The sequence below is a fragment of the Pseudomonas sp. MS646 genome (genome assembly GCF_036693845.1).
Lineage (GTDB): Bacteria > Pseudomonadota > Gammaproteobacteria > Pseudomonadales > Pseudomonadaceae > Aquipseudomonas > Aquipseudomonas chlororaphis_E.
On record NZ_CP144763.1, the window covers coordinates 4,910,381 to 4,966,958 of the forward strand.

Annotated in this window: 54 protein-coding genes and 1 pseudogene (2 of these 55 cut by a window edge); 23 read left to right on the plus strand and 32 right to left on the minus strand. The window is 61.6% G+C overall.

The window, feature by feature from the left end:
- From ispC to rpsB, 7 genes are all read right to left on the minus strand, one after another.
- Positions 1 to 88, minus strand: partial view of a 1-deoxy-D-xylulose-5-phosphate reductoisomerase gene (ispC, locus tag V3H56_RS21540; RefSeq protein ID WP_123578482.1) — the beginning only. It extends 1,103 nt beyond the left edge of the window; the window shows 88 of its 1,191 coding nt (coding positions 1–88); the start codon lies at positions 86 to 88; the stop codon falls past the left edge of the window.
- Positions 85 to 891, minus strand: coding sequence for a phosphatidate cytidylyltransferase (locus V3H56_RS21545; protein ID WP_042732231.1), 807 nt, complete (start codon positions 889 to 891; stop codon positions 85 to 87). The genes ispC and V3H56_RS21545 overlap by 4 nt, the downstream gene beginning before the upstream one ends.
- Complete coding sequence (uppS, locus tag V3H56_RS21550; RefSeq protein WP_042732230.1) at positions 891 to 1,646, minus strand: polyprenyl diphosphate synthase; 756 nt, start codon at positions 1,644 to 1,646, stop codon at positions 891 to 893. Before uppS ends, V3H56_RS21545 begins: the two co-directional genes overlap by 1 nt.
- Before the next feature lie 13 nt (positions 1,647 to 1,659).
- Positions 1,660 to 2,217, minus strand: a complete 558-nt coding sequence (gene frr, locus V3H56_RS21555; RefSeq protein WP_042732229.1) for a ribosome recycling factor — start codon at positions 2,215 to 2,217, stop codon at positions 1,660 to 1,662.
- On the minus strand, positions 2,214 to 2,957 hold the full coding sequence (pyrH, locus tag V3H56_RS21560) for a UMP kinase (protein WP_003189161.1): 744 nt from the start codon (positions 2,955 to 2,957) through the stop codon (positions 2,214 to 2,216). Before pyrH ends, frr begins: the two co-directional genes overlap by 4 nt.
- Before the next feature lie 255 nt (positions 2,958 to 3,212).
- Positions 3,213 to 4,079 carry a translation elongation factor Ts gene (gene tsf, locus V3H56_RS21565; protein ID WP_042732228.1) on the minus strand — a complete coding sequence of 289 codons (867 nt, stop codon included), beginning with the start codon at positions 4,077 to 4,079 and terminating at the stop codon, positions 3,213 to 3,215.
- 194 nt (positions 4,080 to 4,273) lie between these two features.
- Positions 4,274 to 5,011 carry a 30S ribosomal protein S2 gene (gene rpsB, locus V3H56_RS21570; protein WP_042732227.1) on the minus strand — a complete coding sequence of 246 codons (738 nt, stop codon included), beginning with the start codon at positions 5,009 to 5,011 and terminating at the stop codon, positions 4,274 to 4,276.
- Positions 5,012 to 5,473: 462 nt separating this feature from the next.
- Here rpsB and map point away from each other — a divergent pair, with 462 nt between their 5' ends.
- From map to dapC, 3 genes are all read left to right on the plus strand, one after another.
- Complete coding sequence (gene map, locus V3H56_RS21575; protein WP_042732549.1) at positions 5,474 to 6,256, plus strand: type I methionyl aminopeptidase; 783 nt, start codon at positions 5,474 to 5,476, stop codon at positions 6,254 to 6,256.
- Between the two features lie 47 nt (positions 6,257 to 6,303).
- Positions 6,304 to 9,006: a [protein-PII] uridylyltransferase gene (locus V3H56_RS21580; RefSeq protein WP_042732548.1), complete on the plus strand. Its 2,703-nt coding sequence runs from the start codon at positions 6,304 to 6,306 to the stop codon at positions 9,004 to 9,006.
- 137 nt (positions 9,007 to 9,143) lie between these two features.
- A complete protein-coding gene (dapC, locus tag V3H56_RS21585; protein ID WP_042732547.1) occupies positions 9,144 to 10,343 on the plus strand; it encodes a succinyldiaminopimelate transaminase in 1,200 nt (399 codons plus the stop codon).
- A 316-nt stretch (positions 10,344 to 10,659) separates the two neighbouring features.
- On the opposite strand, the gene V3H56_RS21590 is transcribed toward dapC, so the two are convergent.
- Positions 10,660 to 11,019 (minus strand): DUF6124 family protein, encoded by a 360-nt coding sequence (locus V3H56_RS21590; protein ID WP_047736690.1) that lies wholly within the window; start codon positions 11,017 to 11,019, stop codon positions 10,660 to 10,662.
- 441 nt (positions 11,020 to 11,460) lie between these two features.
- On the opposite strand from V3H56_RS21590, the gene V3H56_RS21595 reads away from it, so the two are divergent.
- Positions 11,461 to 12,555, plus strand: coding sequence for a DUF3800 domain-containing protein (locus V3H56_RS21595; protein WP_047736692.1), 1,095 nt, complete (start codon positions 11,461 to 11,463; stop codon positions 12,553 to 12,555).
- Between the two features lie 250 nt (positions 12,556 to 12,805).
- On the plus strand, positions 12,806 to 15,403 hold the full coding sequence (locus V3H56_RS21600) for a hypothetical protein (protein ID WP_047736693.1): 2,598 nt from the start codon (positions 12,806 to 12,808) through the stop codon (positions 15,401 to 15,403).
- A gap of 122 nt (positions 15,404 to 15,525) precedes the next feature.
- On the opposite strand, the gene V3H56_RS21605 is transcribed toward V3H56_RS21600, so the two are convergent.
- Positions 15,526 to 16,011, minus strand: a complete 486-nt coding sequence (locus V3H56_RS21605; protein WP_047736695.1) for a GIY-YIG nuclease family protein — start codon at positions 16,009 to 16,011, stop codon at positions 15,526 to 15,528.
- A 162-nt stretch (positions 16,012 to 16,173) separates the two neighbouring features.
- Positions 16,174 to 17,055 (minus strand): restriction endonuclease, encoded by an 882-nt coding sequence (locus tag V3H56_RS21610; RefSeq protein ID WP_234407985.1) that lies wholly within the window; start codon positions 17,053 to 17,055, stop codon positions 16,174 to 16,176.
- Positions 17,056 to 17,385: 330 nt separating this feature from the next.
- On the opposite strand from V3H56_RS21610, the gene V3H56_RS21615 reads away from it, so the two are divergent.
- Positions 17,386 to 17,688, plus strand: a complete 303-nt coding sequence (locus V3H56_RS21615) for a type II toxin-antitoxin system HigB family toxin (RefSeq protein ID WP_047736699.1) — start codon at positions 17,386 to 17,388, stop codon at positions 17,686 to 17,688.
- 5 nt (positions 17,689 to 17,693) lie between these two features.
- Positions 17,694 to 18,065: a transcriptional regulator gene (locus V3H56_RS21620; RefSeq protein ID WP_047736701.1), complete on the plus strand. Its 372-nt coding sequence runs from the start codon at positions 17,694 to 17,696 to the stop codon at positions 18,063 to 18,065.
- Positions 18,066 to 18,507: 442 nt separating this feature from the next.
- On the opposite strand, the gene V3H56_RS21625 is transcribed toward V3H56_RS21620, so the two are convergent.
- Positions 18,508 to 20,145 (minus strand): Na+/H+ antiporter, encoded by a 1,638-nt coding sequence (locus V3H56_RS21625; protein ID WP_047736703.1) that lies wholly within the window; start codon positions 20,143 to 20,145, stop codon positions 18,508 to 18,510.
- Positions 20,146 to 20,406: 261 nt separating this feature from the next.
- Between V3H56_RS21625 and V3H56_RS21630 the strand changes: the two genes are divergently transcribed.
- From V3H56_RS21630 to V3H56_RS21645, 4 genes are all read left to right on the plus strand, one after another.
- Positions 20,407 to 20,715: an arsenate reductase gene (locus V3H56_RS21630; protein WP_234407987.1), complete on the plus strand. Its 309-nt coding sequence runs from the start codon at positions 20,407 to 20,409 to the stop codon at positions 20,713 to 20,715.
- A 33-nt stretch (positions 20,716 to 20,748) separates the two neighbouring features.
- Entirely contained in the window at positions 20,749 to 21,783 is a 1,035-nt protein-coding gene (gene dapD, locus V3H56_RS21635; protein WP_047736705.1) for a 2,3,4,5-tetrahydropyridine-2,6-dicarboxylate N-succinyltransferase, read from the plus strand.
- A gap of 74 nt (positions 21,784 to 21,857) precedes the next feature.
- Complete coding sequence (locus V3H56_RS21640) at positions 21,858 to 23,063, plus strand: cysteine desulfurase (protein WP_338473852.1); 1,206 nt, start codon at positions 21,858 to 21,860, stop codon at positions 23,061 to 23,063.
- On the plus strand, positions 23,060 to 23,464 hold the full coding sequence (locus tag V3H56_RS21645) for a SufE family protein (protein ID WP_338473853.1): 405 nt from the start codon (positions 23,060 to 23,062) through the stop codon (positions 23,462 to 23,464). Before V3H56_RS21640 ends, V3H56_RS21645 begins: the two co-directional genes overlap by 4 nt.
- A 119-nt stretch (positions 23,465 to 23,583) precedes the next feature.
- Here V3H56_RS21645 and tcdA read toward each other — a convergent pair whose 3' ends face one another.
- The gene (gene tcdA / locus V3H56_RS21650; protein WP_161796122.1) at positions 23,584 to 24,396 is read right to left on the minus strand and encodes a tRNA cyclic N6-threonylcarbamoyladenosine(37) synthase TcdA; all 813 of its coding nucleotides are present in this window, start codon (positions 24,394 to 24,396) and stop codon (positions 23,584 to 23,586) included.
- A gap of 308 nt (positions 24,397 to 24,704) precedes the next feature.
- Here tcdA and dapE point away from each other — a divergent pair, with 308 nt between their 5' ends.
- The 3 genes from dapE to V3H56_RS21665 all read left to right on the plus strand — a co-directional run bounded on the left by dapE (position 24,705) and on the right by V3H56_RS21665 (position 27,124).
- The gene (gene dapE / locus V3H56_RS21655) at positions 24,705 to 25,856 is read left to right on the plus strand and encodes a succinyl-diaminopimelate desuccinylase (protein WP_042731554.1); all 1,152 of its coding nucleotides are present in this window, start codon (positions 24,705 to 24,707) and stop codon (positions 25,854 to 25,856) included.
- The gene (locus V3H56_RS21660; protein ID WP_338473854.1) at positions 25,856 to 26,665 is read left to right on the plus strand and encodes a putative RNA methyltransferase; all 810 of its coding nucleotides are present in this window, start codon (positions 25,856 to 25,858) and stop codon (positions 26,663 to 26,665) included. The genes dapE and V3H56_RS21660 overlap by 1 nt, the downstream gene beginning before the upstream one ends.
- 81 nt (positions 26,666 to 26,746) lie before the next feature.
- Entirely contained in the window at positions 26,747 to 27,124 is a 378-nt protein-coding gene (locus V3H56_RS21665; RefSeq protein WP_042731556.1) for a hypothetical protein, read from the plus strand.
- Positions 27,125 to 27,273: 149 nt separating this feature from the next.
- Here the strand turns inward: V3H56_RS21665 and V3H56_RS21670 are convergent, their stop codons facing one another.
- A complete protein-coding gene (locus V3H56_RS21670; RefSeq protein WP_003198198.1) occupies positions 27,274 to 27,483 on the minus strand; it encodes a cold-shock protein in 210 nt (69 codons plus the stop codon).
- A gap of 239 nt (positions 27,484 to 27,722) precedes the next feature.
- Here V3H56_RS21670 and plsB point away from each other — a divergent pair, with 239 nt between their 5' ends.
- The 4 genes from plsB to V3H56_RS21690 all read left to right on the plus strand — a co-directional run bounded on the left by plsB (position 27,723) and on the right by V3H56_RS21690 (position 32,002).
- Positions 27,723 to 30,221 (plus strand): glycerol-3-phosphate 1-O-acyltransferase PlsB, encoded by a 2,499-nt coding sequence (plsB, locus tag V3H56_RS21675; RefSeq protein ID WP_042731557.1) that lies wholly within the window; start codon positions 27,723 to 27,725, stop codon positions 30,219 to 30,221.
- Positions 30,222 to 30,407: 186 nt separating this feature from the next.
- Positions 30,408 to 30,782: a hypothetical protein gene (locus V3H56_RS21680; RefSeq protein WP_042731558.1), complete on the plus strand. Its 375-nt coding sequence runs from the start codon at positions 30,408 to 30,410 to the stop codon at positions 30,780 to 30,782.
- A gap of 94 nt (positions 30,783 to 30,876) precedes the next feature.
- Complete coding sequence (locus V3H56_RS21685) at positions 30,877 to 31,281, plus strand: YbaY family lipoprotein (RefSeq protein ID WP_042731559.1); 405 nt, start codon at positions 30,877 to 30,879, stop codon at positions 31,279 to 31,281.
- 31 nt (positions 31,282 to 31,312) lie between these two features.
- Positions 31,313 to 32,002 carry a DUF4197 domain-containing protein gene (locus V3H56_RS21690; RefSeq protein WP_042731560.1) on the plus strand — a complete coding sequence of 230 codons (690 nt, stop codon included), beginning with the start codon at positions 31,313 to 31,315 and terminating at the stop codon, positions 32,000 to 32,002.
- A 170-nt stretch (positions 32,003 to 32,172) separates the two neighbouring features.
- Here V3H56_RS21690 and V3H56_RS21695 read toward each other — a convergent pair whose 3' ends face one another.
- Both V3H56_RS21695 and V3H56_RS21700 read right to left on the minus strand, forming a co-directional pair.
- A complete protein-coding gene (locus V3H56_RS21695) occupies positions 32,173 to 35,238 on the minus strand; it encodes an efflux RND transporter permease subunit (RefSeq protein WP_042732283.1) in 3,066 nt (1,021 codons plus the stop codon).
- Between the two features lie 6 nt (positions 35,239 to 35,244).
- The gene (locus V3H56_RS21700) at positions 35,245 to 36,345 is read right to left on the minus strand and encodes an efflux RND transporter periplasmic adaptor subunit (protein WP_338473855.1); all 1,101 of its coding nucleotides are present in this window, start codon (positions 36,343 to 36,345) and stop codon (positions 35,245 to 35,247) included.
- Between the two features lie 94 nt (positions 36,346 to 36,439).
- Here V3H56_RS21700 and V3H56_RS21705 point away from each other — a divergent pair, with 94 nt between their 5' ends.
- On the plus strand, positions 36,440 to 37,075 hold the full coding sequence (locus V3H56_RS21705; protein ID WP_042732285.1) for a TetR/AcrR family transcriptional regulator: 636 nt from the start codon (positions 36,440 to 36,442) through the stop codon (positions 37,073 to 37,075).
- A gap of 473 nt (positions 37,076 to 37,548) precedes the next feature.
- On the opposite strand, the gene V3H56_RS21710 is transcribed toward V3H56_RS21705, so the two are convergent.
- Complete coding sequence (locus V3H56_RS21710; protein ID WP_185057709.1) at positions 37,549 to 38,328, minus strand: class I SAM-dependent methyltransferase; 780 nt, start codon at positions 38,326 to 38,328, stop codon at positions 37,549 to 37,551.
- A 94-nt stretch (positions 38,329 to 38,422) separates the two neighbouring features.
- Between V3H56_RS21710 and V3H56_RS21715 the strand changes: the two genes are divergently transcribed.
- A complete protein-coding gene (locus V3H56_RS21715; protein ID WP_047736723.1) occupies positions 38,423 to 39,043 on the plus strand; it encodes a hypothetical protein in 621 nt (206 codons plus the stop codon).
- Here V3H56_RS21715 and V3H56_RS21720 read toward each other — a convergent pair whose 3' ends face one another.
- The 7 genes from V3H56_RS21720 to ppc all read right to left on the minus strand — a co-directional run bounded on the left by V3H56_RS21720 (position 39,044) and on the right by ppc (position 46,317).
- Positions 39,044 to 39,742 carry an extensin family protein gene (locus V3H56_RS21720; RefSeq protein ID WP_338473856.1) on the minus strand — a complete coding sequence of 233 codons (699 nt, stop codon included), beginning with the start codon at positions 39,740 to 39,742 and terminating at the stop codon, positions 39,044 to 39,046.
- 16 nt (positions 39,743 to 39,758) lie between these two features.
- Positions 39,759 to 40,580, minus strand: a complete 822-nt coding sequence (locus tag V3H56_RS21725; RefSeq protein WP_047736727.1) for an isocitrate lyase/phosphoenolpyruvate mutase family protein — start codon at positions 40,578 to 40,580, stop codon at positions 39,759 to 39,761.
- Between the two features lie 32 nt (positions 40,581 to 40,612).
- A complete protein-coding gene (locus tag V3H56_RS21730; protein WP_042731028.1) occupies positions 40,613 to 41,473 on the minus strand; it encodes a DUF72 domain-containing protein in 861 nt (286 codons plus the stop codon).
- The gene (locus V3H56_RS21735) at positions 41,473 to 41,781 is read right to left on the minus strand and encodes a hypothetical protein (protein ID WP_042731029.1); all 309 of its coding nucleotides are present in this window, start codon (positions 41,779 to 41,781) and stop codon (positions 41,473 to 41,475) included. The genes V3H56_RS21730 and V3H56_RS21735 overlap by 1 nt, the downstream gene beginning before the upstream one ends.
- 195 nt (positions 41,782 to 41,976) lie before the next feature.
- Complete coding sequence (gene tsaB, locus V3H56_RS21740; protein ID WP_047736730.1) at positions 41,977 to 42,654, minus strand: tRNA (adenosine(37)-N6)-threonylcarbamoyltransferase complex dimerization subunit type 1 TsaB; 678 nt, start codon at positions 42,652 to 42,654, stop codon at positions 41,977 to 41,979.
- Between the two features lie 93 nt (positions 42,655 to 42,747).
- The gene (adk, locus tag V3H56_RS21745; protein WP_042731031.1) at positions 42,748 to 43,395 is read right to left on the minus strand and encodes an adenylate kinase; all 648 of its coding nucleotides are present in this window, start codon (positions 43,393 to 43,395) and stop codon (positions 42,748 to 42,750) included.
- 291 nt (positions 43,396 to 43,686) lie between these two features.
- Entirely contained in the window at positions 43,687 to 46,317 is a 2,631-nt protein-coding gene (ppc, locus tag V3H56_RS21750) for a phosphoenolpyruvate carboxylase (protein WP_047736732.1), read from the minus strand.
- A gap of 193 nt (positions 46,318 to 46,510) precedes the next feature.
- Between ppc and V3H56_RS21755 the strand changes: the two genes are divergently transcribed.
- From V3H56_RS21755 to V3H56_RS21765, 3 genes are all read left to right on the plus strand, one after another.
- The gene (locus V3H56_RS21755) at positions 46,511 to 46,855 is read left to right on the plus strand and encodes a hypothetical protein (protein WP_042731033.1); all 345 of its coding nucleotides are present in this window, start codon (positions 46,511 to 46,513) and stop codon (positions 46,853 to 46,855) included.
- A 275-nt stretch (positions 46,856 to 47,130) separates the two neighbouring features.
- On the plus strand, positions 47,131 to 47,544 hold the full coding sequence (locus V3H56_RS21760; RefSeq protein WP_042731034.1) for a DUF4398 domain-containing protein: 414 nt from the start codon (positions 47,131 to 47,133) through the stop codon (positions 47,542 to 47,544).
- A gap of 51 nt (positions 47,545 to 47,595) precedes the next feature.
- A complete protein-coding gene (locus tag V3H56_RS21765) occupies positions 47,596 to 48,384 on the plus strand; it encodes an OmpA family protein (RefSeq protein ID WP_042731039.1) in 789 nt (262 codons plus the stop codon).
- Between the two features lie 90 nt (positions 48,385 to 48,474).
- On the opposite strand, the gene V3H56_RS21770 is transcribed toward V3H56_RS21765, so the two are convergent.
- The 9 genes and pseudogenes from V3H56_RS21770 to V3H56_RS21810 all read right to left on the minus strand — a co-directional run.
- Positions 48,475 to 48,804 (minus strand): hypothetical protein, encoded by a 330-nt coding sequence (locus V3H56_RS21770; RefSeq protein WP_053147832.1) that lies wholly within the window; start codon positions 48,802 to 48,804, stop codon positions 48,475 to 48,477.
- Entirely contained in the window at positions 48,801 to 49,706 is a 906-nt protein-coding gene (locus V3H56_RS21775) for an alpha/beta hydrolase (RefSeq protein WP_042731036.1), read from the minus strand. Before V3H56_RS21775 ends, V3H56_RS21770 begins: the two co-directional genes overlap by 4 nt.
- Positions 49,707 to 49,749: 43 nt before the next feature.
- Positions 49,750 to 49,836: pseudogene (locus V3H56_RS21780) on the minus strand (metal ABC transporter ATP-binding protein); the annotation flags it as partial.
- Between the two features lie 18 nt (positions 49,837 to 49,854).
- Positions 49,855 to 51,132, minus strand: a complete 1,278-nt coding sequence (locus V3H56_RS21785; RefSeq protein WP_042731037.1) for a flavohemoglobin expression-modulating QEGLA motif protein — start codon at positions 51,130 to 51,132, stop codon at positions 49,855 to 49,857.
- 36 nt (positions 51,133 to 51,168) lie between these two features.
- A complete protein-coding gene (locus V3H56_RS21790) occupies positions 51,169 to 51,723 on the minus strand; it encodes a hypothetical protein (protein WP_042731038.1) in 555 nt (184 codons plus the stop codon).
- A gap of 146 nt (positions 51,724 to 51,869) precedes the next feature.
- Positions 51,870 to 52,586 (minus strand): TetR family transcriptional regulator, encoded by a 717-nt coding sequence (locus V3H56_RS21795; RefSeq protein ID WP_042730686.1) that lies wholly within the window; start codon positions 52,584 to 52,586, stop codon positions 51,870 to 51,872.
- Between the two features lie 101 nt (positions 52,587 to 52,687).
- Positions 52,688 to 54,190 carry a lysine--tRNA ligase gene (gene lysS, locus V3H56_RS21800; protein ID WP_042730685.1) on the minus strand — a complete coding sequence of 501 codons (1,503 nt, stop codon included), beginning with the start codon at positions 54,188 to 54,190 and terminating at the stop codon, positions 52,688 to 52,690.
- A gap of 110 nt (positions 54,191 to 54,300) precedes the next feature.
- Positions 54,301 to 55,396, minus strand: a protein-coding gene (gene prfB, locus V3H56_RS21805) for a peptide chain release factor 2 (protein WP_123579921.1) whose coding sequence is annotated in 2 segments (ribosomal slippage) — positions 54,301 to 55,323 and positions 55,325 to 55,396 — 1,095 coding nt in all. Because the reading frame shifts where the segments join, the coding sequence is not laid out codon by codon here.
- Positions 55,397 to 55,677: 281 nt separating this feature from the next.
- Positions 55,678 to 56,578, minus strand: partial view of a PleD family two-component system response regulator gene (locus V3H56_RS21810; protein ID WP_042730683.1) — the 3' portion only. It continues 101 nt past the right edge of the window; the window shows 901 of its 1,002 coding nt (coding positions 102–1,002); its start codon lies beyond the right edge, outside the window; its stop codon occupies positions 55,678 to 55,680.

Consider the following 56,578-nt stretch of genomic DNA (forward strand, 5'->3'; position numbering starts at 1 on the left):
GCTCCGGGTGCCGGCCGATAACATCAAGCGTACTGAGGCCGATCGAACCGGTCGCCCCCAGCACAGTGATTTGCTGGGGACGACTCACGATGCCGCCATCCACAGCAGCACGGCGAAGATCGGGATCGCGGCGGTCAGGCTGTCGATACGATCCAGCACCCCCCCGTGACCCGGCAACAGGTTGCTGCTGTCCTTGATCCCGGATTGACGCTTGAACATGCTTTCAGTCAGGTCACCAACCACGGACACAAAGACGATAAGGGCGGCACCAAACAGCCCCATCAGCAGTTGCGCCACGGTCCAGTCGCGGACGAAGCCGACCACGGTGGTGATCACCAGGCTCAAGGCCAGGCCACCATAGACCCCTTCCCAACTCTTGCCGGGGCTGACTTTTGGCGCGAGCTTGCGCTTGCCAAAGGCCCGACCGGAAAAATAGGCACCGACGTCGGCGCCCCAGACCAGCACCATCACGGCCATGATCTGCCAGTTGCCCAGTGCGCCCTGCTTGATCCAGATCAGGCCTTGCCAGGCCGGCAGGAGGATCAACAGGCCGATCACCAGCTTGGTCGCCGTGTTGGCCCAGTGATGGGTGGTGCGAGGGTAGGTCAACACCAGGAAGGTGGCTGTCGCCCACCACAACACCGATGCTCCCAACACCCAAGGCGCCAGCCCCGGCACCAGGTACATGATGAACAGCATGGCGGCCACGGCCACGGCGTAGGCTATGCGTGCCGACTGTGCGGGAAAACCGGCCAGCCGTGCCCATTCCCACGCCCCCAAGGTCACGACCAGCCCGATGAACAGGGCAAAGTTCGCCCCCTCGAGCAGGAAAAACCCGCACAAGGCGATAGGCAACAGGATCAGGGCAGTGATGATTCGTTGTTTAAGCATTAAACCCGGGCTCCAGCTTCGATCTGCTCGCTCGTTTTACCGAAGCGACGCTGACGGGAAGCGAAATCGGCCAGTGCGGTGCGCATGGCTTCGTGTTTGAAGTCCGGCCAGAACAGGTCGGAGAAGTACAGCTCGGCATAAGCCAACTGCCAGAGCAGGAAGTTGCTGATGCGATGTTCGCCACCGGTACGGATACACAGGTCCGGCAAAGGCAGATCACCGGTCGCAAGGCAGGTCTGCAGCAGGTCCGGGGTGATGTCCTCCGGGCGCAGGTGGCCGGCCTGGACTTCCCGCGCCAGCCGCTGGGCAGCCTGGGCGATGTCCCACTGGCCACCGTAGTTGGCGGCGATCTGCAAGACAAACCGATCAACCCCCGCCGTCGCGGCCTCGGCTTCGCGCATCGCGGCTTGCAGCTCCGGATGGAAGCGCGAGCGATCGCCAATGATGCGCAGGCTGATCTTGTTCTCGTTGAGGCGCTTGGCCTCGCGGCGCAAGGCCTTGAGGAACAGGTCCATCAAGGCGCTGACTTCATCGGCCGGGCGCTGCCAGTTCTCGCTGGAGAACGCGAACAGAGTCAGCACCTCGACCCCGGCCTCGGCACACACCTCGATGACCGCGCGAACCGCGTCGACCCCGGCCTTATGCCCGGCAACGCCAGGCATGAAGCGTTTCTTGGCCCAACGGTTATTGCCGTCCATGATGATCGCCACGTGGCGCGGCACCGCGAACGGCAAGGCCTGCTTGGTCTTTTCCATGAAAACGGGACCCTTATACGGCCATCAGGTCCGCTTCTTTTTGCTTGGTGGCCGCATCGATGTCAGCCTCGGCCTTATCGGTCAGCTTCTGGATATCGGCCGCTGCGCGACGCTCTTCGTCTTCGCTGATTTCCTTGTCCTTGACCAGCTTCTTCAGCTCGCCCAGGGCATCGCGACGGATGTTGCGCACGGCAACCCGAGCATCTTCGGCCGCGCTGCGTGCCTGCTTGGTGAAGCCCTTGCGGGTTTCTTCGGTCAGGGCAGGCATGGAAATCAGCAGCAACTCGCCCAGGTTGGTCGGGTTGAGGTTCAGGCCGGCGCTCTGGATCGCCTTGTCGACCGCCGCGAGCATGTTGCGCTCGAAGGCCACGACTTGCAGGGTCCGCGAATCCTTGACGGTGATGTTGGCGACGCTGCTGATCGGCGTGTCGGCGCCATAGTAAGGCACCATCACGCTGCCCAGGATGCTCGGGTGCGCCTTGCCGGTACGAATCTGGCCAAACGCGTGGCTCAGAGACTCCAGGGATTTTTGCATACGCGCTTGGGCGTCTTTCTTGATTTCGTTGATCATTGTTGGCCTTCCTCGATCAGAGTCCCTTCCGCGCCGCCGTGTACGATATTCAGCAGGGCGCCGGGCTTGTTCATGTTAAAGACGCGCAGCGGCATCTTGTGGTCGCGGCACAGACAGATGGCCGTCAGGTCCATGACCCCCAGCTTGCGATCCAGTACTTCATCGTAGGTCAGATGATCGAACTTCTCGGCATGCGGGTCCTTGAACGGGTCGGCGGTGTAGACACCATCGACCTTGGTTGCCTTGAGCACGACATCGGCATCGATCTCGATCGCTCTCAGGCAGGCAGCCGAATCCGTGGTGAAGAACGGATTACCGGTACCTGCGGCAAAAATCACCACTTCCTTGGAGTTGAGGTGGCGCATGGCTTTGCGGCGGTCGTAATGATCGGTCACGCCGACCATGGAAATGGCCGACATCACGATGGCCGAGATATTGGCACGCTCCAAGGCATCACGCATAGCCAGGGCGTTCATCACAGTGGCCAGCATGCCCATGTGGTCGCCCGTGACCCGATCCATGCCGGCCGCGCTCAGCGCCGCACCACGGAACAGGTTGCCGCCGCCGATGACCAGGCCGACCTGGACGCCGATTCCAACCAGTTGGCCAACTTCCAGGGCCATGCGATCCAGTACCTTCGGATCGATCCCGAACTCTTCCGAGCCCATCAGGGCCTCGCCGCTAAGCTTGAGTAGAATGCGTTTATAGCGAGCCTGATAACCACTGCCCTGCTGAGCCATTGCGAATCTCTCCTGCGGCGTATTTACGAAAATTTGCAGATTGTTTGCAGCCTGCACTCACTCAGTGCGTTGAACGAAAAATGCCTGTGCGACTTTTCGTTCAAAGCCTGGCTTGACGCTGACACAGCGCCATCGGAACACGGCTTTGTAAGCCAGTTCCGACAGGAAACCAATAAAAATCGGCATCCTCATCCAAAAAGAGGCTGCGCGCGTGAGCGGGCAGCCTCTTCTGGGCGACAGTTGTAAAAACCTGTCTTATTGCTTGCTGGCAGCAGCTACCTGGGCAGCAACTTCTTCAGCGAAGTTGTCGACCGGCTTCTCGATACCTTCGCCAACCTTGAAGTAGGTGAAGGAAACGATTTCAGCACCGGCTTTCTTGGCCAGGTCGCCGACCTTGACTTCAGGGTTCTTGACGAACGCTTGCTCGACCAGGCTGGCTTCAGCCAGGAACTTGGAGATACGACCGGCCACCATCTTCTCGGCGATGTCGGCAGGCTTGCCCTTGAGTTTCTCTTCGTTCAGCTGCAGGAAAACGCCTTTTTCGCGCTCGATCGCTTCGGCCGAAACGTCCGAAGGCAGCAGGAACTCAGGGTTGGTCGCTGCAACGTGCATGGCGATGTCTTTCGCCAGCTCGGTGTCGCCGCCCTTGAGGACAACTGCTACGCCGATCTTGTTGCCGTGCAGGTAAGTGCCGACCACGTCACCTTCAACGCGAACCAGGCGACGGATGTTGACGTTTTCGCCGGTTTTGCCAACCAGGACCAGACGCGCTTGCTCCTGAGCTTCGATCAGCGGGGCTGCGTCGGTCAGTTTGTCAGCGAAGGCTTTCTCGACGCTGGCAGCAACGAATGCCTTGAAGTCATCCTGCAGGGCCAGGAAGTCGGTCTGGGAGTTGACTTCCAGCAGAACGGCGGCTTTACCGTCGTCCTTGATAGCGATGGCGCCTTCAGCGGCCACGTTGCCCGCTTTCTTGGCAGCCTTGATGGCGCCCGAAGCACGCATGTCATCAATGGCTTTCTCGATGTCGCCGCCAGCCTTGGTCAAGGCTTTCTTGCAGTCCATCATGCCTTCGCCGGTACGCTCGCGCAGTTCTTTGACCAACGCTGCAGTAATCTCTGCCATTTCAAAATCCTCTTGGATAGGTTTTCAACCATTCCACCCGATCGAACGGGCGATCAATTCTTCCTGGAAAACCATCGTTTATAGACCGCGGCAAGTTACAAACAGGTAGCTGCGCTGGCGACAAATGGTTTTCGAGGTGGCAAAAAGGGGGCCAAGCCCCCTTTTTGCTTACTGAGTCAACGCCAGGGCGTCAATTACTCAGCGGCTGCTGCCGGAGCTTCTTCAGCGAAGACTTCGGTGCCGCCATTCACGTTGTTGCGACCACGGATAACAGCGTCAGCCATCGAACCCATGTACAGCTGGATGGCGCGGATGGCGTCATCGTTGCCTGGGATGATGTAGTCAACGCCTTCCGGGCTGCTGTTGGTATCGACAACGCCGATGACCGGGATGCCCAGCTTGTTGGCTTCGGTGATCGCGATGCGCTCGTGGTCAACGTCGATCACGAACAGTGCGTCAGGCAGACCGCCCATGTCCTTGATACCGCCCAGGGAGCGGTCCAGCTTCTCAAGATCGCGGGAGCGCATCAGCGCTTCTTTCTTGGTCAGCTTGGCGAAAGTGCCGTCTTCGGACTGGACTTCAAGATCACGCAGACGCTTGATGGAAGCGCGGATGGTCTTGAAGTTGGTCAGCATGCCGCCCAACCAGCGGTGATCGACGTACGGCGAACCGCAACGTGCTGCTTCTTCAGCAACGATCTTGCCAGCGGAACGCTTGGTGCCGACGAACAGAATCTTGTTTTTGCCCTGGGCCAGGCGCTCTACGAAGGTCAGTGCCTCGTTGAACATTGGCAGGGTTTTTTCAAGGTTGATGATGTGGATCTTGTTGCGCGCGCCGAAAATGTACTTGCCCATTTTCGGGTTCCAGTAACGGGTCTGGTGACCGAAGTGCACACCGGCCTTCAGCATATCGCGCATGTTGACTTGGGACATGATAGTTCCTTGATAAGTCGGGTTTGGCCTCCACGTATCCCAATGACCAACCAGCGGCTCATGAGCCAAAGGCACCCAGGTCATCGTGTCGACACGTGTGTGGATTTAAGCTTACGGGGTCATCCCCGGAAAGCGGCGCATTTTATACCACAGCAAGGGCGAAAACGGAACACGGATTCTGCAGGTAGGCAAAACACCTCAAGCCGGGCACAAAACCGTGGCGAGGGAGCTTGCTCCCGCTGGGGCGCGTAGCGGCCCTCGCTTTATTGGGGCTGCTGTGCAGCCCAGCGGGAGCAAGCTCCCTCGCCACGGTTTATTTATGGCGCCTGACCGATCTGGTATTGCTGACAGGCGCGGATTGCCAGGATGGTCTGTTAGAATCGCCTCTTTAAGGGCTGCCCGGATCAATATCCGCCGCTCATTTCGTTTTGAACAGCGCCGTCGGGCGCAAAGAGAGCCTGTATGACCGTGACCATCAAGACGCCTGAGGACATCGCGAAAATGCGTGTCGCCGGCAAACTCGCCGCCGACGTGCTGGAAATGATCGCCGACTACGTCAAGCCGGGCGTGACCACCGAAGAGCTGGACCGCATCTGCCACGACTTCATCGTCAACGAGCAGAAGGCCATCCCGGCGCCGCTCAACTATAAAGGCTTCCCGAAGTCGATCTGCACCTCGATCAACCACGTGGTCTGCCATGGCATCCCCAACGAAAAGCCGTTGAAGGACGGCGACACCCTGAACATCGACGTCACCGTCATCAAGGACGGCTACCATGGCGACACCAGCCGCATGTTCCATGTCGGCAACGTGCCGGAGTGGGCCCAGCGCCTGTCGAAGGTCACCCAGGAATGCATGTACATGGCCATCGAACTGGTGAAGCCGGGCTGCCGCCTCGGGGACATCGGCGAAGTGATCCAAAAGCACGCGCAGAAGAACGGTTTTTCGGTGGTGCGCGAGTTCTGCGGCCACGGCATCGGCAAGGTGTTCCACGAAGAGCCGCAGATCTTGCACTACGGCCGCGCCGGTACCGGCATGGAGCTGCAGGCCGGCATGACCTTCACCATCGAGCCGATGATCAACCAGGGCCGCGCCGACACCAAGGTGCTGGGTGACGGCTGGACCGCCATCACCAAGGACCGCAAGCTGTCGGCCCAGTGGGAGCACACCTTGCTGGTGACCGAGACCGGTTACGAGATCTTCACCCTGCGCAGCGATGACACCATCGCCCGCGTTTCCGCCTGATCCGCAACTCGCCTATCGCTCCATAGATATAGAAAGGAAAGCCATTAATGCCGCAGGTGGATCCCGAACTCTTCGACCGCGGCCAGTTCCAGGCAGAACTGGCCCTGAAGGCAAGCCCCATCTCGGCATTCAAGAAGGCGATCCGCCAGGCCCACGAGGTGCTGGACCAGCGCTTTCGCAATGGTCGGGATATCCGCCGGCTGATCGAGGACCGCGCCTGGTTCGTCGACAACATCCTGCAAAAGGCCTGGGAGCAGTTCGACTGGAGCCAGGACGCCGACATCGCCCTGGTGGCCGTCGGCGGCTACGGGCGCGGCGAGCTGCACCCCTACTCCGACATCGATTTGCTGATCCTGCTGGACAACGCCGACCATGAGGTCTTTCGCGATTCCATCGAGCGTTTCCTGACACTGCTATGGGACATCGGCCTGGAAGTCGGCCAGAGCGTGCGCTCGGTGCAGGAGTGCGCCGACGAAGCCCGCGCCGACCTGACCGTCATCACCAACCTGATGGAAAGCCGCACCATTGCCGGCCCCGAGCACCTGCGCCAACGCATGCTCGACGTCACCAGCACCGCGCACATGTGGCCGAGCAAGGATTTCTTCCTCGCCAAGCACGCCGAGCAGAAAGCCCGTCACCACAAGTACAACGACACCGAGTACAACCTGGAGCCCAACGTCAAGGGCTCGCCCGGTGGGCTGCGGGACATCCAGACGATCCTCTGGGTCGCCCGCCGCCAGTACGGCACGCTGAACCTGCGTGCACTGGCCGGCGAAGGTTTCCTGGTGGAAAGCGAAAACGCCTTGCTGGCCTCCTCCCAGGAATTCCTGTGGAAGGTTCGCTATGCCCTGCACATGCTCGCCGGACGCGCCGAAGACCGCCTGTTGTTCGATCACCAGCGCTCCATCGCCGGGCTGCTGGGTTTCGAAGGGCAGGACGCCAAGCAATCCATCGAAAACTTCATGCAACAGTACTACCGGGTGGTGATGAGCATCGCCCAGCTCAGCGAACTGATCATCCAGCACTTCGAGGAAGTCATCCTGGCCCCCGAGGACGAGGAAGCGCCGCTGCCGATCAACTCGCGCTTCCAACTGCACGACGGCTACATCGAGGCCCGCCACCCCAATGTGTTCCGCCGCACGCCGTTCGCCATGCTGGAAATCTTCGTGCTCATGGCCCAGCAGCCGGAAATCAAGGGCGTGCGCGCCGACACCATTCGCCTGCTGCGGGAAAACCGGCACCTGATCGATGACGATTTCCGTCATGACATCCGCAACACCAGCCTGTTCATCGAGCTGTTCAAATGCAAGATCGGCGTGCACCGCAACCTGCGGCGGATGAATCGCTACGGGATCCTCGGGCGCTACCTGCCGGAGTTCGGCTTCATCGTCGGGCAGATGCAGCATGACCTGTTCCACATCTATACGGTCGATGCCCACACACTGAACCTGATCAAGCACCTGCGTAAGCTGCAGTACACCCAGGTGTCCGAGAAATTCCCGCTGGCCAGCAAGCTCATGGGCAAGCTGCCCAAGCCCGAGCTGATCTACATGGCCGGGCTGTACCACGACATCGGCAAGGGGCGCCAGGGCGATCACTCCGAGGTCGGCGCGGTGGATGCCGAGGCGTTCTGCCAGCGTCATCAACTGCCGGTGTGGGACAGCCGGTTGATCGTCTGGCTGGTGCAGAACCACCTGGTGATGTCGACCACCGCCCAGCGCAAGGACTTGTCCGACCCGCAGGTGATCCACGACTTCGCCCAGATCGTCGGCGATGAAACCCGCCTGGATTACCTCTACGTGCTGACCGTGGCCGACATCAACGCCACCAACCCAAGCCTGTGGAACTCCTGGCGCGCCAGCCTGTTGCGCCAGCTGTACACCGAGACCAAGCGGGCCTTGCGCCGCGGCCTGGAAAACCCCGTGGACCGCGAAGAGCAGATCCGTCGCACACAAAGCGCCGCCCTGGACATCCTGGTGCGCGGCGGCACCGATCCGGACGACGTCGAACAGCTCTGGGCGCAACTGGGCGATGACTATTTCCTGCGCCACACCGCCGGCGACGTGGCCTGGCACAGCGATGCGATCCTGCAACAACCGGCCGATGGCGGGCCCCTGGTGCTGATCAAGGAAACCACTCAGCGCGAGTTCGAGGGCGGCACGCAGATTTTCATCTACGCGCCGGACCAGCACGACTTCTTCGCCGTGACCGTGGCCGCGATGGACCAGCTCAACCTGAACATCCACGACGCCCGGGTCATCACCTCCAGCAGCCAGTTCACCCTCGACACCTACATCGTGCTCGACACCGACGGCGACTCGATTGGCGACAACCCGGCGCGGATCAAGCAGATCCGCGAAGGCCTGACCGAAGCGCTGCGTAACCCGGCGGACTACCCGACCATCATCCAGCGCCGGGTGCCGCGCCAGCTCAAGCATTTCGCGTTTGCCCCGCAGGTGACGATCCACAACGACGCCCTGCGCCAGGTCACCGTGCTGGAACTCAGCGCCCCGGATCGTCCGGGCCTGCTGGCACGGGTCGGGCACATCTTCCTGGAGTTCGACCTGTCGCTGCAGAACGCCAAGATCGCCACCCTCGGCGAACGCGTGGAAGACGTGTTCTTCATCACCGACGCCCACAACCAGCCATTATCCGACCCGCAGTTGTGCAGCCGCTTGCAGGAAGAGATGGTCCGGCACTTGAGCGTCAACCAGGAACCGGACATCAACCTGACGCGTATCAGTATCTGACCCACTCTATATCCCCTGTGGGAGCGGGCTTGCTCGCGAAAGCGGTGTGTCAGTCAACTGACCATCACCTGACACACCGCTTTCGCGAGCAAGCCCGCTCCCACAAGGCTAGCGCCCCACATTGAACGAGGCCCCCGATGAACAACGCCCTGAACCAGTTGCAGCCCTACCCGTTCGAGAAGCTTCGCGCCCTGCTCGGCAGCGTCACGCCCAACCCGGACAAGCGGCCGATTGCCCTGTCCATCGGCGAACCCAAGCACCGCTCGCCCAGCTTTGTCGCCGAGGCCCTGGCCAGCAACCTGGACCAGATGGCGGTTTATCCGACCACGCTCGGCATCCCGGCCTTGCGTGAAGCCATCACCGGCTGGTGCGAGCGACGCTTTGGTGTGCCGAACGGCTGGCTTGACCCGGCGCGCCACGTGCTGCCGGTCAACGGCACCCGCGAAGCCCTCTTCGCCTTCACCCAGACCGTGGTCAACCGCGGTGACGATGCGCTGGTCGTGAGCCCGAACCCCTTCTACCAGATCTATGAAGGCGCCGCGTTCCTGGCCGGTGCCAAGCCGCACTACCTGCCGTGCCTGGACGAAAACGGTTTCAACCCGGATTTCGACGCCGTCTCGGCGGACATCTGGAAACGCTGCCAGATCCTGTTCCTGTGCTCCCCCGGCAACCCGACCGGCGCACTGATCCCGGTGGATGTGCTGAAAAAACTCATCGCCCTGGCCGACGAACACGACTTCGTGATCGCCGCCGACGAGTGCTACAGCGAGCTGTATTTCGACGAGCAGACGCCGCCACCGGGCCTGCTCAGCGCCTGCGTTGAGCTGGGACGCAAGGATTTCAAGCGTTGCGTGGTGTTCCACAGCCTCTCCAAGCGCTCCAACCTGCCTGGCCTGCGCTCCGGTTTCGTGGCTGGCGACGCGGACATCCTCAAGGGCTTCTTGCTGTACCGCACCTACCACGGCTGCGCGATGCCGGTGCAGACCCAGCTGGCGAGCGTCGCCGCCTGGAACGATGAAGTGCACGTACGCGCCAACCGGGCACTGTACCGGGAGAAATTCGACGCCGTGCTGCAGATCCTCAGCCCGGTGCTGGACGTGCAACGCCCCGACGGCAGTTTCTACTTGTGGCCCAACGTGGCAGGCGATGACGCGGCGTTCTGCCGGGACCTGTTCGAGCAGGAACACGTGACCGTGGTGCCAGGCTCCTACCTCTCCCGCGACGTGGACGGCGTCAACCCGGGCGCCGGCCGCGTGCGCATGGCCCTGGTCGCCCCATTGGCCGAGTGCGTGGAAGCGGCCGAGCGGATCCGCGCGTTCATCCAGCGCCGGGGGTGATGGCTGTATCGGACTGAAGTGGACCGCTGTTGTGGCGAGGGGATTTATCCCCGCTGGGCTGCGCAGCGGCCCCCAAAACAGACAACTCGGTGTGCCAGAACGATTGAGGTCACTGCTTTAGGGTTGCTGCGCAGCCCAACGGGGAAATCCCCTCGCCACAGGTCCAGTGCTTCACAGGTATTTTTGTGTTTGCCTTTCGATTTATCGTGAGCAAGCTTTGCTCCCATAGTATCCGGTATCGATCACAGGTTGTGTGAGCCACACAAGTCCACTGTGGGAGCAAAGCTTGCTCGCGGTGAGGCCGGCACTTACCGCATCAAGTCCGAAGTTCTACCCGATCCAGGCACTTATTCGCCAACAACATCCCCAACTCAATCATCTGGGCCACTCCCAACGCTACATGTCGTCGCGAGCCGTCCTGATCGAAGGCAAGGTCATTGAGCATTGCATTGGCCGACGCCAGGGTTTCGCTGAGGTTGGCCAGCAACACTTCGGTGTCGATACCGTCAGCCACAGTGAATAACTGTACTGAGGGTTTGGGTTCTGGCTCGCTGTCGTCAGGTTTGAGGTATTGATCCAGCACACGGTCAGCCACCTCTTGCAGCTTTTCGGGTGCGTAATCGCCGTAGGGGAAAGTAGAGGCCGGCTTTGGAGGATTCGGCGTTTCTTTGATCATGTTTATAGCTCCTAGAGAATTGGGAGCCGCCACCGAGTCTTCTCACGGACCGGAGGGTGGCAGCCGTACGCGGGGTGAGAATCCGAGACTCTAGGAACCCGGCCATGCCGAAGCATGCCCGCGCACGGCCGCCATAACATAATGCGCAGACGAAAAAGCGCCTGCACTTTATATGGTCGACGCCTGCGCGCCTAGAGGAGTTCGGATTCTCACATCCGGTCACTGAATTGGCAGCGACACCCAGAGGCTAGAGCCCTCGCTTCCGACGGACAACCTTAAAAACTTGTCGGAAACTTCGGTGCGTCTGACAGACCACAATCGATTGCTCAGACAAGAAAAGAAATAAAACGGGCCTATTCAAAGCAAATCATTGATTTTACGGGTTTAACACCTCAGCTTTGGTCTGATACTCGGCGCAGGCCAAAAGATGAGGGTGGCGCAATGGCAACAATCTACTTCGACGAGTCCGGCAACACAGGGCGGCAGTTGGCCGACCTTGATCAGCCATTGTTCATTCTTGGCTCATGTGACTTCAGCGCTGAAGAGTGTGAACAGCTCCTCAGCCCGCTGCGCTCCAGGCAGGCTCCTGAAATCCACTTCAAAAAGCTTCGAAAGTCTGGGCGAGGGCAAGATCGGATCATTGAGCTATTCCAGTCCGACTTGGTGACGCCTGAGCGCTTCAAGGCACAGGTGTTTCACAAGCGGTTCATGCTGCTGACCAAGGTGATCGATGACCTCCTGGAGCCGCTGCTTTACTACCACTTCGACTTCAACCTCTACGAGAACGGCCAGAACATTGCTCTGAGCAACATGCTCTTCGCTTGTCTTCCCCTGGCAGTGGGGGACGCCTGCTTCGATCAATTTCTCTCCGTCTACTACGACATGTGCGGCGAGAAGAGCGAGGAAGCAATCACAGCGTTCTACGAGCATTTGGAGATAGTGAAAGAAGCTGCCGCACAGAGCGCGCTGCCGATGGAGTGGGAGCTCGAAGTGCTGTCCATGACCTCGGTGATTGTCCGGGATGTCCTCGTAGAACTGCCCAAGAGCACCTTCAATCCTGCGATCCCGGCTTTCTTTTCGCTGTGTGTTGAGTGGGGAAGGCAGCACGCCCGGTTCGACGCGATATGCGATGACTCGGAGCCACTAGAACGGCAGGCCGATTTTTTCACGGCAATCGCCGAGCTCGAAGAACAGGCTGAAGAGCAACAAGTGATTGGTTTCGGAAACGCCCAGATTGAGTTGCCCCTGAGGCTGAACACGTTGGCCTTCAGTGCCTCACACGATTCTGATGGTATCCAGCTTACCGACGTGCTCACCAGCGCGCTTTCGTACTATTACACCAAGCGGCAGAAGGGCGAAACGAATGATGAATTTTTCATGAAACTGGATAGGCTGGGATGTCTTCATGATTTCGTTAGCGGCTGTGTCTGGCCCACGACAGATGTCACCCCAGAAGCGCTGGGCAGGGCTGGTGATGAAGATGGGCACAATCCTGCGAATGCCTTCGTGGAATTCTTAATGAAACGCGGCAGATGAACCTGAGGCCTCTAATTTCCCTCAGCGCCTTTTGAACCTTCTGAGTGCCGGACGACCGCTCGCCCTAGCATATAGTGTCGGGTGATCAGGCCGGGGGCTTGGATTGTATTCATGGCCTCCTAAAGTTGCCTGTGTGCGTGTTCACTATCTTTTTCAGCGGTTACATCCGGCAACCAGCCCAATAGAAAAATAATAGCAATAAGCCACTTTGCACCTAAGCTCATAGATTCCCTCCTGAGATAGGTCTGTCATGACGAAGATTGAGATAGAGCCAGTATTAGCTGATGATTTCGAGACGTGGCTGAATGCGCGCCCTAAGTGGTTGCAGACAGCAGCTCGCATGCTTATCGACTCCAAGCGGCAACTGACCCAGGATGAAATCAAAACCCTAGCTAGGCTTTGTAAGCTCGAAGCCAAAGATGAGGCTGATCAAGGATTTTTGACCGTAACCCCCGGAACGTTATCGCATGTAGCTAACAGACCTCAGCTTCGAATTGAAGAGATCCTTGATGTGCATGGGCTGAACGCGATCAAGGCCGGCGCTAATCTGCCATTCGGCAAAAGCAATCTCTCGGTGATCTATGGACAGAATGGAACCGGCAAGAGCGGGTTTGCACGACTGTTAAAGGAGATCTGCGGATCACGATCCAAAGACGAAATACGCAGTAATGTCTTCGATCCAGCACCTACGCCGTGCCGTGCGCATTTCAAGGTGTCAATTGATGGTAAACCGGCGGATGTTCACTGGGACATCCCCAGCGGGCCGCACAAGGCTCTACGACACGCACAAGTGTTCGACAGCAAAGCGGCTCAACAGTACATGGGACGGACTGAGGCATGCTACGAGCCCAGTCGGATGAAATTCGTATCAGCCCTGATCGCCACAGCAGACGCCGTAAGCGCAGAGCTTGCCGGAGAAAAGGCATCACTCAGCAAAGCGCTACCCGCCATTCCAGAAATCCTAAATCACACAGCTGAAACGAAATGGCTTCAGGGCCTGAAAAGTACGACTACTCCCGCGAGCATTGATAAGGAATGTCTGTATACCGACCAGCTTGATCGGGAGCGTATAGAGAGCGAAGCCTTGCTCGCAGAGAAGGACATTGCTGGTCGCCTTTTGGCCATCAACAAAGAGAAAACCACGCTGAAAAGTATTGAAACAGCGATGTCGACACTTCAACTGGGCCTGAACGACGCGACGGCAGGCGAACTAGAAAACCTGAAAAATACCGCCGTCAAAGCAAGGAGCACCTGCGAAGAGGCGGCGGCAGCAATTTTCGGGAAAGCAGAGCTTGAAGGCGTCGGCTCAGCGACCTGGCAGAAAATGTGGGAGCAAGCACGTGCCTACTCCACCGGCACAGCCTACGTCGAAACGGCATTCCCTAACGTCTCAGCTAACTCACGTTGCGTACTTTGCCACCAAAGCCTCAGCGAGGGCGCCAAAGCTCGTCTGGCAGGGTTTGAGAAGTTTGTGACCGACGGCCTCGAAACAACTGCCAAGACGGCTGAAAATAGTTTTGTTGATCGCAAAAAGCGGCTGCCAACTCTTCCAGGACAAGCTGACTGGATCGTTCACATGTCCACTCTAGGCTTTGAAGAAGCCGATGGGATCACTTGGCTTGGTCTGTTGAAAACACGGCTCGATCAAATTGCACTGGGTAGCCCTGTAGGCACCTTGCAACCTTTCGACTGGTCGAGCATAAACGAAGCTGCGAAGACCAAGTCTGCATACCTGATCGAAGAAGAGGTGAGCCTGTCGGCCCTGTTGAAGGATGAACATCGCCAGACAATGCAGAGCCGACTCCAGCAACTCCAAGCCAAGCAATGGCTTTCTCAGAACAAAGCCTCAATCAGCGCTGAAAGGGCAAGGTTGATCGCCGTTGCAGCAATAGACAAAGCTTCACGCTCAGCCGCCACTAACTCCCTGACTACGAAAAAGAATGAGCTGGCGAAGACCGAGCTTGATGCGGGTTATCAGGCGAGATTCCTGCAAGAGTTGAAGCTCCTCGGCGGCCACCGCCTCCCAATAGCTCCGCAAAGTAAATCCGGCGGTAAGGGGAAGATCACCTTCGGCTTGAACCTAGTTGGTGCAAATGGCTCCCATGGGCTGGACTATATCTTGAGCGAGGGCGAAACCAGGATCGCCGCACTTGCCGCGTTCCTTGCGGACACTACGGGGTCAAACCAGTTGGCTCCATTCATTTTTGATGACCCAATATCGTCACTCGACCAAGACTTTGAAGAGAAGGTTGTCGAACGCCTCGTGTCCTTGTCTCAGACGAGGCAGGTCATCATTTTTACTCACCGACTATCTTTAGTGGCATTAGTAGACGCGGTTACGGAAAAATGGAACAAGATGCCAGGGATGCCATCCGTCAAGCCGACACTGACCTCGCTGAGGAGAATGGACAAAGTTGCTGGTATCGTCGCCACCGCTAGCGCTCGAGACCTGAAACCGGAAAGCGCTGTTCGCGGATTGATCGACAACACCATTACGCGTCTGAAAAAACACCAGGAAAGGGCCGAGGTCGACGCTTACGAGACGCTAGGCAAAAGCGCCTGCAGTGATTTCAGGGTGATAGTCGAGAAGACGATTGAGTACATTCTTTTGGCGGATGTCGTAGGCCGCTTCAGACGCGCGATCAATACCCAAGGCAAGCTGCACAAAGTCGCCAAGGTGACAAACGAAGACTGCGTATTCATCGATGACCTGATGACTCGCTACTCAGTGTTCGAACATGCTCAGTCCGATGAAAAGCCCAGCAGCGCTCTGGAACTGGATGTATTTGAAGCCGATGTAACGGCCTTGCAACGCTGGATCACGGATTTTGGATCTAGAGCCAGCTAACATGGATCATTAAACAAGGGTCAGAATCAAGCAGAGCGCTCTGATTTTGACCCGCCCAGTTCCAAGATCCCACGGGATTACAACTCGCCTCAGACTGACATGACAACGTACTTTTGACCCTGTCACTCCTCTTCCTGATGACTCAGGAAATCAAAGGTTGTCAGCGCGTCGCAGTTTAGGCAGTGGTACATGCTCGACGCGTCTTGAAAGTGCATGCCGCAAAAGCTTCCGCAGAAAGGGCAGCATTCGTTCCATTCCAGGTTGCCCCAGCTCCAAACGCCGAGATACTCAGGCACGCCGTCCCGGTCATTGCCGATAACTTCGAAAGAATCGCCAGTCGTACCGACAAACCCATCGATGCCAAAATGCTCAAGGATCGGCAAGATGTCCGCAGGATCCAAGTCGAACCATTCGCCAGTACCACGAAGGTGAGAGAAGTTCTGATGAATCTCCTTCTCCAGCCGCACGTCATCATCGGTTCGGATCCACCCCAAAAGCAAAAGCTTCCGTGGATTCCCGGTTTGAAGGCCTTTTCTGCGCCGCTCGATGTCCTTGGCCCGACCTATCTTCACCTGCTCATTGCTGTCTTCAATGAAGAAGTAGATCATTCCCGCACCCTCCGTACATCCGCCATCCCCTGTCCTTTCAGTAACAGCCAATATATCGTCTGCCCTGATGACGTAACCGTATTCGCCAACCACCACAGATAGCAATCAACTGAAAATGAGTAGCAGGTGACCTCAGGCCACTGATCCGATGCCTCAGTCAGGTCACTGCTTGAACAACTCATCCAGCGGAGCGAATGCAGCGCCCGTCTCTGCCGCCGCCCTTACCTTCCGCTCAATCACCTCAGCGATGGGTATCCGCTTTCCCAGCGCCTTGTAGATGTCTTCGCCGGACATGCAGATCACCTTTCGGCCTCGACCAAACGCATGAAGGCCTTCTTGCGTGAACCCGCCATAGCTGATGAAAACACCACGTGCCCAAGCAGCCTTTTGATCGAGCTTGCCCTGGAACGTGTGTAGCTCAGCTGCTCCAATCGGATCCCTGACCCATTTGGCCTCAATCAAATATGTTTCGTTTCCGAGCTGGAAGCTACCGTCTATTTGCTCACCAACTAGGCTGAACGGCGAACGTGCCTGAAGCTTAGATGAGTCAAAAAGCTCTTTGAGAAATCCTTCGAATTCGTAGCCACGCTTTTGCGGAGGCAGATCACGCAGGTCGTACAACCGCTGCTTCAGGGCATCGAGGATTGGGCCCTGATCAACCACCGCTGCCGCAGAGAATGGATTGCGAACCACAGCAGCGTGCGCACCTGGCGACTCTATTGACTCAAGCAGAGAGAGAAAGCGCCTTTCGGCATTCACGACGTCTTCTTCGGCCTTAGCCTCTTCCCGTAAAGATTGCCGGTACTTCCAGAGGGCCTTGAGCACACGGGCGACCGTAGGTAGGTCGGCGTTTTGAAGTAGGCACCTGACGCGTCTGGCCTTGGACGTGCCATCCTTGGAAAACATCTCGTGGGAGATATCGATCTCAAGCTCCTCCATGAAGAACTCGTCCATCCTGCGGTTGGAGAAATCGAGGACATATCCGCCTCCCATGTCGAAGAGCGAGTCTAGGAACCGCATTTCAGTCGATTTGAAATTCGCCACGCCTGTCCTCAGTCTTCATTTGCCCGGCACTCAGATGCCAAGCCAAGAGAGCGTTGAAAAAGTCAGCTAATAATATGCCCAATCCAACACCGAGGAATATTTTCATGGCCACTGATACCGTGACGGGTGCGGGCGTGGCAGGAGTATGGGTCTCTCTCAGGGTTGACCCAGACACGCAGACGGGCCGGAATAAGCTCAACTGCGTGTCGATTGAAGCCGCCTTCGGGCGGCTTTGCTTTTTATGAGGTTAAGGATGAGTGTCCGGCAGGACTGCAAGCTGTTGCTCGTGAATGCTTGCAAAAGTCCCACCACGGGACTACATTCTCACCCATGAGAATTATCGCCATCAGTCATCTGAAAGCCTTCTGGGAGAAATACCCAGATTCCGAACAGCAGCTTAAGGCTTGGCTTGACGATGTCAAAAAAGCCACTTGGACCAACCCAAACGACATCAAGGCGCAATACGGTAACGCAAGCATTCTCAAGAGTCGCCGCGTGGTGTTCAACATCAAGGGTAACGACTACCGCCTGGTGGTCGCCATTGCCTACCGCTTCGGCGCTGTGTACATCAAGTTTGTCGGCACTCATCGTCGGTACGATGAGATCGACGCAAACATCGTGGAAATGGAGTAATCATCATGAACATTCGCCCAATCCGCACCGATGAAGAATACCGGGTAGTTCTCAAAGAGATCTCTCCCCTGTTTGAGAATGAGCCTGAACCTGGCACCCCGGAAGGCGATGCTTTCGAAGTCATGATCACTCTGATCGAGGCCTACGAAACCAAGAACTTCCCGGTTGATTTGCCTGACCCAATTGAAGCCATCAAGTTTCGCATGGAGCAATCCGGACTCACCGCGGCCGATCTGGCTCCCGCTATCGGAAAAACGAACCGCGTATACGAGGTGCTCAACCGTAAACGCTCGTTAACTCTGCCCATGATCTGGAAGCTTCACGATATGTTCGGCATCCCCGCAGAAAGCCTGATAAAGCCAGTAAAAGCTGCCTGATACTAGCCCGGCCCGCCGGGCTTTTTCAAACCAGCAAGGACAAGAAATGACCTCAACCGAAGAGAAAACATACCAGAGGTCGACCTGGGTGAGTTCGTAAAGCACATGGGGCTTGAGAAATCGGTTCCTGGGCGTTACAGCTTGTTGCTGGCCGCAAATCTTTACGGAGGCGCCCTCTCCGGCACGCAAACCCCGCCAAGATTGTTCGCGAAATGCCTCGGCCCGGAGCATGAAAAGGATCCTTCTAGATCGGTGCATGTTCTATAAGGCAACGCGTGCGGAACACGATCAGATGCTGCTCAAGATTCTAGATCCGTCGGCTGAAGCAATCCAAAAATAGCAGCACAGGATCGCCCACCATTCGTATTTGACTTTACCCATCGCAAGGTGTGTTCATAGAGTTTGTGATCGACCCCAGACTCTTCGGGCGATGAGGCCGATATTATTTACCCAACCCCAAATTCGCCTCCGCCAAATCCAACTCCCCCAGCACTTCACGCAGCACGTCGTCGCCGATCTGGTGATGGCGGCTGAGGCGATACAGTTCCAGGCGCTGGGCTTTCAGGGCCTTGAGGCGCAGGCGGCGCTCCAGCAGGTCCATTTCGAACGCCAGGGCCTGGGCTTCGGCGGAGTCGTTGAACACCTCCAACTGATGGCGGTACTCACTCATCAATCGCGCCTTGACCTCGGTCGCCATGGCCGCCGCTGGCGCACTGGCCGGCTCGGCGGGCTCTTCCACTTCCAGCGCACGGATCGCCGCCTCGGCGGTCTTGCGCCAGGCCTCGCGCACTTCGGTGCGGCGCTTGTCGTCGGGACTTTGCTCGATGCCCCGCAGCAACAGTGGCAAGGCGATGCAGGCGGCGATCAACGATAGCAGGATCACCCCCGCGGCGATGAAGATCAGCAAATCGCGCTCGGGAAACGCTTCCCCGGCGCCCAACAGCAACGGCACCGATAACACGCCCGCCAACGTCACGGCCCCTCTCACTCCACCGAAGGTCAGCAGCCAGCAGGAGCGCGCCGTCGGCACCAAGGTCAACTCCCCCTTGCCACGCCAGCGGCGCAACCACCCGGACAGGCGCCAGATGCTTTGCACCCAGACAAACCGCAGCACCAGCAACACCAGAAAGATCGCCATCACCTCCAGGCAGAGGTAGAACAACGTCGGCCACAACGTGGTCTCGTGGCGGGTGACGGCCTTGACGATGTCCGGCAACTGCAAGCCCAGCAGCAGGAAGATCAAGCCGTTGAAGGCGAATTCCAACAGCGACCAGACGCTGCGATTGAGCAGCCGCGTATGGGTCTGGCGCGGCAGCAGATCCAGCCAGCTCTGCATCATCCCGGCCGCCACCGCCGAGAGAATGCCCGAGACGCCCAATCGCTCAGCCACCACATAGGCGGCGAATGGCAGCAATAGCATGAACACCACGTGGGTGGCCGGATCATCCCACCCGCGCGCCACCATCCAGGCCCGCAGACGACCGACCAGCCAGCTCAGGGCCACCCCCACCAACAAGCCTCCGACGGCCACCAACACAAACGCCAGGCTCGCGTTAGCCAGGGAAAACACCCCGGTGATGGCCGCCGCCAGGGCGAACTTGAAGGTCACCAGGCCAGAGGCGTCGTTCATCAGCGCTTCGCCCTGGAGCATGTGCATCAGCGGCTTGGGCAAGCGGTCCCGGGCAATCGCCGACACGGCCACGGCGTCAGTGGGCGACAACACCGCGGCCAGGGCGAAGGCCACCGGCAACGGGATGCTGGGCAACAGCCAATGAATGAAATACCCGGCGCCCACCACCGTGAACAGCACCAGGCCCACCGCCAGTGTCAGGATCGGCCCGCGCAGGCGCCACAGCTCACGCTTGGGCATGCGCCAACCGTCGGAGAACAGCAGCGGGGGCAAGAACAGAAACAGGAACAGTTCGGGATCGAGGGCCACGTGCAGGCCCAGGGATGGCCAGGCCAGCACAGCCCCTGCGCCGATCTGCACCAGCGGCAACGGCAGGGGGATCAACCGCCCGATCAAACGCGAGACACCCACCAGTGTCAGCAGGATCAGGACGGTATAAGCGCTTTGCATAGGGGGTTCCATTGACAGCGACACACATCCGGCAACAGCTTGCCGTTGAAGTGCCATATTAGTCGCTTAGCATGGCGCTGACCGTTACACCTATGTCGCACCCTCTCCAAGGCTTTGGGGCAAATCAACCCAGGCCGCCGCGAAACCGTCCGGTCATGGCATAATCCGTCACCTTTTATTCCCAGCACCTGCAAAGGGGGCAGTTCCTTGACCGATTCAAGCAAAACGTTGCACCTTTTCGGCATCAAAGCCTGTGACACGATGAAAAAAGCGCGCACCTGGCTCGATGAACACGCTGTACGCTACGACTTCCACGACTACAAGAGCGCCGGCATCGACCGTGAGCACCTGACCCAATGGTGCGACGAGCATGGCTGGCAAGTGGTGTTGAATCGCGCCGGTACGACCTTTCGCAAGCTCGACGACGAACGCAAAGCCGATCTCGACCAGTCGAAAGCCATCGAACTGATGCTCGCCCAACCCTCGATGATCAAGCGCCCGGTGCTCGATCTCGGCGACCGAACCCTGATTGGCTTCAAGCCAGATATTTATGCGGCAGCGCTCAAGTAAACCTGCCCAGTCCATTTTGTTGAGGTAATGTCCATGTCCACTACCCTGTTCAGCCTGGCCTTCGGTGTCGGCACTCAAAACCGTCAAGGCGCCTGGCTGGAAGTGTTCTACGCACAACCGCTGCTCAACCCGTCGGCGGCCATCGTCAGCGCCATCGCGCCCATCCTTGGCTACAGCGAAGGCAACCAGGCGATCACCTTCACCACCGCCCAGGCCTCGCAACTGGCCGAAGCGCTCAAGGGCGTCGACGCCGCGCAAGCCGCCCTGCTGACCCGCCTGGCCGAGAGCCACAAGCCGCTGGTTGCCACCCTGCTGGCCGAAGATGCGCAACTGTCCTCCACGCCTGAGGCCTACCTCAAGCTGCACCTGCTGTCCCATCGCCTGGTCAAGCCCCATGGCCTGAACCTGGCCGGGATTTTCCCGTTGCTGCCGAACGTCGCCTGGACCAGCCAGGGCGCGATCGACCTGGCCGAACTGGCCGAGCACCAGCTCGAAGCCCGCCTGCGTGGCGAGCTGCTGGAAGTGTTCTCGGTGGACAAGTTCCCGAAAATGACCGACTACGTGGTCCCGGCCGGCGTGCGTATCGCCGACGCCGCGCGGATTCGCCTGGGCGCCTACGTGGGCGAAGGCACTACCGTGATGCACGAAGGCTTCGTCAACTTCAACGCCGGCACCGAAGGCCCGGGCATGATCGAAGGCCGCGTATCGGCGGGCGTGTTCGTCGGCAAGGGGTCGGACCTGGGCGGCGGCTGCTCCACCATGGGCACCCTGTCGGGTGGCGGCAACATCGTGATCAAGGTGGGCGAAGGCTGCCTGATCGGCGCCAACGCCGGTATCGGTATTCCACTGGGTGACCGCAACACCGTGGAGTCGGGCCTGTACGTGACCGCCGGCACCAAGGTCGCACTGCTGGACGAGAACAACCAACTGGTCAAAGTGGTCAAGGCCCGCGAGCTGGCCGGTCAACCCGACCTGCTGTTCCGCCGCAACTCCGAAACCGGCGCGGTGGAGTGCAAGACCCACAAATCGGCCATCGAGCTGAACGAAGCTCTGCACGCGCACAACTAAGGCGCTTCACACAGTCACCTGTGGGAGCGAACAGCTCCCACAGGGTCCGGCGTAACCCAGCAGGGCCCGAAAGCATGTTGATCCCCTCTCCCTGGCGTGCCGACTTCCCGGCCATCGCCGCCCTGCACCGGCAAGGCCAGACCTACCTGGACAGCGCCGCCACCACGCAAAAACCCCAAGCCTTGCTCGATGCCCTGGTGCACTACTACGCCAACGGCGCGGCCAACGTGCATCGCGCGCAACACCTGCCAGGCGCCCATGCCACCCAGGCCTTCGAAGACAGTCGCCTTAAAGTCGCGCAATGGCTCAACGCAGGCGACAGCGGGCAGATCGTCTTTACCCACGGCGCGACCTGCGCGCTGAATCTTCTGGCCTACGGGCTGGAACACCTGTTCAAGCCGGGCGATGAAATCGTCGTTAGCGCCCTCGAACACCACGCCAACCTGCTGCCGTGGCAACAACTGGCTAAACGCCGTGCGTTGACGCTGGTAGTGCTGCCGCTGGACCCCGACGGGGTCATCGACGTGGACGCCGCCACGCAGTTGATCGGGCCGCGTACGCGCCTGCTGGCGGTGAGTCAGTTGTCCAACGTGCTAGGGGCCTGGCAACCATTGCCGGCGCTGCTGGCCCTGGCCAAGGCCCACGGCGCGTTGACGGTGATCGATGGCGCCCAGGGCGTGGTTCATGGCCGGCACGACGTACAAGGCCTGGGTTGCGACTTCTATGTGTTCTCCAGCCACAAGCTCTACGGGCCCGACGGGCTGGGCGTGTTGTACGGCCGTCACGAAGCGTTGAGCGAACTGCGGCACTGGCAGTTTGGCGGTGAAATGGTGCAACAGGCCGATTACCACAGCGCCACGTTCCGCCCGGCGCCGCTGGGCTTTGAAGCCGGTACACCGCCGATCGCCAGCGTGATCGGCCTGGGGGCGACCCTGGATTACCTGACCGGCCTCGAGACGCCCGCGGTCATCGAGCATGAGGCGGCGCTGCACGACTACCTGCTCCATGGCTTGCAGGCACGCAAGGGCATACGCCTGGTGGGCCAGCCCCGGCTGGCGCTGGTCAGCTTCGGCGTCGACGGCGTGCATAACGCCGATTTGGCCCACCTGCTGACCGAGCAAGGCATCGCCGTACGCGCCGGGCATCACTGCGCCATGCCGCTGTTCAAGCACCTGAACCTGTCGGGCGCGATCCGGGTGTCGCTGGCGTTGTACAACGATTCGGCCGACCTCGAACGCTTCTTCGAGGCCCTGGACCAGGCCCTGGAGATGCTCCGATGAACCTGCCGGCCGAGGCTGTCACGGCGCTGCAGACCTTTCAGCAGGCCTCGGGCTGGGAACAGCGCGCCCGGCTGCTGATGCAATGGGGCGAGCGCCTGCCGCCGCTGAGCGAGGCCGAGCGATGCGACGCCAACCTGGTCAACGGCTGCGAAAGCCAGGTGTGGCTGGTGTGTCGGTTGCAGGACGGGCATTGGCAATTTGCCGCCAGCAGCGAAGCGCGGTTGATTCGCGGGCTGGTGGCGTTGCTGCTGGCGCGGGTCAATGGGTTGTCGGCGACCGAGTTGCGCGAGGTCGATCTGCCGGGGTGGTTTGGTGAACTGGGATTGTCGCGCCAGCTATCGCCTTCGCGCAGTAATGGGTTGAATGCGGTGTTGCAGCGGATGATTGCGCTGACTCGCTGATCGTTAAAAGCTTCGCGAGCAAGCCCGCTCCCACAAGGGATCTCATTGAACACAAATCTTGTGATCCCCCTATCCACTGTGGGAGCGGGCTTGCTCGCGAAGAGGCCCTCAGCCCACCCTCAATCCTGAGGCTTGGTCCTGTCAGCCGGCCGCCGCACGCCCGCCACGATCTTGTCCACCGCCTTGGTCGCCGCGACCATGCCAAATGTCGCCGTCACCATCATCACCGCGCCAAACCCGCCGGCGCAGTCGAGCTTCACGCCGTCGCCGACAAAACTCTTCTGCAAGCAAATACTGCCGTCCGGCTTCGGATAACGCAGCTGTTCGGTGGAGAACACGCACGGCACGCTGTAGTGACGGGTCACGGTGCGGGAAAAGCCGTAGTCGCGACGCAGGGTCGAGCGCACTTTGGAGGCCAGCGGATCGTTGAAGGTACGGTTCAGGTCGCACACCTGGATCAGCGTCGGGTCAATCTGCCCGCCCGCGCCGCCGGTGGTGATGATCTGGATCTTGCGGCGCTTGCACCAGGCGATCAGCGCCGCCTTGGCGTTGACGCTGTCGATGCAGTCGATCACGCAATCGATGTGGGGCGTGATGTATTCGGCCATGGTGTCGCGGGTGACGAAGTCGGCCACGGCGTGCACCGTGCAGTCGGGGTTGATGCCCCGCAGCCGCTCGGCCATGACCTCGACCTTGGGCTTGCCGACGGTGCTGTCCAGGGCGTGTAACTGGCGGTTGGCGTTGCTGACGCAGACATCGTCCAGGTCGAACAGCGAAATCTCGCCTACGCCACACCGGGCGATCGCTTCCGCCGCCCAGGAACCGACCCCGCCCACCCCGACCACCGCCACGTGGGCCGCCCGCAGGCGCTCCAGGCCCTCGATGCCATACAAACGGGCGATGCCGGCAAACCGTGGATCTTCTGTACTCATGACCATTACCCCAAAAACCGGCGCGCATTATAGGGCTTTGCCGTGGCAATTCGAGCCGTTCGCGAATTGAATCCCAACAATTCCCCCTTGTGGGAGCGAGCTTGCTCGCGATGGCGTCAGTCCAGTCAATAGAGTATCGACTGATCCACCGCCATCGCGAGCAAGCTCGCTCCCACAGGTTCTGTGTCACACACTGTCGGCATACTTGGGCCAATGACGGTCGTTTTACTATAAGATAACCGCCATTTTGCGCGAGCCAGCCCGCGCCTGCACAAGCCTTGCGTTCACACTATATTCCCGGAGTTTCCATGACGGCCCACGCCGACCTCTCGCCGACCTTGCAACTCGCCTGCGACCTGATCCGCCGTCCGTCCGTGACACCGGTGGACGCCGATTGCCAGAAACTGATGATGCAGCGCCTGGGCAACGCGGGCTTTGCGCTCGAGCCGATGCGCATCGAGGATGTGGATAACTTCTGGGCCCGCCACGGCCAGCATGACGGCCCGGTGCTGTGCTTCGCCGGGCACACCGACGTGGTGCCAACCGGCCCGGTGCAGGCCTGGCAGCTCGACCCGTTCGATGCGGTGATCGATGAACAGGGCATGCTCTGCGGCCGTGGCGCCGCCGACATGAAAGGCAGTCTCGCAGCGATGGTGGTGGCGGCCGAGCGTTTCGTCGCCGACTACCCGGACCACAAGGGTTCGGTGACCTTCCTGATCACCAGCGACGAAGAAGGCCCGGCGCACCACGGCACCAAAGCCGTGGTCGAGCGCCTCAAGGCTCGGCAGGAGCGCCTGGACTGGTGCATCGTCGGCGAGCCGTCGAGCACCACCCTGGTGGGTGACGTGGTCAAGAACGGCCGTCGTGGCTCCCTTGGCGCGACACTGACCGTGCGCGGCAAGCAAGGTCACGTGGCCTACCCGCACTTGGCGAGGAACCCGATCCACCTCGCCGCGCCAGCCCTGGCGGAGCTGGCCGCCGAACATTGGGACCACGGCAACGATTTCTTCCCGCCCACCAGCTTCCAGATCTCCAACCTCAACGCCGGCGCCGGCGCGACCAACGTGATCCCGGGTGACCTGGTGGCGGTGTTCAACTTCCGCTTCTCCACCGAATCCACCGTCGAAGGCCTGCAACAGCGCGTCGCCGATATCCTCGACAAGCACCAGCTGGACTGGCACATCGACTGGGCCCTGTCCGGGCTGCCGTTCCTCACCGAACCGGGTGCGCTGCTGGACGCCGTGTCGTCGAGCATCAAGGACGTCACCGGCCGCGAGACTCAGGCGTCCACCAGCGGCGGCACCTCCGACGGCCGTTTCATCGCGACCATGGGCACGCAAGTGGTGGAACTGGGCCCGGTCAACGCGACCATCCATCAGGTCAACGAACGGGTATTGGCAGCCGATCTCGACGTGCTAACCGAGATCTACTACCAGACGCTGATCAAGTTGCTCGCCTGATGCTCGCCTGCCCGATCTGCAGTGAACCGCTGAACGCGGTGGACAACGGCGTGGCCTGCCCGGCCGGCCATCGGTTCGACCGCGCGCGCCAGGGCTACCTGAACCTGTTGCCGGTGCAGCACAAGAACAGCCGCGACCCCGGGGACAACCAGGCCATGGTCGAAGCCCGTCGCGACTTTCTCAACGCCGGGCACTACGCCCCCGTCGCCCGGCGCCTGGCCGAACTGACGGCTGAGCGCGCGCCGGGGCGCTGGCTGGACATCGGCTGTGGCGAGGGCTACTACACCGCGCAGATCGCCGACGCACTGCCCGACGCCGATGGCTATGCCCTGGACATTTCCCGCGAGGCAGTCAAACGCGCCTGCAAACGCAGCCCGCAACTGACCTGGTTGATCGCCAGCATGGCCCGGGTGCCGCTGGCGGACGGCTGCTGCCAGTTCCTGGCGAGCGTGTTCAGCCCACTGGACTGGCAGGAAGCCAAGCGCCTGCTCAGCCCCGGCGGCGGCTTGATGAAAGTCGGCCCGACCCGCGGTCACCTGATGCAATTGCGTGAACGCCTGTACGACGAAGTGCGCGAATACACCGACGACAAGCACCTGGCCCTGGTGCCTTCGGGGATGGCGCTGGAACACAGCGAAACCCTGGAGTTCACGCTCGTGCTCGAAAGCGGCCGGGACCGCGCCAACCTGCTGGCGATGACGCCCCACGGCTGGCGCGCCAGTGCCGAACGCCGGGCCAGCGTGATCGAGCAGGCTGAACCGTTCGAGGTCACGGTGTCGATGCGCTACGATTATTTCGTTCTTCAATAAACCTTATGATCGGCCCCGGACACCCGTACGGGGCCCGTTAAATCCGCGAATGGATTTTTCAAGACCGCAGTGAGGACATCCATGCGCCAACCCGATATCGAGATTTACCTCAAGGACGCCGACGTCGACCACAAGGCCATCGCCCACTGGCTCGGCCAGGCCCTGGGCCCGTGCAGCGAATGGGTCCAGAAAGGCCAGACCTACAAGTGCAAGGCCGGCGACGTCCCGGTGACCTGGCTGCCGAAGGCCGTCGGCAAATGGAACAGCCTGTACCTGGAAAGCGACCGGACCCCGTGGGAAGACGACATCGCTTGCGCCCGCGCCGCCTACGCCGCACTGAATGTCGAAGTGCGCTGCGCACCCGGCTCGTGGGTGGAAGAAGAAGGCGAGGAATCGGCCGATCGCTGGATTCGCATCAGCGCCGATGGGGAAGAGGAGATCACCTGGAAGACGGCCTGATTCGGCTCCAGGCACACCACAGTTCCAAATGTGGGAGCGGGCTTGCTCGCGAAAGCGGTGCATCAGTCGACATCCATGCCGGCTGGACTGACGCATTCGCGAGCAAGCCCGCTCCCACAGGGGATTGGCGGTGGCTGAAAAAGAATGGCTTACAACCCCACCACATCCTCGGCCTGCAAGCCCTTCTGCCCTTCCACGACCGCGTATTCGACCTGCTGGCCTTCGGTCAGTGAACGGTGGCCTTCACCGCGGATCGCGCGGTAGTGCACGAACACATCGGCCCCACCTTCGCGCTGGATGAAGCCGTAGCCTTTGGCGTCGTTGAACCACTTCACACTGCCGGTCTCGCGTGCAGCCATGATGCTCACTCCCATTTCTTATTGTTAAGTCGGCTTGTCCCGCCTGGCGGCAGGCAGACAAAGCCTGCGGACTCTCACCGCCGCCTGGCCGTCCACGTGAACGTCGGGGCAGTAGCCCGCCGAGTATATGACACCGGGAAAAACTCTCAACTGACTTTACTTCGGTGCTTTTTTGCCGATTTTCGGTGAATCCGGCACACTACCTGCCGCTCAACCCCATCCACTCATGCAGAAGCCGTATGACCCGCTCCCCGTTCCGCCGTCTAGTGTTTGGCACCCTGCGCCGACTGCTGTATCTCTGGGTTCGCTCCGAGACCATCAACCAGTCGTCCTTCACCCTCAACCTCGACCGCAGCCGTCCGGTGTTCTACGTTCTGCAAGACCCTTCGCTGACCGACCTGGCAGTGCTCGACACCGAGTGCACCAAGGCTGGCCTGCCCCGCCCGGTGCTGCCGGTGTCGGTGGGCAACCTGCTGGAGCCGGCGGCGTTCTTCTACCTCACGCCCGCACCGGACTGGCTTGGCCGCCAGGACAAGCGCGGCGCGCCACCGACCCTGACGCGGCTGGTCGACGCCCTTACCCACAACGCCGCCGAAGACGCCCAGATCATTCCGGTCAGCGTGTTCTGGGGCCAATCGCCCGACAGTGAATCCAGCCCATGGAAGCTGCTGTTCGCCGACAGTTGGGCAGTCACCGGGCGCCTGCGGCGCCTGCTGAGCATCATGATCCTGGGGCGCAAGACCCGCGTGCAGTTCTCGCCACCGATCCACCTGCGCGAACTGATCGAACATGACAAAGGCCACGAACGCACCGTGCGCATGGCCCAACGGGTGCTGCGGGTGCATTTGCGCAACCTGAAGACGGCGGTCATCGGCCCGGACATTTCCCACCGGCGCAACCTGGTCAAGGGCCTGCTGAACCAGCCGCTGGTCAAGCAGGCGATTGCCGACGAGGCCGAGCGGGAAAAGATCTCGGCGGAGAAAGCCAAGGCCCAGGCCCTGCGCTATGGCAACGAAATCGCCTCGGACTACACCTACACCGCGATCCGTTTCCTGGAAGTGGTCCTGAGCTGGTTCTGGAACAAGATCTACGACGGCATCAAGGTCAACAACATCGAAGGCGTACAGGCCATCGCCCCCGGCCACGAAGTCATCTACGTGCCCTGCCACCGCAGCCACATCGACTACCTGCTGCTGTCCTACCTGCTGTTTCGCAACGGCCTGACTCCACCGCACATCGCGGCCGGCATCAACCTCAACATGCCGGTCATCGGCGGCCTGCTGCGCCGGGGCGGGGCATTTTTCATGCGCCGTACCTTCAAGGGCAACCCGCTCTACACCGCCGTGTTCAATGAGTACCTGCACACGCTGTTCACCAAGGGCTTTCCGGTGGAGTATTTCGTCGAGGGTGGACGCTCGCGCACCGGGCGCATGCTGCAGCCCAAGACCGGCATGCTCGCCATCACCCTGCGCAGCTTCCTGCGTTCGTCGCGCACGCCCATCGTCTTCGTGCCGGTCTACATCGGCTACGAGCGGGTCCTGGAAGGTCGCACCTACCTGGGGGAACTGCGCGGGGCCAGCAAGAAGAAAGAATCGATCTTCGACATCTTCAAGGTCATCGGCGCCCTCAAGCAACGCTTCGGGCAGGTGGCGGTGAACTTCGGCGAACCGATCAAACTGGCCGACTTCCTCGACGGCGAACAGCCCGGCTGGCGGGAGCAGGAACTGGGGCCGCAGTTCAAACCGGCCTGGCTCAACCCCACCACCCACCGCCTCGGCGAGCGCGTGGCCCGGCACCTGAACGAAGCGGCGGCCATCAACCCGGTCAACCTCGTGGCCCTGGCGCTGCTGTCCACCAGCCGCCTGGCCCTGGACGACCGCGCCATGGCCCGGGTGCTCGACCTGTACCTGGCGCTGCTGCGCAAAGTCCCGTACTCGCCCCACACCACCCTGCCCGAAGGCGACGGACGGGCGCTGATCGAGCACGTGAAGGGCATGGACCTGCTCTCGGAACAGAGCGACGCCCTGGGCAAGATCCTGTACCTGGATGAACAGAACGCGGTACTGATGACTTACTACCGCAACAACGTGCTGCACATCTTTGCCTTGCCGGCGTTGCTGGCGAGCTTCTTCCAGAGCACCTCGCGCATGAGCCGCGAGCAGATCCTGCGCTACACCCGCGCGCTGTACCCGTACCTGCAATCGGAGCTGTTCATTCGTTGGTCGCTGGAGGAACTGGACGACGTGGTCGACCAGTGGCTCGAAGCGTTCGTCGAGCAAGGCCTGCTGCGTTTCGAAAAAGACCTGTACCTGCGTCCGGCCCCAAGCTCGCGACACTTCGTGCTGCTGACCCTGCTGTCCAAAAGCATCGCCCAGACCCTGCAACGCTTCTACATGACCGTCTCACTGCTGCTCAACAGCGGCCAGAACACCGTCAGCGCCGAAGAACTGGAAGACCTTTGCACGGTCATGGCTCAGCGCCTGTCGATCCTGCATGGCCTGAACGCTCCGGAGTTCTTCGACAAGAGCCTGTTCCGCCACTTCATCCAGACCCTGCTGGACCTTGAGGTGCTGCGCCGTGACGAGGCTGGCAAGCTGAGTTACCACCCGCTGCTGGGAGAACTGGCCGAGGGCGCGGCCAAGCGGGTACTGCCGGCGGAAATTCGCCTGTCGATCCGCCAGGTGGCGCTGCATCGCAGCGAAGACGCAGCCGAGGTCGCCCTCAGTCCGGACCTTTGACAAGGCTCGGCCCACTCACCGTGAACAGGGACGTTAGCGGTGAGTCGACGGGGCAATCGACAGCGGTCTCCGACACCCTGGAGCGGCTGAGGCGACATCAAACGAAGAAAAAACCTACAGAAAACCGTGGAGCAGACTTCTAGGATGGACTCGCGTCAATAACGACGTACTGAAAAGGAATTCACCATGAACATCATCACATTGACCCTGCAATTGCCCGATGGCTATCAACTCCCGGAAGCCGGCCGCGCCGAAATCAGTGTGCGAAATGCAGCCGGTGAGCAGATCAGCGCCAGCGGTGGCCAGGGTTCCAACGTGGCATCGCAGGTGCCAGCGGCCAGGCAACCTTGGCAATATCGCTTCCTGCTCGATCCCAAGGTAACGCCTGTGGGAGAAGCGCTCTCGGTCAAGGTCCAAATGTACCTGGGCGAGACCGCTCTGTTCCTCGATGCCGAACAGACATTCACCTGGGATGGCAGCAACCAGCACGTTGACATCCCCCTGAACCTGACGCCAGGATCGCTGGCTGAAACGGTCCAGGCACCCGCGTTCGGTTCCTGAACCGTGACGCTACAAGGGCTTGCCTGGACGCCACTTCGCTGAATGTTCGTCGGCGCCCGCCGTGTCGCGGGCGTCGACGCACCAGGTGCTCCCGATGAAAAAACTCGTTTTGCTTGCCTCCATGGCTTTACTGGCCGCGTGCCAAGCCACAACCCCACCCACTCCATCCGCCGCGTCCCTGGATGGCGAAGTCTTCTACTTGCAACGTATCGCCCTGCCCCCCAGCGCCACCTTGAGCGTGAGCCTGCAGGACGTCTCCCTGGCCGATGCCCCGGCGGTGGTGCTCGATGAACACAGCGGGCCGGTCAAAGGCCAGGTCCCGCTGCCGTTCCACCTCAGTTATGATCCAGCCCAGGTCAAGCCCGGTCATCGTTATGCCGTGAGCGCCCGCATCGAAGTAGACGGCCAGTTGCTGTTCATCACCACCCAACAGCACGCCGTACACCTGGATGGCAAAGACCCGCAGCCGTTGAAGATCCGCGTCAACCCTGCGCGCTGATTCCGTTTTCCACTTTTTCAAGGATGCCGTCATGCTCCGTTTCCCTCTCCGTTTCACCGGCCTTTGCGCGGGCCTGCTGATCTGCGCCAATGCCATGGCCCTGTCCTTGGGCGACCTGTCGCAAAAGGATGCCACCGGCGGTCTCAAGGACGCCCTGACCCAAGGCGCGCAGGTGGCGGTCCAGCAACTGGGCAAGCCCGGCGGTTTCAACAACAACCCCGAGGTGAAGATCGAGTTGCCGGGCAAGCTCGGCAAGGTCGCCGGCAAGATGAAGGCCTTCGGCATGGGTGACCAGGTCGATCAGCTGGAAACCAGCATGAACCAGGCCGCCGAAGCCGCCGTGGTCCAGGCCCAGCCGATCCTGGTCAATGCCGTGAAGAACATGAGCGTGAACGACGCCAAGGGCATCCTGAGCGGCGGTAACGACTCGGCCACGCAGTACCTGAACAAGAGCAGCCGCGAGCAGATCCGCGCCAAGTTCCTGCCAATCGTCAAGCAAGCCACCGACAAGGTCGGCCTGGCCCAGAAATACAACGCCTTCGCCGGCCAGGCCGCGACGCTCGGCGTACTGGATGCGAAAAGCGCCAACATCGAGAACTACGTGACCGAGCAGGCGCTGGACGGGTTGTTCGAGATGATCGCCAAGCAGGAAGCCACCATTCGCCAGAACCCGGCCGCCGCCGCGACCAGCCTGGCGAAGAAGGTGTTCGGCGCGCTTTAAGACTTAGCGCAAAACCCTGTGGCGAGGGGATTTATCCCCGTTGGGCTGCGAAGCGGCCCTAAAGCAGTGAACTCAATCTTTCTGACACACCGAGTTTTCTGGTTTAGGGGCCGCTGCGCAGCCCAGCGGGAGCAAGCTCCCTCGCCACAGAGCCAGTGTGCATCTGCTGATCAGGCTTTCTTGACCCTGAACCACGCCGCATACAACGCCGGCAGGAACAACAGCGTCAACGCCGTCGCCACGATCAACCCGCCCATGATCGCCACGGCCATCGGGCCGAAGAACAGGCTGCGCGACAGCGGGATCATCGCCAGCACCGCCGCCAGCGCGGTCAGCACAATCGGGCGGAAGCGGCGCACGGTGGCTTCGATGATTGCCTGCCAGGGTGCGAGCCCGGCCTTGATGTCCTGCTCGATCTGGTCCACCAGGATCACCGAGTTACGCATGATCATCCCCGACAGCGCGATGGTCCCCAGCATCGCCACGAAGCCGAACGGCTGACGGAACACCAGCAGGAACAGCGTGACGCCGATCAACCCCAGGGGCGCCGTCAGGAACACCATCGCCGTGCGCGAGAAACTGCGCAGTTGCAGCATCAGCAACGTCAGCACCACCACGATGAACAGCGGCACGCCGGCATTCACCGATTTCTGGCCACGGGCCGAATCCTCCACCGTCCCGCCCACTTCCAGCAGGTAACCGTCCGGCAGTTCCGCGCGGATCGGCTCCAGGGTCGGGAAAATCTGCTGCACCAGGGTGGCCGGCTGCTCCTTGCCGTAGATGTCTGCCCGCACGGTCACGCTCGGCAGGCGATTGCGGTGCCAGATCACACCTTCTTCGAAGCCGTATTCCAGGGTGGCGATCTGCGACAACGCCACACTCTGACCGCTGTCGGTCGGCACGGCCAGGCTTGGCAGCAGCGACAGTTCGGTGCGCTCGTGCACCGTGCCCCGTAGCAGGATCTCGATCAGCTCGTTGTCTTCGCGGTACTGGCTGACACTCGACCCGGTCAGGGAACTGCGCAGGGCGCTGGACAGGTTCGCCGTGCTGACGCCCAGGGCCCGGGCGCGGTCCTGGTCGATATTGAGGTAGACCACCTTGCTCGGTTCTTCCCAATCCAGATGCACGTTGGCCACGTAGGGATTTTCCCGAACCTTGGCCGCCACTTTCCGCGCCAAGGCCCGGACTTCCTCGATGTGCTCACCCGTCACGCGAAACTGCACCGGGTAGCCCACCGGCGGCCCGTTTTCCAGGCGGGTCACCCGCGAACGCAGGGTCGGGAACTGTTCGTTCAGGGTGCTGATCAGCCAACTGCGCAGCGGTTCGCGGTCTTCGATGGTCTTGGCCAGCACCACGAACTGAGCAAAGCTGGACGCGGGCAGTTGCTGATCCAGCGGCAGGTAGAAACGCGGCGATCCGGTACCGACGTAGGCCACATAGTTGTCGATGCCGGCGTGGTCCTTGAGCAGCGCTTCAAGGCGCTTGACCTGCTCGGCGGTGTTGCTCAGGGAGGCGCCTTCCTCCAGTTTGAGGTCGACCATCAGCTCCAACCGCCCGGAGGCTGGGAAGAACTGCTGAGGCACAAAACGGAACAACACCACCGAGCCGATAAACAGCAGCACGGTCAGCGCGATGACGGTTTTGCGCCGACGCACGCACCAGCCCACCAGCCGCCGCACGCGTTGATAGAACGGCGTGCCGTAAGGGTCGAATTCACCGTCGGCGGTGCCGTGTTTGGCGGCATGAATTTTCGCCAGGTCTGGTAGGAGTCTTTCCCCCAGATACGGCACGAACACCACCGCGGCCACCCAGGACGCCAGCAATGCCAAGGTCACCACCTGGAAGATCGAGCGGGTGTATTCACCCGTGCCCGACTGCGCCGTGGCGATCGGCAGGAAGCCCGCCGCCGTGATCAGCGTACCGGTGAGCATGGGGAAGGCGGTGCTGGTCCAGGCATAACTGGCGGCCTTGATGCGGTCGAAGCCCTGCTCCATCTTGATCGCCATCATCTCCACCGCAATGATCGCGTCGTCCACCAGCAGCCCCAATGCCAGCACCAGCGCGCCAAGGGAGATCTTGTGCAGGCCGATTCCCAGGTAATACATCGCGGCGAAGGTCATCGCCAGCACCAGCGGGATCGCCAGCGCCACGACCATCCCGGTGCGCAGTCCCAGGGAGAAGAAACTCACCAGCAACACGATCGCCAGGGCCTCCACCAGCACCTGGACGAACTCGCCGACGCCCGTCTTCACCGCCGCCGGCTGGTCCGACACCTTACGCAGTTGCATGCCGGCCGGCAGGTTGTTCTGGATCCGGGCGAACTCGGCTTCCAGCGCCTTGCCCAGGACCAGGATGTCGCCACCGTCCTTCATCGCCACGGCCAGGCCGATGGCATCTTCGCCCATGAAGCGCATGCGCGGCGCCGGTGGGTCGTTGAAGCCACGACGCACGTCCGCCAGGTCGCTGATGCGAAAGGTTCGGTCGGCCACCCGGATCGGAAAGTTGCGGATCTCTTCGACCGTCTGGAAATTGCCCGACACCCGCAACTGCAAGCGCTCGCTGCCGGTCTCGAAGAAGCCTGCGGTCGATACCGCGTTCTGCTCCTCAAGGGCCTGCTGCACCGCCGCCAAGGGCAGGCCGAGGGTCGCCAGCTTGACGTTCGACAGCTCGATCCAGATTTTCTCGTCCTGCAAGCCGAGCAGCTCGACCTTGCCCACGTCCTTGACCCGTTGCAGCTGGATCTGGATGCGATCGGCGTAGTCCTTGAGCACGGCGTAGTCGAAACCGTCACCGGTCAACGCGTAAATGTTGCCGAAGGTGGTGCCGAATTCATCGTTGAAGAACGGTCCCTGGATGCCCGGCGGCAAGGTATGGCGGATGTCGCTGACTTTCTTGCGGATCTGGTACCACAGCTCGGGGATCTGCGCCGAATGCAGGGAGTCGCGCGCCATGAAGGTGACCTGGGACTCGCCCGGCCGGGAGAACGAGACGATACGCTCGTAATCGCCGGTCTCCATCAGCTTCTTCTCGATACGTTCGGTGACCTGGCGCGAAACCTCCTCGGCCGTCGCGCCCGGCCAGAGGGTGCGAATCACCATGGCCTTGAACGTGAACGGCGGGTCTTCGCTCTGGCCCAGCTTGGTGTAGGAAAGCGCACCGACGATGGCCAGCAGGAGCATCAGGAACAGTACGATCTGGCGATTACGCAGCGCCCATTCGGAAAGATTGAAGCCCATCGGGGATTACTCCTTGGCCGCCAGGTTGACCACGCGGTTGGAGCGATCCACCGGCCGCACCTGCTGGCCGTCGAGGAGCACATGGACGCCGGCCGCCACCACCCAGTCATCCGGGCTCAGGCCTTCCAGCACCGGGACGGTTTTCTCGCCGAACGCGCCGACCCGCACCGGGACCTTTTTCAGGGTGTTGTTGGCGTTGACCACCCAGACGTAGGTCGCGCCGTTCTCGGCCGTCAGGGCCGACAAAGGCACCGCCAGCGACACCTTGTCGGCCGTCTGGATGAACACCCGGGCACTTTGGCCCAACTCGGCCGGAACGCTGCCGGCGGTGAACGCCACGCGAGCGGCGAAGGTACGGGACCTGGGGTCGGCGGCCGGCGACAGTTCGCGAATGCGGCCACTGAAACGCTGGTCAGGCTGGCTCCACAACTCGACCGAAACCGGCTGGCCGACCTTGAAGCGACCAAAACCCTGTTCCGGCAAGCTGATCAGCACTTCACGCTCACCGTCGGTGGCCAGGGTGAAGACCGTCTGTCCGGCCGAAACCACTTGCCCGACTTCCACCGCACGCCGGGCGACGACGCCATCCTGGGGCGCCCGCAACACCGAATAGCTGGCCTGGTTGTTGGCCACGTCGAACTCAGCCTTGATCTGCTTGAGCCGCGCGGCGCCGGAGCGATAGAGGTTTTCGGCATTGTCGTACTGGGAGCGGCTGACCATCTGCCGCTCCATCAGCGTCTTGTAGCGGTCACGCTCGGCACGCACCAGGTTCAGGTTCGCCTCGGCGGCGGCCACCTGGGCCCGGGTCGCTTCCAGTTGCAGACGTACGTCCTCGGGGTCGAGCTCGGCCAGGGGCTGGTTGGCCTTGACCCGCTGCCCCTCTTCGACCAGCCGTCGGCTCACCTTGCCGCCAATGCGAAAGGCCAGGTCGGGCTCGAAACGCGCTCGCACCTCACCAGGATAGCTTTCCATGGCCTGGGCCGAAGGCTCTGGCTTGACCACCATGGCCGGGCGCACGGCGACGGGCACCGGCTCGTCATGACCACACGCAGACAATAAAAAAGCCAGGCAGACTGGCATGGCGAGGGGCAAGGCAGAGCGGAACATGGCGGCTGACCTTTCGCGAATGGTGCTTGGAATAATTATACTGGCCAGTATGTTATTAATAGCAAACTCACCAGTCCAGTATTAAAGCGGAAAAATGTCGAACAATCTTGCATCTCCCAGCGGCCCCGGCCGTCCCAAGGACCTGGCCAAGCGCCAGGCCATTCTCGACGCCGCGAAACGCCTGTTCGTGAACATGGGCTACGCCAATACCAGCATGGACACCGTGGCCACCGAGGCCGGGGTTTCCAAGCTGACGGTCTACAGCCACTTCAACGACAAGGAAACGCTGTTCTCCGCCGCGGTGATCGCCAAGTGCGAAGAGCAAGTGCCGCCGCTGTTCTTCGAATGGCCCGAAGGCGTGGCGATCGAGGAAGTATTGCTGAACATCGCCCGCGGCTTTCATCAACTGGTCAGCAGCGAGGAATCGGTGAACCTGCACCGAGTGATCATGGCGCTGGGCAGCCAGGACCCGAAGCTCTCGACGATTTTCTTCGAGGCCGGTCCGCAGCGGATGTTGTCAGGGATGGAACGCCTGTTGAGCAAGGTCAACCAGAGCGGCGCCTTGAGCATCGATAAACCGCGCAACGCGGCGGAACACTTCTTTTGCCTGATCAAGGGCGCGGCGAATTTCCGGCTGCTGTATGGCTGCGGCGCGCCGTTGGAGCCAGAAGCCGCCGAAGCCCATGTGCGAGAAGTGGTGGGGTTGTTTGTGCGGGCTTATCGGCCTTAGATCATCCGGCAGAGCTTCGCTGGCGGGGCGGGCCTCTTCGCGGGCAAGCTCGCTCCCACAATGGATCGTGGGTGTACTCGAAATCCACATCCGCCGCTGGCCACTGTGGGAGCGGGCTTGCCCGCGAAGACGTCGCAATATTCAGCATCTGCTCCCACTGACCCATCGCTATCGCGAGCAAGCTCGCTCCCACAATGGATCGTGGGTGTACTCGAAATCCACATCCGCCGCTGGCCACTGTGGGAGCGGGCTTGCCCGCGAAGAGGCCGGTACATTCAGCATCTGCACCCACTGACCCACCGCCATCGCGAGCAAGCTCGCTCCCACAATGGATCGTGGGTGTACTCGAAATCCACATCCGCCGCTGGCCACTGTGGGAGCGGGCTTGCCCGCGAAGGGGCCGGAACATTCAGCATCTGCACCCACTGACCCACCGCCATCGCGAGCAAGCCCGCGATGGGCCCGACGCGGTTTCAGGCCTTGAGCGCTTTCTTGGGGTAGATATCGTACCGACTGGACTTGCCATCGAGCCCATGGCTCGGCTTCGGCCCCTCGATGCACGGCGCCTTGCGCGGGCGCTTGACCACCACCCGGTGGGTTGCCAGGGCCAAGGCCGCGGCCAGCAGCGCCGGCGCGTCCGGATCGTCGCCGACCAAGGGCCGGAACAGACGCATCTCCTTCTTCACCAGAGCGGTTTTTTCCCGATGAGGGAACATCGGGTCCAGGTAGATCACCTGGGGCGGCTCGCCTTCCCAGTTGCGCATCACCTCGATGGAGTTGCCCTTGAGCAGGCGCATCCGCGCGACGATCGGCGCCACGTCGAAATCCTCCGCCCCACGGGCCAGGCCATCCTCAAGCAAGGCGCCGATCAGCGGCTGGCGCTCGATCAGGCTCATTTCACAACCCAGGCTCGCCAGCACGAACGCATCCTTGCCCAACCCGGCCGTGGCATCCAGCACCCTTGGACGCACGCCCTGGGCAATACCGACCGCCTTGGCGATCATCTGGCCGCTGCCGCCGCCGTACAACCGGCGATGGGCCGCACCACCCTCGACGAAGTCGACACGCACCGGGCCCGGCGCGTCCGGGCCCAGTTGCTGCAATTGCAGCCCTTGCTCGCCGACCTGCAAGGCGAACTCGCCGTCGTCCACCTGCCGGGGCAGGTCGAGGCGCTCGGCCCATGCTTGCGCTTGCGACTCGAAGGCCGGGGCCAAGGCCTCGACGTGGATGCGGCAGGCCGCGGGTTGCTCAATCATGAAAACACGCTCAAAAAATTAAGGATCGGCAAAAACCGCCGATAACAACAGTGAACGGCATTTTGCCAGAGCTGAGCGTCGACCGAGAAAAATGTCAGACATTCAATCCACATCGATAGGCGTGATCTCCCCGTACGGGGATTACCGCCTGCGCAACACCCAAGCACTGAGCGGCGTCAGTCACCTGTGGCAGGATTTCTTTGCCCAGGCCCTGGCCGATCAACTGGGTGATGCCGCGCCGGCGCCGGGCAGCTACCAGCCCGTCGCCCTCGATGAGGCCGTTGAACCGACCCTCGGCGCCGAACTGCTGGACCACATCGTCAGCCAGCGCACCTGTGACGTGAAAGACACCCCGATCGCACCGCCGGAGCCGCTGTTCCTGCCGATCGCCGAATTCGAGCTAGACCTGCTGGACAAGCCCTTCCCGCCGTTCCCGGAAGACGAAATCGTCGCCCAGCAAAAGCAGCAGGATTTCGAGAGCCACTGGGTTCGCCCGCTCGTCCTTACCGCCGGCCAACCGCTGCCAGAACCGGGCCCGGCACCGCAACCACGGCCCTTGCACCTGCCGATTGCCGAGTTGGAACTCGACTTGCTGGACAAGCCGTTCCCGCCGTTCCCGGAAGACGACATCGTGGCCCAGCAGAAAGCACTGGACTTCGACACGCGCTGGGCTCGCCCTATCGTGCTGCAGAACCTGCGCATCGCCGCCTGATCAGCGACAGATCCACCAGGGCCCCACATCCAGATGGAAATGGTTGCGGTGCGCCGCGTTGTAGTCCGGGCTCAGGACCACACTGAACATGTCGCAGGCACCGTCGCGCACCTGTCGCAGGAACTGCGCATCGGCGTTGTTCCGGGGCCAGTCCTTGAGCACGCTGACCGCGCGGCCATCGGCCAGGCGAAACCCGGCAATGTCCAGGGCGCTGGCCGTGGCATGCTGGCTGCGTGCGCCACTTTCACGGCCGTACATGTTCCGGCAGGCGAAACTGCCGAGGTGATCGACCCGCGTTACCTTCTGTCCATAGACCGCCGCCGACGCCGGCTGCAACGCATGACGCTCGAACAGCGCGAAAGCCACCGCCAACGGGCAACTGGCGAGGAAACTGCTGCTCAACCCAATCTCGCCGCCCTGCACCCGCAACACATTGGTCAGCGGGCAATCGGCATTGCCAGGGCTGTCGGCCTGCCGAGCGACCCGCAGCCCCGACGTGGCGAGGGTCTGGTCGCACAGTTGCGGGTCGTTGCGCAGGGCCATGAGCTTGTAGCGGGTCAGCAGGTTCGGCGCCAGGTTGACGTCCAGCGGCGCCCAGGGATTCCACTGGGGAGGCAGCGACAGCCAACCGCGCCAAACCCCCACCCCGGCCACACCGGCGATCAATCCCAGCCACAGGAAACCTTTCAGGACCCGCACGACATTGCCTCGGCCATCAACCCTTGAACAATTCGTTTGCCTGCTTGAACGGCATCGAGCGCCGAGTGAAGGTGAACGTGCCCTGCTGCTGGATTTCCTCGGCGGCGCGGAAGAACTCGCCATACGCGGCCAGGGCCAGGGCCGAACCGACGCTGATGCGCTTGACGCCCATCTCGCTCAACTGCGCGACGGTCAGGTCCAGCGCCCCGGACATCAACACATTCACGGGTTTCGGCGCCACGGCCCGGACCACCGCGAGCACTTGCTCGGCCGTATTGAGCCCAGGGGCGTAGAGCACATCGGCACCGGCATCGGCGAACGCCTTCAGGCGTCGAATCGTGTCATCCAAGTCAGGATTGCCATGCAGGAAGTTTTCCGCCCTGGCCGTGAGCAGGAAGGGATACGGCAGGCTGGCCACCGCTTCGGCGGCCGCCTTGACCCGTGCCACGGCCTGTTCGAAACAATAGATCGGGCTGTCTTCACGCCCCGTGGCATCTTCGATCGATCCCCCCACCGCCCCGGCCTCCGCGGCCCGAAGCAGGTTTTGAGCGCAGGCTTCGGGGTCATCGGCAAACCCATTCTCCAGGTCGACCGCCACCGGCAAGTCGGTGGCGGCGACGATGGCCCGCACGTTGGCCAGGGTGGCTTCCAGCCCCAGGCCTCCGTCCGGCCGCGCCAGGGAAAACGCGTGACCGGCACTGGTGGTCGCCAAGGCTTCAAAGCCGAGGGTGGCGAGCATCTTGGCGGAACCGGCATCCCACGGGTTGGGAATGACGAAAGCCCCTTCGCGTGCGTGCAAGGCCTTGAACGCCTGGGCTCGACGGGTTTGCGCATCCATGTAGTTCGCTCCTGAGCAGAAAGGGGTAGGCCTCAGAGCAAACCCAGTTGCTCGGCGGCGGGCTCTCTGTATAGCTCAGGCAGGGCCGGCAAGCCAGGCAATCGACGCATCAATCGCTGGTGAAAGTGCTGCGCGAGTTTGGCCGCCAGCAGGTTATCGGCGGTGTGCAGGAAGACATACGGCGTGCGCCCCTCTTCGATCCAGCCGGCGACTTTCTCCACCCAAGGCGTCAGGAACGGTTCGTTGGCTTCCAGTACCGGATGACCGATGAAGCGCACTTGTGGGCATTGGGTAAAGGCTGTTGGCCGAGGCGGCACCCGAGGCTTTTTCGATTGCGCGTGGAGCACCGAAGGCTCGGTGGAGGTGCAACTGAACAGGGCCCGCGGATCGAGGCAGATGCGCTCGACACCACGGTCGAGCAGCAGGCGATTGAGCTGTCGCTCGGCGTCACCCTTGGCAAAGAACTCATCGTGGCGCACTTCCACGGCCAGTGGCCGCTCGAAGGCGTCGATGAACGCCGCCAGTTCGCCGAGCCGATGCGGGGTGAAGGCCTTGGACAACTGCAACCAGAATGGCGAAACCCGCTCGCCCAAGGGGCTGAGCAACTGCACGAAGGTTTCGGTGGCTGCTAACTGCTCACGCAAATCGCCATTGTGGCTGATGTCACCGGGCAACTTGGCGGTAAAACGAAAGTGTTCGGGCATGGCATCGGCCCAACGCTGCACGATGGCGGCAGACGGGCTGGCGTAGAACGTCGTATTGCCTTCCACGGCATTGAACACTTGGCAGTAGAGGCTGAGGAAATCGGCGCTTTTGGCGTCTTGCGGATAGAGGTAATCACGCCAGGCGTTTTCGCTCCAGGAGGGGCAGCCCAGGTAGTAAGGCAAGCCCATCAGATGTAAAGGTCGAGGCCCAGCACTTCCATATCCCAATCGACGAAACCGGCGGTGCTCAGGTAGCTGGCCAGGGCCGTGGCGACGCTGCGCTTCATGGCGCGGTGATACAGCATGTCTTGCTGGCGGGCGGGAAGGTTGCTCAGGCGCTGCGCGGCGGATTTGGCGGCGCGGGCAGCCAGTTGTTCTTCGGACGGGGAGTCCAGTTCGCCATCGATATCATCGAGCGACTCAGGCTCGACAGCCTTGCCTGCACGCGGCTTGCGCTTGATGGGATAGGACTGTGAGGAAACGCCGTCTATACGCATGACAGAATGCTCGGTATCAATGATGGCAATTTAGCGGCACTTTCGTAGCCGCGCAAATGCGCAAGTGATAACTAGAACACATAAAGCCAAAAAGGTTTAAAAACCGCGGAAAAAAGTGACGACTGGCAATAAAGGGTGTGACTTTTGAGTAGGGAAATGACTTTCGAGCTCTACGCCTGTGGCGAGGGAGAGGATCTAGCGCTCTGCCTTCGGTACCGCCACCTTGTCGCGCAGATACACCGGCTGGGCGTCGTCCGCCGGGACGGCTTCGCCCCGGGCCCAGGCGAAGCGTGCCAGGGTCAGCAGGTCTTCGGCGTGAGGCAACATGGCCGCGTCCTGGCCGCAGAGGTTGACGGCGATCCGCTCGCCGTAGCCCCAACCGGTCCCGGCTCCGAACCACTCGCCAGCGGCTTCGCCTGGTAAAGCCGCGACCTGCGGCGGCAACACGGCTTCTGCACCCACCAGGCGCATCTCGCCGTCGGTTTCGCGGTAGCAGCCCCAGTACACTTCGTCCATGCGGGCGTCGATGGCGGCAGCGACCTGCCGTGCACCGTGCTCGCGCAACGCACGCTGGGCCAGCACCGCCAGATTGGACACCGGCAACACCGGACGCTCCAGCGCGAACGCCAGCCCCTGGACCACGCCGATGGCGATGCGCACGCCGGTGAACGCCCCGGGCCCACGCCCGAAGGCAATGGCGTCCACCGCTTGCAAAGTTGTCCCGGCGTCGCTGAGCAACTGCTGGATCATCGGCAACAGCTTCTGGGCATGCAGGCGCGGAATCACCTCGTAATGGCTCGTGACCTTGCCGTCGTGCAGCAAGGCAACGGAGCAAGCTTCAGTCGCGGTGTCCAGGGCCAGCAAGGTGCTCATCGATGTGTCCGAATCAGGTGGAGGAAAAAGGGCGCCAGTATAAACAACTACGGCCCGCAAGCGGGCCGTAGTTGTCACAGCGAATCAGACTTTTCAGCTGAGCGCTTCGAGCACCTTGCCGGTGATCGCATCGACCGAGCCAACGCCCGGGATGTGGCTGTACTTCGGCTTGCCCTTGGCGGCCGACAGGTTCTGGTAGAACGCCACCAGCGGCTTGGTCTGGGAATGGTAGACCGACAGGCGATGACGCACGGTTTCTTCGGTGTCGTCCTTGCGCTGCACCAGCTCTTCGCCGGTGATGTCGTCCTTGCCGGCCAGTTTCGGCGGGTTGTAGACGGTGTGGTAGACACGACCGGACGGCTCGTGGACGCGGCGACCGGCGATGCGCTGGACGATCTCTTCGTCGTCGACAGCGATCTCGACCACGTGATCGAGTTCCACGCCAGCTTCTACCAGCGCTTCAGCCTGGGGAATGGTGCGTGGGAAACCATCGAACAGGAAGCCCTTGGCGCAATCGGCCTGAGCGATGCGATCCTTGACCAGGGCGATGATCAGGTCATCCGACACCAGGCCACCGGCATCCATGATGCTCTTGGCCTTGATGCCCAGCTCGGTGCCCGCCTTGACCGCGGCACGCAGCATGTCGCCCGTGGAGATTTGCGGGATACCGAATTTCTCGGTGATGAACTTTGCCTGAGTACCTTTACCGGCCCCGGGAGCTCCCAGCAGAATGACGCGCATCGATGTGCTCCTCAATTTTTTATGTAAAACGCTCGGATTCGCCTCGTGGGGCCAATCTCGGAAAATCTGGAATCGTGACCGCCCAAACGGCCAAAGGCTGATCAAGATACACAGCAGGCCCGACCCACACAAGCCGCCAAAAGTCGGAGGAACCGGCGCCTGATGCGACCTTTGGCGGAGGTGGCGAGAGTCGCAACCGAACAACAAACTGTCGCCTGGTCGACCTCTTCCCTCCCCCCGCGGCCGACGTCCGGGAACCCCGGACGGGCCGTTTCGGTGCGCTGCTGGAGCTTAGCCGGTATTGCGCAAACCGGCGGCAATCCCTGCCACAGACACCAGCAACGCCTGTTCCACGGGGCTGCCCTGGGCGACCTCGGGTTGCCGCGAGCGGGCCAGCAGTTCGGCTTGCAACAGGTGCAGCGGGTCGAGGTAGGTGTTGCGCAAGCGGATGAATTCCAGCGTGTCTGGGCTATGTGCCAGCAGCTGCGACTGACCGGTCAACCCCAGCACCACCGAACAGGCCTGCGACAATAGGTCGCGTAAATGCGCACCCAATGGCAGCAACTCAGGTTCCACCAGACGTTCGTCGTAGGAGCGCGCGATATCGGCGTCGGCCTTGGCCAGCACCATCTCCAGCATATCGATGCGGGTACGGAAGAATGGCCACTGCTCGCGCATCTGGCCGAGCAATTGCCCTTCACCCCGCTCCAGCGCCTTGCCCAGGGCGGTTTCCCAACCGAGCCAGGCCGGCAACATCAGGCGGGTCTGGGTCCAGCCAAAGATCCAGGGGATCGCCCGCAGGCTTTCGATCCCGCCGGCCCGACGCTTGGCCGGACGACTGCCCAACGGCAGGCGACCCAGTTCCTGCTCGGGCGTGGACTGGCGGAAATACTCGACGAATTGCGGGTTCTCCCGCACCACCGCGCGGTAGGCGTTGACACCGTCGGCGGCCAGTTCGTCCATCAGGTGCCGCCACTCGGGGGTCGGCGGTGGTGGCGGCAACAGAGTCGCTTCCAGTACGGCGGCGAGGTACAGGTTGAGGTTCTGCTCGGCGATGTCCGGCAGACCGAATTTGAAACGAATCATTTCGCCCTGCTCGGTGGTGCGGAAACGCCCGGCCACCGAGCCCGGCGGCTGGGACAGGATCGCCGCGTGGGCCGGACCGCCGCCACGCCCGACCGTGCCGCCGCGACCGTGGAACAACAGCAGTTCGACCTGCTGCTCGCGACAGATGTCCACCAGCCGCTCCTGGGCCCGGTACTGTGCCCACGCCGCCGCCGTGGTGCCGGCATCCTTGGCGGAGTCGGAATAGCCGATCATCACTTCCTGGGGGCCTTGCAGCCGAGAGCGATAGCCCGGCAACCGCAGCAGCCGCTCGATCACCGGCCCGGCGTTGTCCAGGTCGGCCAGGGTTTCGAACAGCGGCACCACCCGCATCGGGCGCAGCACGCCGGACTCTTTCAACAACAGTTGCACCGCCAGCACGTCGGAAGCCGCGCCGGCCATGGAGATCACGTAGGAGCCCAGGGACGCCGCAGGTGCCGCCGCCACTTCACGGCACGTGGCCAACACTTCGGCCGTGTCAGCCGATGGTTTGAAATGGGCAGGCAACAGCGGGCGCCGGTTGTTCAGCTCTTCCAGCAGGAAACTGATGCGCTGTTCCTCGTTCCAGTCCTCGTAGCGACCCAGGCCCAGGTAGTCGGTGATTTCAGTCATGGCCGAGCAATGGCGGGTCGAGTCCTGGCGCACGTCCAGGCGCACCAGGAACAGGCCGAAGGTGACTGCCCGGCGCAGGCAATCGAGCAACGGCCCGTCGGCGATCACGCCCATGCCGCACTCATGCAGCGACTGGTAGCACAGCTCCAGCGGGTCCAGCAGTTCGCGGTTGCTCTGCAGCACATCGGCGGACGCTGGCGTGGCACCTTTCAAGGCCGCGTGGGCCCAGTTGCGGGTGGCCCGCAGGCGCTCGCGCAACTGCTTGAGCACGGCGCGATAGGGTTCGGCGCTGTCACCCGCCAGGGCACGCAAGACGTCGCTGGCGTTCTGCATGGACAGCTCGGCGGCCAGGTGATCGACGTCACGCAAGTACAGGTCCGCCGCCATCCACCGCGCCAGCAACAGCACTTCGCGCGTTACCGCCGCCGTGACGTTCGGGTTGCCGTCCCGGTCGCCGCCCATCCACGAAGCAAAACGGATCGGCGCGGCCTCCAGCGGCAGGCGCAGCCCGGTGGCCGCGTGCAGGGCCTGATCGGCCTTGCGCAGGTAATTGGGGATGGCCTGCCACAGCGAATGCTCGATCACCGCGAAGCCCCACTTGGCCTCGTCCACGGGGGTCGGGCGGGTGCGACGGATTTCCTCGGTATGCCAGGCCTCGGCGATCAAGCGTTGCAGGCGCTCATGAATCTGCGCCCGCTCGGCGCTGGTCAGGTCGCGGTGGTCCTGGGCCGCCAGTTGCGCGGCGATGGCGTCGTATTTCTGGATCAGCGTACGCCGGGCCACTTCCGTGGGGTGGGCCGTCAGCACCAGCTCGATCTCCAGCCGTCCCAATTGCCGCGCCAGGGCCTCGGCGCCGTGGCCCTCGGCCCGCAACCGGGCGAGCAGCTCGGGCAACACCCGGGCCTCGAAGGGAGCCGGCTGCGACTCTTCGCGGCGGTGGATGAGCTGGTACTGCTCGGCGATGTTGGCAAGGTTGAGAAACTGGTTGAATGCCCGCGCCACGGGCAGCAGCTCGTCTTCGCTCAACGCGTTGAGGCTGGCACTGAGTTCGGCATCCGCCGAGCCGCGCCGATCGGCCTTGGCGCCCTTGCGGATCTGCTCGATCTTGTCGAGGAACGTGTCGCCGTACTGCTCGCGAATGGTATTGCCCAGCAGCTCGCCGAGCAGGTGGACGTCCTCGCGCAAGCGGGCATCGATATCGGTCATCAGCAGTTCTCCAGCAAAAGGTCCGGACAGCGAACGGGGTAGACGCGTTGCCATAGAGAGTGCCGATGCCGGTCGTTTATGACAAGCGACGAAGGGTCTTTAAACCTTGTAGGACAAAGCTAGTCTGATGAATAGGCCACACAACGGCTTGCCACTCACCACGCCTGCCATAAGCAGACTTATTGAGGCCATCATGAAAATCCGTGAGCTTGCCCAGCATTGGGAAGAAAACGCCAAGGGTCGCCTGACCCAGACCGGCTACACGATTCACCTGGACGTCGAAGCCGCGGCACGACTGGCGGCAATCTGTGACATGTACCCCAAGCGCCAGCCCGAGGAACTGCTGGGCGAACTGATCGGGGCCGCGCTGGAAGAACTCGAAGCGAGCTTCCCGTACGTCAAGGGGCAGCAGGTGGTCGCCACCGATGAAGAAGGTGACCCGCTGTACGAAGACGTCGGCCCGACGCCGAGATTCCTCGCCTTGTCGCGTAGGCATCTGCATGAGCTTTCCTCGCAGAACGACAAGCCGAAACACTGACTCCCTTCCCGCTCGTGGTCTCCCGGACGCCATGACTGGCGCCGGGAATACCGCTGCACGCCTTGAAAGTTCAGCTTTTTTGCCATTGACCAATCAGTCAGCAATTCTTTTGGCGAATGGCCACCTCCGCTGAACTTTTGAAAAAAGCTTCGGGTCACACCGAATAACCATACTGGAACGGCCGTTTTAATAAACGCGCCCTGGCCTCCGCGCCTAAACAGACGTCACGGTTTCGGTCCCAGCATGGATTTGTAGTTTTTTTCAGGAGTTTTCCAATGGAGTTGAAGCCTATGAATACCTGCACTGCGAAACCCTCATCCGCGGGCCTGCGCGGCCTCAAGCTGGCTGCCCTGGCCATCGGTAGCAGCTTCATCCTGGCCGGTTGCGCGGGCAACCCACCTTCGGAGCAGTACGCGGTGACCCAATCGGCGGTCAACAGCGCCGTGACGGCCGGTGGTACCGAATTCGCCGCGGTGGAAATGAAATCGGCCCAGGACAAGCTCAAGCAAGCCGAACTGGCCATGCACGACAAGAAATACGACGAAGCCAAGCGTCTGGCCGAACAGGCCGAGTGGGATGCTCGCGTCGCCGAGCGCAAGGCCCAGGCCGCCAAAGCGGAACAAGCACTCAAGGATTCCCAGAAAGGGGTTCAGGAACTGCGTCAGGAAGGCATGAACAAGATTCAGTAATCGGTTCAGGCCACGACGTACTTCTCATTGATAAAAGGACGACAGACTATGATGCACAAACACTTGATGATGCCCGCCCTGCTCGCTGCCTGCGTAGCCCTGGCCGCTTGCTCCCATGACCCGAACGCGAACCTGGAACAGGCCCGCACCAACTACAACGGCCTGCAGGCTGACCCAGCGGCGACCAAGGTGGCAGCCCTGGAAACCAAGGACGCAGCCGATTTCCTGGCCAAGGCCGACAAGGCTTACCTGGACCGGGAAGACGAAGCCAAGGTCGACCAACTGGCCTACCTGACCAACCAGCGTGTTGAAGTGGCCAAGCAGACCATCGCCCTGCGCAACGCCGAGGCCGCGCTGAAAAACGCCGGTGACGAACGCGCCCGTGCGCTGCTCGATGCCCGCAATGCGCAGATCAAGCAACTGCAGGACAGCCTGAACGCCAAGCAGACCGAACGCGGTACGCTGGTGACTTTCGGTGACGTGCTGTTCGCCACCAACAAGTCCGACCTGCGCTCCAGCGGCCTGGTCAACGTGAACAAACTGGCACAGTTCCTCCAGGAAAACCCGGACCGCAAGGTGATCGTCGAAGGCTACACCGACAGCACCGGTTCGGACTCCTACAACCAATCGCTGTCCGAGCGCCGTGCCAGCTCCGTGCGCACTGCCCTGGTGAAAATGGGCGTCGATCCGGCCCGCATCGTGACCCAGGGTTATGGCAAGGAATTCCCGGTCGCCGACAACAACAGCGTTTCGGGACGAGCCATGAACCGTCGCGTGGAGGTGACCATTTCCAACGACAACCAACCCGTCGCCCCGCGTTCGAGCATGAGCGCCAACTGATCGGTTGACGGCAATGAAAAAGCCCCGCCTGACCCAGTCAGGCGGGGCTTTTTCATTGCCGAACACTTCCCCACAGGGGAATGGATCAGCTCAAGGCTGCAGCTTCTGCGGCGTCTCCTGGCCCATGCAGCGCACGGCGCGTTTCTTTTCGTTGATCAGCACACCGGTCAGGCCTTTCTGCTCGGTGTCAAACAGCACCAACACACCGTCGATGCATTGGGCCACTTGGGGCGCGGGCTCCAGGGAGACTTTGTAGTCTTCGCCCGGCACGGTCTTGAGCATGGTGAATTCGTTGAGCAGCAACGCGTCCTCGGGCTTGGCGAAGTGCAGGTAACCGTAGTACCACAACACCGCGACAGTGCCGAGGATGCTGCAGATACCGGTGATGATCAGGGGGATGGCGTTACGTTCTTCGCTCATTGCGGACTCTCTGGGGATTGATCGGGTGATTTCGGATAATTCGGCACTTCGCCCAGGCGACGCAGGCCGTCGAAATGCGTGGGGTCGTCGAGGTAGCGCAACATCACGGTTTGCCAGGTCGGGTCGGCGAATGTCTGTACATGCCCGCCACGGGTCAATTGCAGGACCCTGGGCGGCGGCGCAGCTTGGTACAGGCGGATGCCGTTGGAAAGGGGCACGATCGGGTCGTCCAGGCTGTGATAGATCAGTTTCGGCACGCCGGTCAATTGCGCCATCGAGCTGATCGCGCTGTCACCGTCCGGCACCAGCCAGGACAACGGCACCTGGAACGGCCAGGTCAACCACGAGGTGCTCAGGGCAAACCGCCCGACATCGCGATAGCTGGCCGGTACGCCGTCGAGCACCAGCGCCTTGAGCTGTCGCTGGCGCTGCGGATGCTCCACCAGGTAATGCACCGCCAACGCGCCTCCCAGGCTCTGGCCGAGCAACACCAGTGGCTTGCCTTGGACATCGGCGGACCGGTCGAGCCATTGGAACGCGGCGTCGATATCCTGGTAGATCGCCGGCAGGCTCGGCTCGCCCTCGGACACGCCATACCCCCGGTAGTCGACCATCAGCACCTGGTAGCCCTGCTCCGGCAGCCACCAGCTCCCGCCCAGGTGCCAGGCCAGGTTGCCGCCGTTGCCGTGCAGGTGCAGCACCGTGCCCTTGACCTCGACACCCGGCTTGACCGGTAGCCACCAGCCTCGCAGCTTGAGGCCGTCGGCGGTGACCAGGGTGACATCACGATAGTCGAGCTTGGCCCGCTCCGGGGTGAACGGCAGGCCACGCTCAGGGTAGAACAGCAGCGAACTGCAACCGCTCAAGGCCAGCAACAGGCAAAAGATGCCGAGGGTTCGCATCCGGTGAAACCTCGCAAAAATCAGAGTTGGAACGCCATCCCAGTGGGAGCGGGCTTGCTCGCGAAAGCGGTGTGTCAGCTAACGATGATGTCGACTGATACACCGCTTTCGCGAGCAAGCCCGCTCCCACAGGGGCTGGGTGTTGTGTTCAAAGGATATTGGAATAATCCGCTTCGATCCGATCCAGGCTCAGGTGGTTCAGGAAGTTGGAAAAGCACATCCAGGCCGAGAGTGCATTCATGTCGCGGAACTGCTCGGGCAGGTACTTGGGCGGCACGACCAGGCCCTCGTCCACCAATTGCCGCAGGGTGCGCATGTCCTCCAGGGTGGTCTTGCCGCAGAACAGCAGCGGCACCTGCTCCAGCTTGCCTTTGCGCACGGCCAGCTGAATGTAGTTGTAAACCATGATGAAGCCCTTGAGGTAGGACAAATCTTTGGTGAATGGCAGGCCGGTCGGCACCGAGCCACGGAACACTCGGCTGGCGTTGCCGTAGCTTTCCGCCATCTCAAAGCCCTGCTCGCGGAAGAATTCGAAGACCTGCAGGAAATCGGCGCCCTCCTCCACCATGTGGATGGCGCGGGTGCGGTTGGTGAGCTTGCGCAGCCGGCTCGGATAGGAAGCGAAGGTGATGATCTCCATCAGGATCGCCAGGCCTTCCTGGGTCACCGTGGACGAGGGCGGGCCCTTGGACAGGAAGGTGCAGATCGGCTGGTTCAGCCCGTTGAGAGTGGTGCCGACATGCACCAGCCCTTCGTGGACCTCCAGCGCCCGCACATCCCGCTCATTGAACATCGCATCGGTGCGGATCTTGATGTAGTCCGCGCCCGCCGCCGCGTCGGCGACGATCCCATCGGACTCGAACACGCGGATGGTTTCCTCGGCCTCGCCGAACACCCGGTTGAGCCGGTGTTGCAGCAGGCTGACGGCGTCCTGGGCGCTGAGGATCTTCGGCTCGTCCTTCAGGTCGCCACGGCCGTCGATGTTGTTCAGGTAGTCGGACAGCATCAGGCCCAGGTCGGCCAGCGTCGGGTCGCCGGCGTGGAAGGCGTCGGAGGCCGCGCCGTAGAGCTCCTGGGAAATCAGCCCGAAATCCTCGGTGCCCCGGGCTTCGAGCATGCGCACCACCATGCGGTACTCCTTGCACATGCGGCGCATGATCTGGCCCACCGGGTTGAACTGCCCGAGCTGGCGGGTGATGTCGCGCTCGATGTTCTGGAACTCCAGCTTCACCTTGCTGGAATCGAAGGACAGCGGTCGATTGAGGTAATAGTCGCGGTCCACGGCGGGCATTTCCTTGCCCTTGGCCTTGAGAAACCCTTTGCGGATGTTCTCGTCCCACTTCACCGCATCGAGGACGCGGATCGGCGTTTGCGCCAGCACAATGCGATCGGACAAGGTGCGTATCGTCTGCTGGTAATCGTCCACCCGTAACTCCTGTGAAAAGACATCTGCCTGCTGCGATTATTGGGATCTGGCCTGCCGCTGGTAGCGCACGGCCTCCGAGAACACGTCGGAATTGGCCGGATCGTCGAGGTAACTGAAGACCTTGTCCATGTCGCTGTCCACCAGCACGCCGTCACCGGCCTCGCTCTGGTTCACCTGGCCGCTGAGAATCTTCTGGTCGATGGCCTGGTTGACCTGCTCCAGGTCCAGGTTGTAGACCACCAGCTCGTGCTTGTCGGTGAGTTCGAAGCCGGCGATCACGAAATGACCGCCATAACGGGCCGGCACCTTGGCCGACAGGTACCAGCGGCTGCCATGGCGCGAGACCGTGAGCGGGATGGCTTCGCGTTCCTGGGGCCTGGCCCTGAAGTAGCTGATGGCCTGGTAGCGGTGCTTGCCGACCTTCGTCAGTTCCAGGTTCAGCGGCTCGCCCCAGGCATTGGTGCTGGTCCACTGGCCGAGCAGGCCCTTGGGCGCCGCCTCGGCGTCGGGCAGCGGCGTCTTGAACGACACCAGGCAGCCACTTAGCAGCAGCAACGACACGGCCAGTACAACGGCACGCCAGGTTTTCATTGGAACTCCCTATGGTAGACGCCCGGTCCCTGTGGCGAGGGAGCTTGCTCCCGCTGGGCTGCGCAGCGGCCCCATTTTGTGAGTGCTGCGCACTCAAGCGGGAGCAAGCTCCCTCGCCACAGGACAATGGTGCCCCCCAAGATGGGTTACACCGACGCCAATACCAGGTGCATGTAGCGGGTCAGGATACCGAGCATATCTTCACCGGCGACCGGCTCGGCGCCATTGAGCAAGCCCTGATATTCCATCCGTCCGATAATCGCCGTCAACACTTTGGCATCCTGTTGCGGTTCGCGGGAGCCCAATACCTGGAAAAACTGACAGGTGCCGTGCAGCAGGATCTGCTGGTGGGAACGCACCAGTTGCGCCAGGCGCGGGTTGAGCAGTGCTTCCTGGCGAAACGCCTGCTCGGCCATCAGGTACTCGCGACGGCTGTCCAGTTGGTGTTGCACGTAGTCGGCGGTCATCCGGGCAATGTCGTCCGCCAACTGCGAGCGGGACTCGGCGCTGCCGTCACCGTAGGCGACCATTTCACGCAAGAGGCCTTCGTTGCTGGTCCACAGCTTGGCCATGAACGCCGCGCTGCGTTCCACGTACTGGGCGAAGGTATCGGTGAGCAGGTCATCGATGTCCTTGAAATAATACGTCGTGGCCGACAGCGGCACGCCCGCCTCGGCGGCCACGGCGCGGTGGCGAACCGCACGCACGCCATCGCGCACCACAATGCGCATGGCTGCGTCGAGAATCTCCTGGCGCCGCTGCTCACTGCCCTGTCGGCTGGCCTTGCGGCCCTGGTACTGAACACTTTCAGCGACAGCCGTGGCGACGCCCGCGGCACCTTCTGAAGCCATTGCACGATTCACGACAGGTCTTTCCTCGCTCTTTCAAAAGTAACCAATTGATACGTTTGTACCAGACAGGCAATAAAAAGCCGCCCTTCCAGGCGGCTTTTTATTTGAAACCCTTACGCTTGCGGCCGCATGTGCGGGAAGAGGATGACATCCCGGATCGACGGCGAGTTGGTCAGCAACATCACCAGGCGATCGATGCCGATGCCTTCACCGGCGGTCGGCGGCATGCCGTACTCCAGGGCACGCACGAAGTCAGCGTCGTAGTGCATGGCTTCGTCGTCGCCGGCGTCCTTGTCGGCCACCTGGGCCATGAAGCGCTCGGCCTGGTCTTGCGCGTCATTGAGCTCGGAGTAGGCGTTGGCGATTTCGCGGCCACCGATGAACAGCTCGAAGCGGTCGGTCACGCTTGGGTCTTCGTCGTTGCGACGGGCCAGCGGCGACACTTCGAACGGGTACTGGGTGATGAAGTGCGGCTGCTCGAGCTTGTGCTCGACCAGCTCTTCGAAAATCATCACCTGCAGCTTGCCCAGGCCTTCGAAGCCGAGCACCTTGGCACCGGCTTTCTTGGCGATGGCACGGGCCTTGTCGATGTCCCGCAGGTCGTCAGCGCTGATGTCCGGGTTGTACTTGAGGATCGAGTCGAACACCGACAGGCGCACGAACGGCTCGCCGAAGTGGAACACCTTGTCGCCGTACGGCACGTCGGTGGTGCCGAGCACCAGCTGCGCCAGCTCGCGGAACAGTTCCTCGGTCAGGTCCATGTTGTCTTCGTAGTCGGCGTAGGCCTGGTAGAACTCGAGCATGGTGAACTCGGGGTTGTGCCGGGTCGAAACGCCTTCGTTACGGAAGTTGCGGTTGATCTCGAAGACTTTTTCGAAGCCACCGACCACCAGGCGCTTGAGGTACAGCTCGGGGGCGATACGCAGGAACATTTCCATGTCCAGGGCGTTGTGATGGGTCTCGAACGGCTTGGCCGCCGCACCGCCAGGGATGGTCTGCAACATCGGCGTCTCGACTTCGAGGAAGTCGCGCTTCATCAGGAAGCTGCGGATGTGGGCGATGACCTGCGAGCGTACGCGGAACGTCTGGCGCACCTCTTCGTTGACGATCAGGTCGACGTAGCGCTGGCGATAGCGCTGTTCGGTGTCGGTCAGGCCGTGGTGCTTGTCCGGCAGCGGGCGCAGGGACTTGGTCAGCAGGCGCACGTGGGTCATTTCAACGTACAAGTCGCCTTTGCCGGAGCGAGCCAGGGTTCCTTCGGCGGCAATGATGTCGCCCAGGTCCCAGGTCTTGACGGCGGCCAGGGTTTCTTCCGGCAGGGTCTTGCGGTTGACGTAGACCTGGATGCGCCCGGTCATGTCCTGGATCACCATGAACGACCCACGGTTGAGCATGATGCGACCGGCCACCTTGACTGGAATCGCCGCCTCGGCCAGTTCTTCCTTGGTCTTGTCCGCGTATGTCTTCTGCAGCACGTCGCAATACGCGTCGCGGCGGAAGTCATTCGGGAAAGGCTGGCCCTTGGCGCGCTCGGCAGCCAGCTTTTCCTTGCGCAGGGCGATCAGGGCGTTTTCTTCCTGTTGCAGGGCTTGCGGGTCGAGTTCTAGGTCGCTCATGTCTTTAAGGTTTCCATCACAGGTTCGTTGCCTCCAGCGCCGGGCCGGAGTGGGCGGGCAAGCCTCGCGCCTCTCTTGGGAGCGGGCCTGCCCGGCGCATGGGTGTCGCGTTACAGGCCTTGCTTGAGGCTCGCTTCCAGGTATTCGTCGATGTCGCCGTCGAGCACCTTGTCGCAGTCGCTGCGTTCGATGTTGGTGCGCAGGTCCTTGATGCGCGAGGCATCGAGCACGTACGAACGGATCTGGTGACCCCAGCCGATGTCCGACTTGCTGTCTTCCAGGGCCTGGGACGCCGCGTTGCGCTTCTGGATCTCCTGCTCGTACAGGCGGGCCCGGAGCATTTTCATCGCGGTGTCTTTGTTGGCGTGCTGGGAACGTTCGTTCTGGCAGCTGACCACGGTGTTGGTCGGTACGTGGGTAATCCGCACGGCCGAGTCGGTGGTGTTGACGTGCTGGCCACCGGCACCCGAGGAGCGATAGGTGTCGATGCGCAGGTCCGCCGGGTTGATCTCGATCTCGACCTTGTCGTCGATTTCGGGCGACACGAACACCGCCGAGAACGAGGTGTGGCGACGGTTGCCGGAGTCGAACGGGCTCTTGCGCACCAGGCGATGCACGCCGATCTCGGTGCGCAGCCAGCCAAAGGCGTATTCACCCTTGATGTGCACGGTGGCGCCCTTGATCCCGGCGACCTCGCCGGCCGACAGTTCCATGATCGTCGCGTCGAAACCGCGCTTGTCGGCCCAGCGCAGGTACATGCGCAGCAGGATGTTGGCCCAGTCCTGGGCTTCGGTGCCGCCGGAACCGGCCTGGATGTCCAGGTAGGCGTTGTTCATGTCCATCTCGCCGCTGAACATGCGGCGGAATTCCAGCTTGGCCAGGGATTCTTCCAGGCGGGCCAGTTCGGCGACGACATCGCCGACCGCGCCTTCGTCGTTTTCCTCGACGGCCATGTCCAGCAGGTCGCGGCAATCGCTCAGGCCGCTGGCCAGTTCGTCCAGGGTCTCGACGATCTGCGCCAGCGCAGAACGCTCGCGACCCAGTTCCTGGGCGTATTCAGGTTTGTTCCAGACACTCGGATCTTCAAGCTCGCGATTGACTTCGGTCAGGCGCTCATGCTTTTGATCGTAGTCAAAGATACCCCCGAATAGTTTCGGAGCGCTCGGACAGGTCCTTGATGGTGTTCAGGATCGGGTTGATTTCCATGGCGGGCAGCACTCGTTGGCGAACTTTTGAAAGCCGGCGAGTATAACGTAATCACGCGCCAGCGGCAGCCCGCCTGGCGGCTTTGGAGGAAGGAGATTCAGAGTAAGGGCCAGACTCCGGCCCTTGTGGCGAGGGGATTTATCCCCGCTGGGTTGCGAAGCAGCCCCAAAGCAGCCAAGTCGGCTCACCTGACTTACCCGCTAGTCGCTCTTACAGGGCCGCTACGCAGCCCGACGGGGATAAATCCCCTCGCCACAAAAATCCCCCTGTTGCCTTGGGCGTTATTCGATACCCACCCGGTTGCGCCCATTGTGCTTGGCCATGTACAGGCCCTTGTCCGCCGCCGAGATCAGTTGCCGGCTGTCGCCGCCCTGCTGCGGAGTGACGGTGGAGACGCCGATGCTGACGGTCAGGTTCGCGCCGCCGTCGGGGGTGTTGTGGGGGATGTTCAGGGCGACCACGCTCTGGCGCAGCTTTTCGGCCATCAACCGGGCGCCGCCAGGCGAAGTGCCAGGCAGGACCAGGGCGAATTCTTCGCCACCGTAGCGGGCCGGCAGGTCGGAGGGGCGACTGCAGGCATCGCGGATCGCCGTGGCGACCTTGCGCAGGGCTTCGTCGCCCTCCACGTGGCCGAAGTTATCGTTGTAGGACTTGAAGTAATCCACATCGATCATCAGCAGCGACAGCTGGCTCTGGTCGCGCATCGCCCGGCGCCATTCCAGCTCCAGGTACTCGTCGAAATGCCGCCGGTTCGACAGCCCGGTCAGGCCGTCGGAGTTCATCAGCCGTTGCAGCACCAGGTTGGTGTCGAGCAATTGCTGCTGGCTGATGCGCAGGGCGCGATAGGCCGCGTCGCGTTGCAACAGCATCATGTAGGAGCGCGAGTGGTAGCGGATGCGCGCCACCAGTTCGATGTTGTCGGGCAACTTGACCAGATAGTCGTTGGCCCCCGCGGCGAATGCCGCGCTCTTGACCAGCGGGTCTTCCTTGGTGGACAGGACAATGATCGGGATATCGCGGGTGGCCGGATGGTTGCGGTATTCGCGCACCAGGCTCAGGCCATCGAGGCCGGGCATCACCAGATCCTGGAGAATCACCGTCGGCTTGATGCGGATTGCATGGGCGATGGCCTGGTGCGGGTCCGAGCAGAAGTGGAAGTCGATGTTTTCTTCATTCGATAGC

Coding starts and splice junctions, on each gene's coding strand:
- V3H56_RS21545 (WP_042732231.1), bottom strand. CDS start 891: ATGCTTAAACAACGAATCATCACTGCCCTGATCCTGTTGCCTATCGCC.
- uppS (WP_042732230.1), bottom strand. CDS start 1,646: ATGGAAAAGACCAAGCAGGCCTTGCCGTTCGCGGTGCCGCGCCACGTG.
- frr (WP_042732229.1), bottom strand. CDS start 2,217: ATGATCAACGAAATCAAGAAAGACGCCCAAGCGCGTATGCAAAAATCC.
- pyrH (WP_003189161.1), bottom strand. CDS start 2,957: ATGGCTCAGCAGGGCAGTGGTTATCAGGCTCGCTATAAACGCATTCTA.
- tsf (WP_042732228.1), bottom strand. CDS start 4,079: ATGGCAGAGATTACTGCAGCGTTGGTCAAAGAACTGCGCGAGCGTACC.
- rpsB (WP_042732227.1), bottom strand. CDS start 5,011: ATGTCCCAAGTCAACATGCGCGATATGCTGAAGGCCGGTGTGCACTTC.
- map (WP_042732549.1), top strand. CDS start 5,474: ATGACCGTGACCATCAAGACGCCTGAGGACATCGCGAAAATGCGTGTC.
- V3H56_RS21580 (WP_042732548.1), top strand. CDS start 6,304: ATGCCGCAGGTGGATCCCGAACTCTTCGACCGCGGCCAGTTCCAGGCA.
- dapC (WP_042732547.1), top strand. CDS start 9,144: ATGAACAACGCCCTGAACCAGTTGCAGCCCTACCCGTTCGAGAAGCTT.
- V3H56_RS21590 (WP_047736690.1), bottom strand. CDS start 11,019: ATGATCAAAGAAACGCCGAATCCTCCAAAGCCGGCCTCTACTTTCCCC.
- V3H56_RS21595 (WP_047736692.1), top strand. CDS start 11,461: ATGGCAACAATCTACTTCGACGAGTCCGGCAACACAGGGCGGCAGTTG.
- V3H56_RS21600 (WP_047736693.1), top strand. CDS start 12,806: ATGACGAAGATTGAGATAGAGCCAGTATTAGCTGATGATTTCGAGACG.
- V3H56_RS21605 (WP_047736695.1), bottom strand. CDS start 16,011: ATGATCTACTTCTTCATTGAAGACAGCAATGAGCAGGTGAAGATAGGT.
- V3H56_RS21615 (WP_047736699.1), top strand. CDS start 17,386: ATGAGAATTATCGCCATCAGTCATCTGAAAGCCTTCTGGGAGAAATAC.
- V3H56_RS21620 (WP_047736701.1), top strand. CDS start 17,694: ATGAACATTCGCCCAATCCGCACCGATGAAGAATACCGGGTAGTTCTC.
- V3H56_RS21625 (WP_047736703.1), bottom strand. CDS start 20,145: ATGCAAAGCGCTTATACCGTCCTGATCCTGCTGACACTGGTGGGTGTC.
- V3H56_RS21630 (WP_234407987.1), top strand. CDS start 20,407: ATGAAAAAAGCGCGCACCTGGCTCGATGAACACGCTGTACGCTACGAC.
- dapD (WP_047736705.1), top strand. CDS start 20,749: ATGTCCACTACCCTGTTCAGCCTGGCCTTCGGTGTCGGCACTCAAAAC.
- V3H56_RS21640 (WP_338473852.1), top strand. CDS start 21,858: ATGTTGATCCCCTCTCCCTGGCGTGCCGACTTCCCGGCCATCGCCGCC.
- V3H56_RS21645 (WP_338473853.1), top strand. CDS start 23,060: ATGAACCTGCCGGCCGAGGCTGTCACGGCGCTGCAGACCTTTCAGCAG.
- tcdA (WP_161796122.1), bottom strand. CDS start 24,396: ATGAGTACAGAAGATCCACGGTTTGCCGGCATCGCCCGTTTGTATGGC.
- dapE (WP_042731554.1), top strand. CDS start 24,705: ATGACGGCCCACGCCGACCTCTCGCCGACCTTGCAACTCGCCTGCGAC.
- V3H56_RS21660 (WP_338473854.1), top strand. CDS start 25,856: ATGCTCGCCTGCCCGATCTGCAGTGAACCGCTGAACGCGGTGGACAAC.
- V3H56_RS21665 (WP_042731556.1), top strand. CDS start 26,747: ATGCGCCAACCCGATATCGAGATTTACCTCAAGGACGCCGACGTCGAC.
- V3H56_RS21670 (WP_003198198.1), bottom strand. CDS start 27,483: ATGGCTGCACGCGAGACCGGCAGTGTGAAGTGGTTCAACGACGCCAAA.
- plsB (WP_042731557.1), top strand. CDS start 27,723: ATGACCCGCTCCCCGTTCCGCCGTCTAGTGTTTGGCACCCTGCGCCGA.
- V3H56_RS21680 (WP_042731558.1), top strand. CDS start 30,408: ATGAACATCATCACATTGACCCTGCAATTGCCCGATGGCTATCAACTC.
- V3H56_RS21685 (WP_042731559.1), top strand. CDS start 30,877: ATGAAAAAACTCGTTTTGCTTGCCTCCATGGCTTTACTGGCCGCGTGC.
- V3H56_RS21690 (WP_042731560.1), top strand. CDS start 31,313: ATGCTCCGTTTCCCTCTCCGTTTCACCGGCCTTTGCGCGGGCCTGCTG.
- V3H56_RS21695 (WP_042732283.1), bottom strand. CDS start 35,238: ATGGGCTTCAATCTTTCCGAATGGGCGCTGCGTAATCGCCAGATCGTA.
- V3H56_RS21700 (WP_338473855.1), bottom strand. CDS start 36,345: ATGTTCCGCTCTGCCTTGCCCCTCGCCATGCCAGTCTGCCTGGCTTTT.
- V3H56_RS21705 (WP_042732285.1), top strand. CDS start 36,440: ATGTCGAACAATCTTGCATCTCCCAGCGGCCCCGGCCGTCCCAAGGAC.
- V3H56_RS21715 (WP_047736723.1), top strand. CDS start 38,423: ATGTCAGACATTCAATCCACATCGATAGGCGTGATCTCCCCGTACGGG.
- V3H56_RS21725 (WP_047736727.1), bottom strand. CDS start 40,580: ATGGATGCGCAAACCCGTCGAGCCCAGGCGTTCAAGGCCTTGCACGCA.
- V3H56_RS21730 (WP_042731028.1), bottom strand. CDS start 41,473: ATGGGCTTGCCTTACTACCTGGGCTGCCCCTCCTGGAGCGAAAACGCC.
- V3H56_RS21735 (WP_042731029.1), bottom strand. CDS start 41,781: ATGCGTATAGACGGCGTTTCCTCACAGTCCTATCCCATCAAGCGCAAG.
- tsaB (WP_047736730.1), bottom strand. CDS start 42,654: ATGAGCACCTTGCTGGCCCTGGACACCGCGACTGAAGCTTGCTCCGTT.
- adk (WP_042731031.1), bottom strand. CDS start 43,395: ATGCGCGTCATTCTGCTGGGAGCTCCCGGGGCCGGTAAAGGTACTCAG.
- ppc (WP_047736732.1), bottom strand. CDS start 46,317: ATGACCGATATCGATGCCCGCTTGCGCGAGGACGTCCACCTGCTCGGC.
- V3H56_RS21755 (WP_042731033.1), top strand. CDS start 46,511: ATGAAAATCCGTGAGCTTGCCCAGCATTGGGAAGAAAACGCCAAGGGT.
- V3H56_RS21760 (WP_042731034.1), top strand. CDS start 47,131: ATGGAGTTGAAGCCTATGAATACCTGCACTGCGAAACCCTCATCCGCG.
- V3H56_RS21765 (WP_042731039.1), top strand. CDS start 47,596: ATGCACAAACACTTGATGATGCCCGCCCTGCTCGCTGCCTGCGTAGCC.
- V3H56_RS21770 (WP_053147832.1), bottom strand. CDS start 48,804: ATGAGCGAAGAACGTAACGCCATCCCCCTGATCATCACCGGTATCTGC.
- V3H56_RS21775 (WP_042731036.1), bottom strand. CDS start 49,706: ATGCGAACCCTCGGCATCTTTTGCCTGTTGCTGGCCTTGAGCGGTTGC.
- V3H56_RS21790 (WP_042731038.1), bottom strand. CDS start 51,723: ATGAAAACCTGGCGTGCCGTTGTACTGGCCGTGTCGTTGCTGCTGCTA.
- lysS (WP_042730685.1), bottom strand. CDS start 54,190: ATGAGCGACCTAGAACTCGACCCGCAAGCCCTGCAACAGGAAGAAAAC.